Source organism: Butyrivibrio sp. INlla21 (assembly GCF_900116875.1).
GTDB lineage: Bacteria > Bacillota > Clostridia > Lachnospirales > Lachnospiraceae > Butyrivibrio.
The window spans coordinates 1-43,189 of the sequence record NZ_FPCC01000023.1; the positions used below are offsets into that span (position 1 = coordinate 1).

Sequence of the window (43,189 nt, forward strand, 5' to 3'; positions counted from 1 at the left end):
CGCGTGAATCAATGAAGATTGCTTTCAGATCCTCCACTCTTCCGATCTTTTCCCAAAGCGCATCTATCTCTGCTTGTATATCTTCTATAGATCTCATATTTATTCCCCATCATCTTTTACTTGTCTCGACTTTTATACTTGAAGCAGCTTCTTTATCTACGTTCATCATGCTGTCTCGCATCTTGATATAAGCCGACGGCAAAACTGCCGCTGATTCCGCATTATAAGCCTTAGATGACTGAAGGACATCCTTTAAGAGTTTAGTCATCTTCTTGCCAACAGCGGTATTATCCCAGGTTTTTACGTTATTAAGTACAGCATCGGAAAGGACACAGGTAGACGCGGAGGTGCCGATAGAATCGACTATCTCCGTAAAGACATTCGTGTCCATAAAGACTTTGTTTTCAGGCATTTCCCCTATCCTTCCTTTTTATTATAAGCGCATTTGTAAATAACTAATTAACATAATAACACATGCTTTTCAGCATCTCAAGTGCCATGTTATCTCAAGTTGTTTTATAATATTCTAAGTTTCTTTAAGATCTGTGCAATCTTAGTTCCCTTAGGGAATCTCTTTATATCATCCTCCGATGCACCGCCTGATTTAATAAGCACAGCGAAGTATACGAACAATGCAATTCCGACCGCGATTACAGTTGCAATAAGATTGGATAAGTAATATTTAGCAATCTCCTCTCCGTACAACTTCATCGTAATCCATAAAGATAATTTTATAAAAAGCTTTTCAAATATCATATGTGTGCAGAATGCCACAATTCCCATGACAAGAGCAGATATCGAAGGAAGCAGATATGTCTTCCTGAAATCATATGTGATGGGAATATGCTTCTTCATCACAAAGTTATTGAGTATACACATTGTAAGCGAATATATGATCGTAACAATACATAATGCAATATCATTTATATTTGTATACACAAGCAATATCCAAAGAACCGCTGTCTGTATAACCAATGCAATCGCAGCATTGATAACAGGTTCTTTTAACTTGCCGATTCCTTGAAGAACAGCATTGGTAAGCGTTGATACTGAATAAAAAACTACCGTTATAGCAAGGAGCATAAGCAGTAATGATGCTCTTGGGATTGTTTCATTTGGACTTGGGAACAAAACCATCATTACAGGTCTTGCAAGTGCAAATAAGCCTACTGCCGCAGGAATCGATATCATGAGAATGATTCTCATTACTCTCGAAACTGTATCTCCCGCTTCTTCTTTATTTCCTCTCGCAAAAGCAGTTGAAACCTCAGGTATCATAGCCATTGCTGCAGCGCTCGAAAGTGCAATCGGAAGATTGGAAAGTACCATTGCCCTTCCTGAATAAACGCCAAAAACAGTAGTCACATCATGCTCTTCCAAATTCTTAACATGGATCAGTATTCGGCTAAACAATGCAGAATTTACTGTAGTAGAAAGATTATAAATCGCCGTGCTAAGAATAAAAGGCGTTACGACTATAAATATCAACTTAAAAGCCTCATGATTTCCCATGTCATCATGAAAATCCTTATCGACTCTTCTATGTATACCTGTTTTATTAACACTATATACAAATAGCATAAATAAGAGAGCAATTATAACTCCGGAACCTGTACCGAGTGCGCTTCCAATAGCACCGAACATAGCTCTTTTCGGAAGATCTTCATCGCCGACGTAGTTAGTAAGCATATATGCTCCGCCGACACTGACTACTGCATTTAACAACTGCTCAAGTATCTGTGAAACAGATGTAGGAATCATATTCCTATGAGCCTGCGAATAGCCTCTTAAAACTCCCAAGAATCCGAAAAAGAAAACTGTCGGAGCAAAAAACTTTAGTACTGTAGCCGCTCTTCCAACAGCAAAAAAATTAGCTCCAAAGAAAAGCAGCAAACTCGCCAGTCCGCCAACTACCGAAACATAAACAAGTGCACATTTAAAAATTCTATGAGCATTCCTATATTCTCTTACAGCCAATTTGCCGGAAATAATTTTGGACATAGCAGAAGGTATGCTATAAGCGGATATCAAAAGAGCAATATTGTAAAAATAATATGCCGCTGTATAATATCCATTGCCATCATCCCCGATAATGGCTGTGAGCGGACTTCTGTATAACAGACCTATAACCCTTGATACCACACCCGCGATAGCAAGGAAACCAACCTGCTTATATAAACCTTTTTTAGACTCAGAACTCATATTGAAATAATGCCTTATCCTTTATAGTTTTCAGCTTTTTCAGTATTTAATTCTAATATATGCAAGGGTTGAATGCAAGGAGCGTGCCTATATAGGCACGCCCCAAAATATCTCTTTTTTACTTCACTTCCGGCATTTTATTGCTTGTCCAATCTGAGTCATTGGTGAAGAAATAATCCTCCGAATAGCTGTGAAGCTCGATATAAATCCTGCCGTCGGATGCAAGTATCGCCGTATAATTTTCCGGCATATCGGAAAAATAACACTGTACGTACTTACAGGAAACACCGCTATCAAGAGCCTTTTCCGAAGAATCAACAATAAAATTGTTGGTGCACTCAAGGAAAGGATATTTATATACTTCATCACCTACAAGCTTAAGAATATTATCCAGTTCTTCCTGAGTAAATGTTTTATTTAGATTATCACCGTTCTTATATACAGGTTCTCCCTTTGTATATTCATTGTTAGGAGAGACGCTCATTCCCATACTTCCAACTCCCGGATCGGAGTTAACATACAAGGAATCATTCTCCAGATAAAGGACCATATAGCCGTCACTTGTTGAATCTTCAATGTCATTCTGGCTGCATATCGCCATGTTGGGTGATACAAAATACGCTTCACCGCTTAATGTTCCTGTACGATAACCATAAAGGAAGTCACCCTCAACATGAAAGCCTTTACTTGTCTGGTTTGTGATATTCAATGAACCGGAAACTGCAGAAAGACAATTTGTTGCTTCCCAGGATCCTTCAAAATTTTCAGCGTCATTCACCTCAGTGATCTGACTGTATAAAGAAGGCATATCCAACTGATAAACCTTATTCCATGGATCATCCTCAAAAGACTTCGCTTCCGATGCATTTGATACAGAACTGTCAGCATCGCTTACCTCTGAAACATATTCAGTGCTGATAAGCGCCTGTGCATTTACCGTATCAGGTTCAATACTGTCGTCTTCAGTTGCCCCACAACTGATAAGAAACAAACTCAGCATTAAAGAAAATGCCGTTGCTCCCAAAACTTTTAATTTCACTTTTTTCTCCTCTCTTTTACTCTTCCCTTTTATAAGCATTAACAATTCTTTAACATTCTAACATGTATTTTTAAAAAATGCAACCATATAAAATAAAAAGCTGCAGTCAATCACTCGACCGCAGCTCTACTGCCAAAAGAAACAATGTTTTAACTTTTAAAAATCAGTGTAGCAAAATCTCTTATACTCTTACGCCACACATTCCAATCATGTATGCCTTCGTATACATTTCTTATCTGCTTGATGCCTTTTTCTTCAAGCATCTTATCATCATGAGCAAAGTTTTCCCAGAAAAGATCCTTATCTCCCATTGATCTAAAGAATACATCAAAAAGAGAATTGAACTTATCTGCATCATCAAGCACCTTAAGATGCTCATTATCGCTCGGTCCTCTGCCGGGCATATCAAGTTCCGAACCCTGAATAATATCGGTTACAAAACCGCTGAATATTCCAAGGCAGCTAAAGAGCTCCGGATGAGACAGACCGATTATCGATGTCTGGAGCGATCCCATGGAAAGTCCGGCCATTCCGCGCTTTTCCTTCGAACCTCCGACTCTGAATTTACCTTCGATAAAAGGAATAATATCTTTTAACAGATAATCCTCAAAGAGTTTGAAGTCTACAACTCTGTTTCCGTCTTTATCATGAGTCTGAACCATTCCGTTGTTCATTACGATCACAAATGGGACTGCATTTTTGGATGCAATAAGGTTATCCATTATAAAGTTAACCTTGCCTGCTGCCGTCCAGCCCATCTCATTCTCGCCGTGACCGTGCTGAAGATAAAGCACAGGATAAACATCATCCGACTCATCATATCCCGGAGGAGTATACACAACGCAGCTCTCCCACTCGCCCGTAACAGACGAAGGGAAATACTCTTTTCTTACGCTGCCGTGAAGAACATCCTTAACTCCGTAAAAGTCCTCATTGGTCTCAACCTCAACATAGTTGTAAGGTCTTGAATAGCCATAGGAAATAGGAAGCATGGGCGTAATAAGCTCGACTCCGTCAACGATGAGCTGAACGTAATTTATCGCTCCATCCGCCGTGTACTCTGTCTTCCATATTCCATCTGCATCTTTTGAGCAATAATGATCTATCTCGTTATATCTGAAATTAACCTCTGCTGCCTTCGGTGCCATTATCTGAAGGAAGTATTTCCCTCCCTCACTGACAAGACACTCTACCTGTCCCTCGTATGGAAGGACTCTGTCAAAAGCAAGCGCCTGAAATGATGTGTTGTATTTCATACAGTTATTTCGTCCTCTCCGGTCTTTGCCACTACCACAAAATCGAAACTTTCAAGATCAAGCTTCAGCAATGCTTCGTATTCACCGTTTTTCCATTTGATATTTATGATCTTGCCTTCACAGGAGGCTGTAATATCACTGTCAAAAGAAAATGCTCTATAGCTGTTTCTGAATTTCAAAAGTTCAAGCTGTCTCTTTACAACATCTTTTTCCAAAGCATTCTCTATCATCTCTTTGGAGTAATTGGTCCTGTTGATCTCTTTATGACCGCCTGCACCTGCAGCCTTAACGGCCTCATGGTCATTCTTACCCGCAAGAAGATCCAGATACCAAACCTGAGGCTTACCCGGCATAAAGAGCTGAAGTGCTCTTGCTGCAAGCATCTTCTTATTGTCCTCGCCAAGTGCCGAGTAATACGTCGCATTTACCTGGTAGTACATATTCTTGGCACCGTGAAGATCCTTGACGTATCCGCCTCGTGCCACCACCGTATCTATAAGGCTCTGTATCTGCTCTTCGCTTATAAGTCCCTTGAGATCAAGAAGCGGGATTCCGTCGTGACAGCCAAGCATATTGACCGTTCTTATCTTTTTATCTATAAGCTCGTTGGCCCACTTAACTATAGTATCTCCGTACTTATTTTCAAAAGCATCGATAATAAGACCCGGAAGGAAGAAATCATAGGTCATGTATCCCTTATCTGCTATAGTCTCATATATCTTTTCAGAATACGATGCATGTATCTCGGGTAAAAGAGTCAGCTTATACTTATCTGCAAGTTCTCTTACCTTGGATAAAAGATCCCATGTTCCCGGCTCGTTAAGGAAGTTCTTTTCACCGGGCTCCTTGGGAGCGTAAGCAAAAGCATCGAGTCTTACAATGCTTGCGCCGTAGTCAGAAATCTTATGTAAGGTGTCATCATAGAATTCCCATACAAGATCCGATTTGATGTTAAGATCCATCTGTCCCAGATACTTTATTCCCTGAGGAGTGTTTTTTACCTCCTGATAAAAAGTATTCCAGTACGGAACCTTCTTACCGTCGGGCATGGTAACCATAAGTATCGGAAGCCCCGGCTTTCTGAAGAACATATCCTTGATATACTCTTCATCAGGCTGAATATAACCTTCCTGTGTAAGCTCACCTTTGCCTTCCCAGAACTTGTTCCAGTTGATGAAAAAGTCTTTATACTCGGAATCATCACCTTTGTTTAAAAGATCTTGAAACTGAGGTGACTGAACCGATGCATGGTTTAATATAAAATCAAGCTTAAGATCGATTCCCATCTTTCTGAGCGCATCCAGATCTTTCTTGGTAGCAAGGTTCTTTTCAAGGCCGTAATCTATAACCGAAAAGCCACGGTCTAAGTCTGTGTGATAAAGACTCGGAAGAATATAAAAAGATGAAAAAGTGCTTGTAAGCTCATCCTTTGAAAGAAAATCGACTATATCCTTAAGAGTTCCTCCAAGGCTGTCCGGATATGCATTTAGCATGGGTTTGTTATTGGCACTTATTACATTACTCATAATTAGCTCTCTGACTCCATAAGTTTGGTGTATTCGTCAAAGCTGAGGATCTCGCCCTGCTTTGAAACTATGATCTTGGCCTTGTGAGCCTGGCTCTTGATCATGCCCTGTTCGATCTCAAGTACCATAGTGGTGAACGGGCTGTCTGTAGCGCCGTCTCTGTTTCTTGCTCTTCTGTGCTCGAGTGTCTCCTTGGGAGTGCTGTTTAATAATATCGGTATGTCAACGCCCTTATAGTTGTCGCTGTTTCCATGTGTCCACTCGATGATAAGCACATCGGTATCGGAAAAATCTACAACCTCATGCCAGAGCTCGTCTTCTTTTCTTCCCATTCTCTTAAGGCTGATATTCTTTTCGCCTGCCTTAAAATCAAGAGCTATCTTTTCTATCTCTGCAAAGTCGATCTCTTTGTCGGAACCAAGATAGTCTTCAAGACCTTCTCTTCCAAGCTCCTCATATACACGAAGTCTCTCGGCATCGTTGTGCATGGGTATACGTCTGGGGTAATTGTCTCCGGATAATGTATAGCTCTTTATTCCTCCCTTGGTAAGGTAATATGAAAGGATTGAAGCAATCTCGGATTTACCTACCCCCGAACCGCCGCATACGGTTATTACAACCTTTTCTTTTCCCTTATTTGCTTGCTCTTCAAGAAGCTGTAAAAGCTTAGGGAAAATGATGTTTGCTTTCTTAATATGTCCTTCGTTTATTTCCACCTTGTCTCCGGGCATATCTCCGTGTGGGATATTCTTAGGAAGCTCGGGAGCTGTCCAAGTATCGAGTTTTTTAATCTTATCAATAAGCATTTATTCTTCCTCCAGTGCCCATTTGATCGCAGGCTCCAAATATTGATTCCAGAAATTCCAATCGTGGATTCCGGGACTCTCTTTATAGGTAAGGTCAACCTTTTTCTCCAATAAGAAGTCTCTGAAGTCTCTGTTATTCTTGATAAGGAAATCCTCTGATCCGCATGCCATAAATACAGGCTGGATCTTATCTCCCTTAGCAAGTCTTTCTTTTATGATAAACTCGGGATCGTTAGTAGTTTCTTTTACCTTCTTAAGATCTCCGAATACATGGCAGTAGTAATCATAATCAGCTATATCATCCTTGGCACCCGGCTTAATGTCGCCAAGCTGATTTACGATAAGTGCCGATGAAAGTCCGATGATCTTACTATACTTCTCGGGATGCTCAAGTCCTGCGTGAATAGCTCCGAATCCGCCCATTGAAAGTCCTGCGATAAAGGTATCCTTTGCATCCTTGGAAAGGCCGAATGTCTCCCTTACATAATCAAGAAGCTCAAAGCCCACAAAATCGGCATATTTGTAGCAGCAACCTGCTGCGTTTGTATAAAAACTGTTGTCTCCCGAAGGCATGATAACCGCAAGATTGTATCTAAGTGATATATCGGAAATAAGACTTCCGATAGGCCAATCAAATGTATTTCCTGAATATCCCTGAAGGAGCATCAAAGTCTTCATCGGTCTGTCATAGTTTTTATTACCCTCTTTCATCTCAGGGGGAACATCATTCGGAAGACAAACATGAAAAATAGTCTGTCTCCAAATGGAAGTTGAAAAATAACTCATTTGTACAAAAGCCATTGTATATAATCTCCTCTCAATCCATCTTAAAAATATGTATGATACAGCCCTCTTCTTTGGGCTCTATTGTGCCTTTTAGATAAGCTTCCTCCATCCAAGACAAGCTCTTTGAATCGGTTATGATCTTGGGTGTTGTGTGATCAAGCTGTTTTTCACCGTCAAGGACCGCTTCGTTCTCTATAAACATGCGGCAATTTTTTCCGGCGTCATCTATTCCGTCAAGCATATATCTGGCGGACAAAGTCCTATTCTGTGGATAGAACTCTTTCTGCGTATCCACGCCTCCGGGAAGTACGTTACCGTTAAAGTACTTACCCTTACAGTTACCGGTAAAATTTATGATAACCGCCTCGGCGCTTTTGCCTTTTACTTCGTAAACTTTAGTTAAGTCAATGTATATAGTAAGGATCTCTTCCATATCAAAACCTATCTCCTTTTTTGTTTATACAAGGTATGTAAAAGGCTCTTTTGCGTCTATAAAGGTAACGGGGATGTCGCCCGTGATACTCTTAAGCCAAGCGGGAAGATGTTTCATTCCGCACTCTTCGCTTCTCTCATGTCCGATAACGATCATCGCCTTATTCATTCCAAGCTGAGAAGCATCTCTTACATATGCCGAGAGCGTCCACTCCGTGATATCTCCGCATACGCATACGTCGATGTTTCTTTCCTTCATATAGATCATGGGAAGGTTTTCGGTTCCAAGTCCGAGGCTTCCTCCGCCTACCAGTACGCCGACTCTTTTTACCTTCATATCGGGATTTCCGACAAGCTGAACAACATTCATATCAAGCTTATCCTTAAAAAATCCTGCGAGGTCCGACAGTGTGGTCTGTGGTATTACATAAGTTGCTCCAAACCAGCTCATCTTACTGTCGGGATCCGGTACTTCTCTGTACTCAGCCCAACCAAATTCCTCATCAAAACCTCTATATATGCCGTCCTCGGTTCCCGCATGCATATGATCGTGGAATCTCCATACGGCGATCTTGTTATCTTCAAGAAGCTTCTTTTTCTCAAGATAAACGGGATCGTCTCTTAGCCAGTCCTCTTTGTCGATTCCAGTAAACCATGTGGGCTCATGAGTTATGATCATGTTGGCGCCTATCTTAACGGCTTCATTTATAACATCTACGGTAGCCATAAAAGTTGTGACTATACCGGTTATTTCCATATTCTCATCACCGATAATAAGGTGGTCGCAGGTCTCTTCATAAGAAAATCTCTTGCTCCCGCTCTTAACGATGATCTCTTCGATAAGTTCTTTTACGGTCATGTGCTATACCATCCTATTCTCTTATCTAATCTTCTCTAATTTTCTTTATGACACCCCGAAGAAGAATTGTGCTATCATATTTATGTTGTAATTCGGAGGTTGTCATGACAGATTTTTATGAATCCAATAACGATATTTTCAGTTTGCTTCCCGTGCAGGTCTATCGTCACGATCTGGACGGCAATCTTATCTATTCACCGCTTCACTGGCACAGAAGCATTGAGCTTACTGTCACATTGACCGGTAATATTCGTTTTAATACGGGCAGCAGTCACTTTGACATGAAAGAATCCGATTGGATCTTAGTTAACAGCTGCGAGCTTCATTCCTGCAGTTATCTGTCCTTAAACGACCACTTCACAGGTATCAGCTTTATCATCTCCAATCCATTCATTGAGAAATGGCTTGGAAAAAATCTTTTCTTTTTTAATCCCGGAAATAAGCAGGTGACAAAAGAGATCAAGAAGATTGCTCAGGTTGTCTACAACTTAGATCCGAATGATGAAGATTATCCTTTTCTTCTTATGAGCAATACCTATGCGCTTTTAGGTATTCTCTTTAAATTCTGCAAATCCGAAGGAGAATCTTCAAAAGCCGGTATGAACAGTTCCGATGTGACCGTCCGCTTTACCGAATATATAGAAAATCATTATCGCGAGGATATTTCCTACGAAACAATGGCCGATCACTTCAAATACAATCCGACTTATTTCTCAAGACTCTTTAAGGAGTCTCTTGGTGTGAATTTCCATTCATACCTTAATTTTGTGCGAGCAAGTCACGCCGCAGAGCAGTTGTCATCGGGAAAGACCAATCTTACGGACTGCGCTTTCGAGAATGGTTTTCCCAATGTAAAATCATTTATCACAACCTTTAAAAAGCTCTACGGATGCACGCCCGGCGCTTTTATGCAAAGTAAGCATAACTCTGAATCATAATAATTAGGTAGCGCCTTATGTGCTTCCTATATCATCCCTTTACGCTTCCGGCTACTACGCCTTCAATGATGTACTTCTGTCCTATCAGATAAAAGGCAAGTACAGGAAGAATTCCAAGTAAAAGTCCTGCCATCATAGGTGAATACTCAGCCGAATGATTGGTAAGGAATGTCTTTATGGCGATCGCAAGTGTCTTGGAATGAGACTTTGTAAGGAAAAGACTCGACATAAGATAGTCGTTCCAAACACCCATTGCAACGAACACCGTTACAGTGATAATAATAGGTTTTAAGAGAGGCATTATTATCCTGAAGAATGTAAGTGCAAATCCGCAGCCGTCAATCCTTGCAGCTTCGTCAAGCTCTTCCGGAATTCCTTCAGTGAATCCCTTATAAAGAAATACGGCAAACGGAAGGTTAAGTCCTACCGCGATATATACAACCATAAGAAGGTTGTTTGAAAGTCCGAAAACTCCCGCATAGATCTTTACAAGAGGGATCATGTAAACCTGGAAAGGTGCGACCATTGAAGCAAGGAACATTCCAAATACGATCTTATTCAATTTCCATTTTTTTCTTGCAAAAAGATATCCCGTCATACTTCCGATGAACATGTTAAAGATAACTGTGAGAACAGTGATGATCGCTGTGTTTGAAAGGGCTTTCCAAAAGTCCATTCTCTTAATTGCGATGCTGTAATTCTCAAGTGTAAAGTTCTTGGGAAGTGCAAACGGTGTCTTTATAAATTCAGGTGTGGGCTTAAATGTGTTGTTTATCAGCACAAAGAACGGAACCATAAAAAGGATAAGAACAAATGCTGTTATAACGAACAGTAAAGTCTTTTTATCTTTTCTTTTCATCATTGTTCATCTACCCCCTTCCTTGTGAAATAAACCTGCAAAAGCGAAATAACCGCAACGATCACGAAAAGTACGATCGCCTGTGCCTGACCTTTACCAAATTCCATGCTGGTAAATGCTGTCTGATAGATCTTGTATGCGATGAGCTCTGTTGATTTGTAAGGTCCTCCGGCTGTAAGTGAGAGGTTCATATCAAAGGACATGAATGTTCTTGATATGGAGAGGAAAATACAGATCGCCGTAGAGTTCTTGATAAGTGGAAGCTTAACGTTCTTTATAACTTCAAAAGAAGTAGCTCCGTCAACATATGCAGCTTCTATAAGCTCTCTGGGAACACTTGTAAGTCCCGCGATATAGATAACCATAAGGTAACCCGAAAGCTGCCATGCGCTTACGATAATAAGAGCTATAAGGGCTCTAGTCGGATTTGTAAGCCATGAAGTCTTCATCCACTCCACTCCTATACTCTTACCGAAAGCCGTGAGTGCATAAGAAAAGATGAAATTCCAGATATATCCGAGGATGATTCCACCGATGATATTGGGGGTAAAAAATCCTGTTCTGAAGAAGTTCTGTCCCTTTATTCCGCTTGTAACGGCAAGTGCAAGAAGGAATCCCACCAGATTACTTGCAATAACCGTAAACAGTGCATAGATAACTGTCTTTAAAAATGATGTTATAAAAGTTGAGTCCGCAAATACATCAAGATAATTCTTTATCCCGACGTAATTGATCTGCATGGCAAGTCCGTTCCAATCGGTGAATGTGATCCATATTCCATAGATAAAAGGAACCAGAACAACACTCGCCCAGATGATCAGAGCCGGAAGTCCAAAGCCCGAAAAGCAAAAGATATCATTTAATCTTCTTCTGTAATTCTTAGTCATAGTTTTTCCTTTTAAAGAAGCGGGAAGCACTCGACTCCCCGCTTTATTGTTTTTCCGGCGAAGCCCCGCGAAGGAACTTACTTCCATTCGCGGGAACCGGTGGGTTTAACAGATTATCTCTTCTCCTGGTGTGACCAGTACTCGTCAAGTTTTGCTGCAAGTGTAGCTCTGTCTGACTGACCTGCAAGATACTCACACATATATGCTCCGCACTCATACCAGATGTCTGAAGGAGCAAGGTTGGGTGTTCCATAGAAGTCATATGTAAGACCCTGAGCGATGTAGTTAGCTGTTGCAAGACCAAGAGGGCTCTCGATCTCTGCCTGGCAGTTCTTGTAAGGAAGAGCCTGTCCTGTTACCTTAACCATCTGCTCAAGTGCATATGTATCTGATGTGATGAACTCGATGAACTTAAGGCCTGCAGCCTGCTGAGCCTCTGTGTTCTGGCTCTTGTCGATGCAGTAACCCTTAGCATAAGATGTTGCAATGCTCTGGTTAAGAACGTCACTGGGGTCATCACTGTGAGGAACGGGAAGAAGTCCGAACTCCTGACCTTCTGAAACGATAGGTCCAAGGAAAGTCCAAGCCCAGTCACCCATGAACCATGTTCCGCACTCGCCTGCTGCAAGTGCCTGAGCGTCAATGTTAACATCTCCTACAAGGGGATCTGCAGCATTGTGGTTGTACTTAGCCATCATATCGAATGTATCCATGTAACCGTTGAATACTTCGTTGTCGATCTCTTTTGTCTCGCCTGCGATGATGCTGTTTACGTAATCAACTCTGTCCTGTGTTGATCCGATAGCACCGCCGTATGCCTGGCAAAGCCAGTGTGAACCAAGTGACCAGTTAACACCTGTAAAGCATGTAGCGTCAACGCCTGTTGCCTCGATCTTCTTGAAGAGATCCTCAAGGTCTGATCTTGTCTTGATTGTTGAAGGATCGAAATCTCCGCCTACTGCCTTGTCGCAAACTTCCTTGTTGTAAAGGATTCCAACGCCTGCAGCTGTCTGAGGAACAGCGTAGATCTTGCCGTCAAATGTCATTGTGCTGAGAGCGTTCTCTTCGATATTCGCAACAACGGGCTCATTTGTAAGCTCGAGCATTCTCTCCTGGTTCTCCCAGATGTTTATGGGATCCATAAGTGAAACTGTAGGGCCTTCGTTACTAGCATAAAGAGCCATCCACTGCTGAAGCTGATCATCACCTGCAGCGATGTACTCAACTTTGATATTGGGATTGATTCTCTCGAATTCAGCGATGATGTCCTGGAACATCTGATCCTTACCTGTCTCTGTTGTGTAGAAAGAGATCTCTACATTCTCCAAAGACTCTGAAGGAGCTGCTGCTTCGGAAGGTGCTGCCTGAGCATCCTGTGCAGGAGTTGCATCATCTGAAGGAGCAAATGAGTCTGCGCTCTTTACTCCGCACCCTGCGAGGGCTGTCATGATCATGGACATTCCCATAACCATAGATAATAATTTCTTTTTCATGTATAAGTATCCTCCTTTTTGAAATACCCCGGTTTTTTTATTAATTTGATTGTATTAACAAAACCTTTTCTGTTCTTTCCCTTATTTAACCTTTGGATTGTCAAAAATTATCTTTTTGTTATCCCTTAACGGCGCCGACTATTACGCCTTTTACAAGATATTTTTGTACAAAAGGATAAATAATGACAATCGGGAGTATTCCGATAACCGCCATAGCCATTCTTACCGAAGTACTCGGAAGCTCTACAGCGCCTGTTCCGAGGAGTGATGCGTTCGAGTTTGAACGAAGCGCCTGGATATTACTCATTATCTTCATGAGAAGCTGCTGAATACTGTAGAACTTCTCGTTATTTACATAGTAAAGACCGTTGGTCCAGTCGTTCCAATAAGCTATTCCCGTAAAAAGACTTATCGTAGCGACAGCAGGTATCGCAAGGGGAAGCATGACCTTGAAAAAGATCTTAAATTCACTTGCACCGTCAAGCTGCGCCGCTTCTATAAGAGAATCGGGAACGCTGTTCTGAAAATAGTTTTTTACAAGTATTACGTTAAAAGCGGTAACAAGGTAGTTAGGGATCATAAGAGCCCAGATCGTATCCTTGATATGGAAAAATCTTGTCCACATGATGTAAGAAGGTACGATTCCGCCGTTAAAAAGCATTGTGAAGAATACAAAAAACGCCAGTGCGTTTCTGTATTTGTATGATTTCCTCGACATCGGATATGCGAGCATTGTTGTAAGAAGCACACTGATCGCGGTTCCGGCAAAGGTAACAAGGAATGATATTCCGTATGATCTAAGTATCAGTCTTCCTTGCTTGATCATGTAGTAATAGGCATTGAGACTGAGCTCTTTGGGGATAAATCTGTATCCGTCTCTTACAAGTGCGGTCTCTGCCGTAAACGAAGCCATTACTATCAAAACTATCGGGAGCATGGCGAATACTACGAGAATAGTCAGTATGATCGTGGAAATTCTGTTAAATGTTTTACTCTCTGTCATCTCCATCTCCTTAGAAAAGTGCATTGTCCGGATCAATCTTACGGACTGTAAAATTAGCCAAAAGAACTAAGATAAAGCCGACAAATGACTGATAAAGGCCCGCCGCAGCAGACATTCCGACGTCATTTAGTTCCATAAGTCCTCTGTAAACATAGGTATCGATAGTCTGTGTCACGTTAAAGAGTGCACCTGAGTTTTGAGGAACCTGATAAAAAAGTCCGAAATCGGAATAGAAAATTCTTCCTATAGACATAAGCACAAGTGTGATTATCGTAGGCTTAAGCAAAGGAAGCGTGATCTTAAAGATCTGTGTCATCTTATCCGCTCCGTCTATAGCGGCTGCTTCATAGATAGATTTATCTATTCCGGATATGCTGGCCATGTAAACGATCGACTGGTAACCCATATTTTTCCACAGGAAAACTATGATAAGAATCGCCGGCCAGGGACCCGTTGTAGCGTACCAGGACACGGGGTTGATTCCCAGTGTCCTAAGTACGGTATTGTTTAAAAAGCCTGAATCCGCATTTAAAAATGCGTAAACTATAAATCCTATAACAACCCAGGATAAAAGATTGGGTAATAGCAAAAGAGCCTGAAAGCCTTTTACTCTTTTTCTGTCTCCGAGCTCACACATCATGATGGCAACGGCTATCGCAAGTATTGTTCCTATGATGATAAATGCGATGTTATAAAGCACCGTATTTCTTGTCATGATGAATGCGTCTTTAGTCTTAAAGAGGAATTTAAAGTTATCAAATCCGCAAAAATCGCTTCCGAAGATTCCCTTCTTTAAGCTGTATTTCTTAAATGCCAGAAATACTCCGAACATCGGTATGTAGTTGTTTATAAGAAGATATATCACTCCGGGAAGTGCTATCAAAGAAAGGGGCAGATTTTTAAACCTCTTCTTTTTGCTTTTCATAGGTGTCTCTTTCACTCCTTTACCCTCCAAAGTCATTACTTGGAAGCCTTCCAGGCATCAAGCTGTGCCTGCTTCTCGTTAAGAATATCCTGATAGCCCGCATCGTTAAGAGCCTGGATAAACTTATCTATCTCTGTGTCGGGATCAAGGCTTCCGCAGATAAGTCCGGGAAGATACTGTGATATTACGTTAAGTACCGCTGTGTACTGTGTCTTTACATTGCTTGAATCAAAGGTAAAGCCCATAGCAGGTGAAGTCTTGGCGTTCTTGTTCTGATCAAGCTCCCACTGAAGTGAATCAGGGTTAGCAACGCCCATCTGGTACATGTTAAAGAAGTTTCCGAGTGTTCCGCATGAAAGCTGTGCTGTGTAAGGAACTGTAGCAGCATCCTGTCCCTCGGGATAAGATACGGAGCCGTCAGCATTCTTTACATAGTCTCTTCCTTCGATACCGTAGATAAGAAGGTTAATAACCTCGGGATCTGTGTATGTAAGGTCAAGGAACTTAAGTGCAGCTTCGGGTACATCTGTAGTTGATGCGATCATGAATGTTATCGCATTGATATCACTTGTTGAAAGGTAAGCATCACCGATGATCTTTGCTCCGAGATCATAGCCTGCAACCTGTGCCTCAAGTGAAACTGCCGTATCCTCTTCAGGATAGCTGTATGCGGCAAGATATCCGAAGTAGTTACCTGAACTCATTGTCTCTGCAGCGGCTGAGTTGGTTGTAGCGGCATCCTGCATAACAAGACCGTTGTTATACCAGCCTCTTACAAGCTTGCAAAGATCCTTAAATCTGTCTGTTCCGTAAAGATCGGTTACTGTAAGATCATCACACATAAGTACGCCGATGGGTTTATATCTGTCATCGTTAAGGAAATCAACTTCGCCGTAGTTTGTTGAAAGTCCGATCTCTCCTGTCTGAACGGCTGCAAGAGGGATCATATCGGGATGTCCTGCCTTAACTGTTTCAAGAACAGAAGTTACATCCTCAATTGAATTAACCTTGCTCATGTCGATGTTAAGCTCGTCTGCGATGTCCTGACGATAGATGAGCATTGGTGTAAGTGCGATGGGTTTCATTGTGGGGATACCGTAGAGAACTCCGTTCGATTTGCAAGCTTCAAGCCAGCTGTCACCGACTATCTCTTTTGCACCGGGAGCATAGGTATCGATCATATCAGTGATGTCGTAGCACATGTCTGTTGAAACATATGAACCGAAATCACCGAGTGATTCAAAGATATCAATCTTTTCTCCGCCCTGGAGTGCAAGATTGATCTTGCTGGAATATTCGAAGATCTGAATGGGCATAAGAGTTATCTCTGCTCCGATCTTCTCTCTTGTTATCTTGTTGATGGCTTCTTCAACCTCATCAAGATCTTCTTCTGTGGGAATATTATTGAAAGTACAATAAGCATAGGTGACCTGGTCATAAGACCCGTCTTCCTTAGAAACTGCGGCATCTGTAGAACCCGCGTCGGGCTGTGCCGTAGGATCCGAACATGCAACAGCCGTGAATGCCATTGCTGCTGTAAGAACTAATGCCAGAATACGTTTTACGTTTTTCATTATAATAGAACCTCCCTTTTTTGATGGTTTAAGATTATCATTCGAAAAAAAGTGATTCTTTAAAAAAAGCGATATTAATTTTCAAAAAAACGCCTTACCATATTTCCGGTTATTTTTTCTTATATTTGGTCGGTGATACTCCTTCAATTTTTTTGAATGTAGTTGAAAAATAGGTAAAGTTATCAAACCCCACCTTTTCTGCGACGTCGCTGACTCTCTCTCCCCTGTCAAGCAGGAGCTTGGCTTGTTCTACCCTGCAAGCAGCTATAGCTTCATTGATCGAGATACCGGTTTCTTTCTTGTAGACCTTGGAAAGGTACTCGGGAGCAAGGAAAAACTCCTCCGCTATCTCATTTCTACCAATATGTTCCTTATAATGTTGACGAATATACGTATTTATTTTATCGCAAATAGTGAAACTCTTCAGAATTTTTTTCTCATACTCAAATGTGGCATCAAGAAGATAGTTTGCCCACTTTATCATATCGATAACAGATTTTGTCGCATTCTTTTCAAGCTTACCAAGGTTTTCATCCTCAATAAGCCCGATAGCTCCGATCTGTTTTTTGCCAAGATATGTATAGACGATCTGCTGAATTTCTTTAACAAGCCTGTTCAGGGCATCATCGGTAAGCGCATTGCCCTTAGATGTCTCGTTTAAGCAGGTTTTGATAATGCTCATAAATTCCATCTTATTATTTGATGAAAGAAGCGCTTCAAGCTTCGCAGAATCAAGGTTTATGCCAAGTGAGCTGCGATTTTGAGCCACATCCTCCTCGCAAAAAGTTGTTCCGAAATAGGATACGTTCTTTTGGATAAGGCCTTTTATTGTCTGATATGCATCGTAAAACTCATGCATTTGAACACATCTTCCGATGCATGTAGTCATCTCAGAGAATAATATCTTCTTTTGCTGCGTAAGAAGGACCTTGGATTTTTCCAGGATATCTCTTTTGGACAGCTCTTCTTTTCCTTCTTCCACGGGCACGACCGATACAATAAATACTTCCCCGCCAACTTCAAAACCGGTTGTAAAATTAGCCTGCGGATCTCCCAAAAGGACTTCCATGTGGATGTTTTCCAGTATGAAGAGGATGAGGCTTGTACTTATCATTTCTCTGTCTTTTTCAATACCTGAAAGCCTTGATACAACGAGTCTGTAAAGGCCCTTCGGGTCAACATCAAGTCGCCTTGAAGCTATCTCTTTTTCTATATCCGAAGCACTCGGCGAGATCTTGGAAGTAAGAATATCCATCCAGAAATTGTTATAGAGCCTTGCTGTGTTCTTTTTGGCCCACTTGCCAAGCTCGCTGGTTTCTTTGATATTTCTTTTATCCAGAAGATCACCGATCATCTTGCGGAGCGTCGCCTCCATAACATGAACATCAAAGGGCTTAAGGAGATACTCAAAAACGTGGAGCTTCATTGCACTTGTCGCGTAGTCAAAGCTTTCATGGCACGTCAAAAAGAGGAACTCTCCGTCAAGTTCCTGTTCCCTATACCATTTTAAAAGCTCAATACCGCTTCCCTTGGGCATCTCAATGTCACTGATAACAATATCGATAGGCTCATCCGAAAGGATTTTCTTGGCTTCTTTGATATTGTACGCGGTGAAAACATCGTCCACATCAAGTGATGTCCAATCCACGGTATCCCTGATGACATCAACGGTTGCAATGTCATCATCAACAATAAGTACTCTCATAATGCTCCTTTAATCTATGTTTATCCTTGCATGCTCATCCACTTCGTGTTTGGGCGTTCTCGGAATATACATCGTATTCTTACAGCCGTGCGGCTCGATATTACTGATCTCAAAAAGATCGTTTCGTTCATACATGATCTCAAGAATTCTCTTGATGCTAAAGAGTCCCACTCTGCTTCCGTCCTTAGGTGTAGTCGATAAGCTGTTGTTAAATTCATCAAGGATATTCTCGGGGTATCCGCTTCCGTCGTCCTCAATCACGATCCTAAGCATTTCCTCGTTATCTCTTTTTACCGGTTCTGCCTTAATGAGTATCGTGAGCATTGAATTTATATCAACAGCGTATTTGTACTCGTTCTCGATCACCGTATGAATGAGCATCTGCGGGATATTCCAGTCTCTTACATCGTCCGCTGCATCAATGTAGAAAAAGACGCAGCCCGGATATTTAAGCTCCTGCATTTCAAAATAGTTCTCGACGTGCCTTATCTCTTCATCCAGCGTCACCGTATGAAGTCCCGATCTGAACATATATCTGATGTTCTTGGATAAAGAGTCTATATAGCGCCTTATTTCCTCATTTTTCCCCTGCTGCGAAAGACTTGATATAGTTGTCATCGCATTCAGGAAAAAGTGAGGTCTTATCTGTAATTTAACCGCTTTAAGCTCGGTCTCCTGAAGCGTTATCTGCTTCTCATAGGATTTGATCTTAAGTCCCATGATCTCATCCATAAGCTTGTTGAACGTGTTCTTTAAAAGATTAAACTCCTTGCTTCCGAATTCATCGGATATTCTAAGCTCATAGTCGCCAAGCTGTATCTTTTCCATGTTTCTTTGAAGCTTTCCGACCGGCTTTATTATGCTCTTTCTAAGGTGTCTTATCATGAACATTGTATAGGCAAAAAGGATCAGGATGATCGCCAGCATCGCCCATACATCGAGCTGAAGGAATTTAAAGCTGAATGTTTCCTTGGCGTACGCTCTTATACGGTAGTTCTCGGCGCCAAGCACATATTCTTTTCCCCTGGGAGCAAATTCAGTTATATCAAAAAGCTTATCTCCTTCTTTGACATCCCCCGGTTTTTCGCCGAATATCCCCCAGATTACCTTGCTTTCGGGCTCGTAAAGCACAATCGCCATCTCTGAGAGGTCACCTGTGTTACCTGTTCCCAAAAAGCTGTTCATGGAAATATATACGGCCGCCGCTTCATTCTGCCATACGTAAATCTTATAAAGGTATGATGCATCTCCTATCTTTTCAATCTTCCAGTCGGCTTTTGCGCGTCCCAAAGACGCTTTTTCCATGGTAAAAGATCTTAGATAATCCCTGTCTTTATAGCTTATTGTTGTGTTGGAAAAATCAAGACAAGTATTGTAGGTACTCTCCGCGATAACAAAAGTAACTTTGTTCTGATTGGCTGATACCGCCTCTTCCATCATCTCTTTTAACCTGACGGAGGCGTAGTATCTGTCGGATTCCTTGCCGCTCTTAAGCATGCTGTAATTGTCGTTTTTATAGATCATCTGCTCAAGGAGCATGTCGGCGTACTGTATCTTATTATCAAGCTCGCGCCCATACACCTCAACAAGATTTTCAGCCGAAGAAACCTGCGAACTTCTGATGTTTCTGTACGAATTGTTTACGTACACTCCAAAAACGGCAGCAATAAGAATACTTTGTATAACTATGAATATTATGGTCTTGCGAATGACCGAAGATTCACTCTTAACGCGCATATGGGAACACCCTCATAATCTAAATAAAAGCTTTATTAAAGCTATAAAAGACACTTTCCCCTTGCCCCCGGAAAAGTGTCTTAATTATAAACGTCTATATTCAATTATTAACACAAATAAAGTTATCCGACAAGCCAGTCGTACATTTCCTGATATTTCTCGGCTGAAACCTTCCAGGAGAAATCAACGGCCATGGCTCTGTCGATCATCTTGTTCCATTCGCGCTTCTTGTCATAGAATACGTGCTCGGCCTGACGAATGGTATCAAGCATCTCGTGAGCGTTGTAATTAAGGAATCCAAAGCCTGTTCCGGTTCCCTCGTACTTGTTATAGGGCTCGACGGTGTCGATAAGTCCGCCTGTCTGCCTTACGATAGGAATCGTTCCGTATCTGAGTGCCATGAGCTGTGAAAGTCCGCAGGGCTCAAACAGTGAAGGCATCAGGAATACATCGGATGCGGCATATATCTTGTGTGACATAGGTTCCGAATAATAGATATTGGCGGAAACCTTGTCATTATACTTCCAGTCGAAATGTCTGAAGGAATTCTCGTACTGCTCTTCACCGGTTCCGAGAACCACAAGCTGAATTGCATCCTGACAAAGTTCATCGAGTATACAATTGATAAGATCAAAGCCCTTCTGGTCGGTAAGTCTTGAAACGATACCGATCATCATGCACTTATCGTCTTCTTTAAGTCCGAGCTCCTTCTGAAGTGCTCTCTTATTCTTGATCTTTTCCTTACGGAAATTGATCGCATTGTACTTGTATGGAATATACTCATCGGTCTCGGGATTGAACTCATCGTAATCAATACCGTTGACGATACCTCGAAGATCGCCCGCTCTGGCTCTTAAGAGTCCGTCGAGGTCTTCTCCGTAAAACTCGGTCTTGATCTCCTCTGCGTACGCAACACTAACGGTTGTGACAGCGTCGGAATAAACAATACCGCCCTTTAAAAGATCGGCGTCCTTAAAGAGTCCGAGCTTATCAGATGTAAAGTAGAAATCGGGAAGTCCCGTGATATCTCTTACAGTCTTAATATCCCATTTTCCCTGGAACTTAAGATTGTGAATTGTCATTATGGCTTTTATGCCTCTAAAGAACTCATTTCCCTGAAATCTCTCTTTGAGATATACGGGAACAAGTCCGGTCTGCCAGTCATGGCAGTGAATGATATCGGGTCTGAAATCGATGACGGGAAGAATTGAAAGCGCTGCCTTGGAAAAGAAAGCAAACTTCTCAATCTCAAATACTGTGTCATCCCCGTAGGGCTTCATTCCGTTAAAATAAAACTCATTGTCAATAAAATAGTACTTAATGCCGTCAACTTCAGCCTTGAAGATACCTACATACTCATTCTTCCAATGGAAATCCATGTAGAAGTTGGATATATATTCCATCTTATCTTTCATTTGCTGGCTGATGCACTTATACAAAGGTAAAATGACACGAACGTCAAAGTATCTTTTATCGATCTCTTTGGGAAGAGAGCCCACAACATCGGCAAGTCCTCCCGTTTTGATAAAAGGCACTCCTTCTGAAGCCACAAACAGGATTTTTTTCATTATTCTGACATCTCCTCATACTTTGCGGATTGCATAGCTATAAGTTCTTTATCGTCGAAATAATTGATCTTCATTGCATTCTTAACATCGGAAAGAGTCTGCGCAGCAACTTCCTTGGCTACTTCGCTGCCCTTTCTGAGGACTTCGTATACATAAGGAATATCCTTCTGGAATTCCTTTCTTCTGGTTCTGATAGGTTCAAGCTCTGCCTGAAGTACGCTGTTGAGGAACTTCTTGACCTTAACGTCTCCGAGTCCGCCTCTCTTGTAATGATCCTTCATCTCCTGAAGACATGTATATTCGGGAGCAAATTCAGCAAAATGCTCATCCCTTGCAAACGCGTCAAGATAAATGAATACAGGATTGCCCTCTACTTCACCGGGATCCTCTACTCTCAAATGATTGGGATCTGTGAACATGCTCATAACCTTCTTCTTGATGGAATCAGGTTCCTCGGATAAATAGATGCAGTTGCCGAGTGACTTACTCATCTTGGCCTTGCCGTCTATTCCGGGAAGTCTTAAGCATGCAGCGTTATCGGGAAGCAGGATCTGTGGTTCAACAAGCGCTTCACCGTATACAGAATTAAATTTTCTTACGATCTCTTTGCACTGCTCAAGCATAGGCTCCTGGTCTTCTCCGACAGGAACGGTCGTAGCCTTAAAAGCAGTGATATCTGCAGCCTGGCTGATAGGATATGTAAAGAATCCGACAGGGATACTTGTTCCGAAGTTTCTCATCTGAAGTTCGGTCTTAACTGTAGGATTTCTCTGAAGTCTTGAAACAGTAACGAGATTCATGTAGTAGAATGACAGCTCTGTCAGTTCAGGAATCTGTGATTGAATAAAGAGTGTAGACTTGGCGGGATCAAGGCCTGCCGCAAGATAATCCAGCGCTACCTCAATGATATTCTGACGAACCTTCTCCGGGTTGTCTGCATTATCTGTAAGAGCCTGTGCATCGGCGATCATAATAAAAATCTTATCGAACTCGCCGGAATTCTGAAGCTCCACTCTTCTCCTTAAAGAGCCTACGTAATGTCCTACATGGAGCTTACCTGTAGGGCGATCTCCGGTCAAAATAATCTTACTCATCTTGATGAATCTCCTAAATAATCTAGTTTAAAAATGTATATATAGAATACCTTATTTTAACTTGAGTGACAATGCGTATTGATCTTGAGAAACTTTGATTATCACATTTCTGGTATTCTTGGTCGTGCCGAGAAGCCCAAACGCCTCAGAAAACAGCGCTACACCGAACTTCAGCTTGCCATGGCATCTGTTTTCGACAGCTCTGTCGATCTCGTTCATGATACTTGCCATAACTCTTTCTCGAAGTCCCCATGTATCAAGAAGCGATAAGATCTCATCAACGGTAACACACGCCATAACGGTTCTGACCTGACTTGATGTACCACCGACGATTGCTGTATGAGCCGCAAATATCTCTCTTCTTCCGTCGGATGCATAGGAATTGGTATTCATAATTCCCGCAGCAAGCTTAACAAGCTTACCCGCGTTTCCTACAAGAAGAATGCTCTCTATTCCCGCATTAACGGCAGCGTCGATTGCAAAGCCGGGGAAATTAAAGCAATATATGGATGTATTAAGAGACACATGAAGGTTTCTGTATACGTCGTCGGCGCAATAATTACCGGGAGAAATGATAAGGTTGTTAACTCCCATCGCCATCTGTTTCTCTATCTGATTCTCTATGGAACCTACGATATCTCTTTGGTGAACCTGAGATACCGTTCCGCATTCACCCATGATGGTAATTCCGCCCGCAAAAGCGCTCTGTCCGACTGACTGCTTGGCAGCTATCATCATTCCCTCGGGACAACTTACGGTGATAAGAAGAAGCTGAGCCCCGTCCGCAGTTTCACATACATTGGCAACGGAATCAAAGATCATATTCCTTGCTTCTTTTTCAATAAGCGCTTCGCCTCTTTTAATACCCGGAACACCGTCAAAAGCAATACCTATGCCTTCTCCGCCCTTAATGAAAAGATTGCCGTATCTTGTATCAACATGTACACTATCATCAACTTTACGAAAATCCGTTATCTTGGAAACATCAACATGAATCTCGGCGCTCTCTCTTATATCCGGAGCTGCTCCGCCCTCCATGATGGCATAGAAATGAGCGTGATCCTCATCACAGTCATCTTCTACCTTGTAAACGGAAATAGTTCGTGAATTACCGCCCTGATGTTTGATCGTTACAAACTCGTAGTCGATTCTGAAAAGCAAACAAGCCGCAGCCGCTCTTGCAGCAGCTGCAGCACAATCTCCGGTTGTCAGTGGGCTAAGAATCAACCCTGCGTTTCTAGCCACATTACTATCCATACGTTATCCTCGCAAACTTTTTTCGCTTGTTATTATAATAAAATTATACTATATTTCGTTTGTAAGTTATTTATTATTTCGATTTACTTTATGCTTAATTTATAATTTGTCCATACTTTGTACAAATCTATTACTTAATATAATACTATCAGAAGTGAAAACTTCTGACTCCCCCAACAAAACTTTTTTCATACCGGGTCGATTGGCTCCCCACCGGTCGACCCCTCCTCCCAAAATTCCGCACCTAACCGATAGGTGCGTTTTTTTTTGTAGAGCACTTGCTGAGGTATTTTCGAAGCTAGTGCGAACAACGCAACTACACTTAACGAGGTTCTTTCGAGTTTAGTGTGGCTTGCGTCTCCTTATCACGCTGTAAGCGCTTGTGCTTCATTGGGAGTTTCTTTTACTTCATCAACCGAAATCTGATCCGTCTTTCTGGGGGCTCTTACTCCAAAGCTTCCGTTATATCTGATCTCTTTGAGAATCTTACGTACGTTCTTGGTATCTTTTGCGATCTGCTCAGCGCTTTCGCAAATAACAGTCGGAACGCCGCTTCCGCTCATCTCTACGCGAAGCCCTGCATCCTTAAGTGCCTTGAATGCCTTTAATTTATCTGTTGTACTTATCTGATCTAATTCGTTATCGTTCTTTGCCATATATATTGTGCCTTTCTTATTTTCTACACACAATATATCACATTTCATCGGCGTTTTCAAACGTTTGTTCTCCAAAATTCGTATATGCTTTTATAAAAAAGTCCTTGTCACTCTGACTTTCAAGAAATGCTTCGTCATCAGACAGATAGTAGCTGTTTCCGCTCGCAGAATAATTGTTTTCAAAGCTTCCCGTAAGGTTCTTCCACTCATCATAATTCTTGGGACTTATATTATCGGCCGCAGCTTCAAAGACAAGCTGCTGTTCACGCACGGGCTTTATGACTACAAGGAAGGTATCTCCCTTTTTAAGCTCTATGCCGCTGATATCGGAGTTCTTATCGTCTTCCGTGTCCTGTCCCGCATCAATCGGAAATGTATGAAAACCTGCACTTACAGCCGAAATCTTCTGCGCATACACAGGCTCTTTTAACTTATTCAGATCGATCTTACCATCCGTTACTTCCGCATTCTTATAGATTTCTGCCTCATACTGCCCGTAGCAATCAAGACTCATAAATCCGAAAGCCTTCAGGGTTTCATCAGCCTGTGCTTCATACATTACTGCGTATGGCTTATCGGTATTTTTATATGCAAAAACGGTATTTAGTGAATCATCAAGAGTGCTCTCCAAGTTGGTAAGAAAGCCCGCCACCTGATAATTGTTGTCATAAAAATCACTGTCACTCTTTGCCGCAACGGAATATGCGGAAATACTGTCTATAGACAACGTGTCGTCATAATACGAAAGATAAAAGAAGCCCTTGTCTCCCGCCGTATCTCCCCAGCTGTTCTTGCAAAGCCAAGCTCCGTTTCCGAAAGGTCTTGAGCTGAAATTGGCGGCGCTGTAATCATCATCCCATCCGATTATTGAAATCTCGTGATCGGCGGTCGGAATCTTCTCATCTTCAAAAAATGAATAGAGCGATCTGTGACTGTTTTTCCAAAACTTCTCAGCGGAGTTTACGCCTGCGGTAACAGCTCCGTGCTTAAGGATCATTCTTTTTATAAGATCGTTGTTTGAAATATCGCCTCTCACCTGACTTACGTCCTGCACATGAAAATCGGCGTCATATGCTCCGGAAGGCTTATCCTTGTTGTCCTTAAACAAATATTCGCTGCCGTAAATACTCTTAAATGCGTTGTTGCCTTTCTCGTAAACAGGGCCTTTCCACGCGGTAAGAAGACTTATACAATAATCGGTAACTCCGCCGACAGCGACGTAACCTGTGTCATAATCAAATATCCAGGCGTTTTCTTCGTTATCGGGATTTACAAGCACTCTGTAATCGTCATCAATATATCCGCCGACAGAACCTGCTGTTTTATGCACGTTGTAATACGCAAGATGCTTTTCCGAAAGATTAAGATTCTTATATGAGATATCTTCGTGGTTCTTTAAAATATCACTCTCGATAGCTCCTATCGCCGCATACGCCCAGCACAAATATGAATAGCCCTGGTCTTCCGGCGCAGTCACATAGCACTTACCGCCATCGTTTCGCGCATCGTATTTACTTGGAAGAGGTGTAGATAAAAGATATTCCGAATCGATCGGAGTTACGTCCTTATATTCATCATTTGCAAAAAAGGCTTCTTTTCCGGCATCTGAAACCGTAACAGCCTCGTTTATGACACATATATCATCAGCATCCAATTGATCCACGATCTCTTTTGCCGATTGATTTTCGGAAGCCTGACCGGAACCACTGTTTCCCTGCTCTCCTTCAGAAAACGAACCGCCGACACCGGGATCCTTTTCGCCTGAAACAAGCGAAAGCTGGTCGTCTTCCGGAACATCGACAACCGTTACCTCCCCGTCTCGTCTTGCGGGATTGAGGGGCTTTTGCTCCCTATGCATATGTGTAGAAATTCCCAAGGCAACTGCTGCGATGAGAATTGCAGATAATCCTAACGCTAAAACCGCCTTTTTCTTCAAGTCCTTATCCCTCACGCTGCTAATTTTGCTTATTTTAAATAAGTTGTATTAAATGAACCGAATATTGACTGCGTTATATCTTTTGCAAATGCTTCATAATCAAGATAGTGAAAGCCGCTCTTCCAGCCGTCTACCACTTGAAGCATTGGGTACTCTTTTCCGTTAACTCTCCAGATGCTGTAGCCTGCGACTACGATCGTGTGATCCTTGTAAAAGCCCCTTGCTATGTTCATGATAACAGGTCTTCCGCTGTCTATCTCTTTTTTGATGTGTCTGTCAAAGCTGAAGATGTAGTGACCTTTGCACTTAGCTTTGATACCGTATTCTTTAAAAGCTTCTCTTGATATACCCGAGATAAAAAAAGGTACTGTTCCGCGTTTGTCGCTGTAGCCGTAGCTTTCCGCTATCTCTTCAACCTTTTTGTAAATGATATTTATTTCACCCGGAATACTCTGAATCTCATTTTTTTGTCTGTAATAATCGATCACTCTCGTAACCGCCACTACAGAGCAGTTCCTTGTGCGTCTTCCGCTTATTGTTTCCATGGAATCCGTGTTGATGGAAAGAGGACGACCTCTTTTTATCATGGTACCCATCTTCCCGTACTGCTGCATAAGATAGTGCTGAATACTGAGAATTCCGCCGTATGGTTTCTTTTTCATGCCTATTTTCCTGTAAAAATATTAGTTGTTACTAATGATTATAGCTCATTCTGTGGCTAAATATGATTATTTTGTGATTTTTTTGCGAACTTTATGTTTTTTGGAATATTTAAATGTATAATGAAGCTAGCTTAAATGCATTACTTAATAGGGAAGGAAGCGAGGAGAATAACTCTATGAACGTATCGCCACGATCCTCAGATTCAGTTAGCCTCGGTTTAAATACTTATCACGATATCATTAAAGCTCCGGCAGTGGACCCTTTAACCGGTTTATGTTCCAAGGAACAATTTTTCTTACTAGCTAAAGACTTTGATAGGAAGCACCCTCTCGAGGGCGTTGATGCTATAGTTCTTAATTACAATAAATTCCACCTTATCAATGAGTTATACGGAAGAAAGTTTGGAGATAAAGTCCTTTGTGCAATAGCGGATTGCGTATCCGAGACTGCCAAGGAACACGGGGGCATCGCCTGCAGATATGATGCTGATAAATTCTACATGTACATCAAGCATCAGAAGAGCTACGAATTTTTGATACATCAGGTATCTGATAAACTTGCACATATGATGAAGACCCCTGACATTCGCGTCAGGATCGGTATATACCCCGATCTCTTCAAGGATGCAACCATTGAGCAGCGCTTTGACAGAGCAATGCAGGCTTGCAATTCCATCACTAAGGGGCACGCTACCTGTTACGAGATCTACGATTCCAAGATGCATGAAAAAGAAATGTTTGAGGCAAGGCTGCTGGACAGCATTGGCTCTGCTTTTGCTGAAAATCAGTTCTCTCTTGCTTTTCAGCCTAAGTACAACGTACACGGTAATCTCCCCAAGCTTACGAGCGCTGAGGTTTTGATCCGTTGGAAGCATCCGGAATTCGGTCTTGTTAAGCCTGATTTCTTCATTCCTTTATTTGAAGAGAACGGTCTTATCAGACAGCTCGACAGATATGTATGGCGCGAGGCTGCGGCACAGATCCGCAGATGGAAGGACGAACTTGGATATTCAATTCCTGTATCCGTCAACGTTTCACGAGTTGATATCTTCGATCCCGACATTATAGATTACCTCAAGCAGCTCATTAAGGATTACGATATTGAGACCGGCGATCTTCATCTTGAGATCACTGAGACCGCTTATACAGATAATGTTGAACAGATTGTTTCTGTTGTAAAAGAGCTCCAGAGAGAAGGCTTTATGGTTGAGATGGATGACTTCGGTAAGGGCTATTCATCAATCAACATGCTAACCAATCTTCCACTCGATGCTCTTAAGCTCGATATTGGATTTATAAAAGATATAACCGAGAACAACAAGGGCAAGAACTTACTCGGATGCATTCTTGAGATTGCCAAGCTTCTCAACCTCACGGTAATCGCCGAAGGTGTTGAGAACTCCAAGCAGTATTTCCTTCTTAAGAACGCCGGATGCGATGAGATTCAGGGCTTCTATTTCTCAAAGCCCCTTGCATCGACAGAATTTAGAAATCTTCTGGTTTCGGAAGCATAAGATTATTTGATCAAAATAATAAGCATGGCTTAGATATAATTCCAAGCCATGCTTTTATTTGTGTAGATATGAGTGTATATATGATCAGTCCGAGAAATTGTAATCAATCTGGATATCAACATCATAGTCAGGATACAGCTCTCTTGCTCTCTTAAGAACAGCTGCATGTGTTTCAAATTTGTTCTTGGCTTCGATGTTAAGTACAAGATCAAAACGAATCTCTTTTGTCTCAGAGTTCATATAAAAACCGTGTGTAGAAAGCACATCGGGATAATCCTTGATCAGCTCACGTATCTTTAAGTGAGCTTCCTTTGCCGCTTCATCATTGGTATTTGATGAATAAATAGATATTCCCGTCATGCTGATACCTTTTTCAATGAAGACTTTCTTAGCGATCTCGCGCTCTATACGGTCGATCTGAACCGCGTTCATGGTATCATCAACTTCGATATGCGCCGAGCCCATAAGGCTTTCGGAACCGTAGTTATGTACAACAAGATCATACACTCCCTTTACACCGTCAACACTTCTGATCACATGCTTGATCTCTTTTGACATCTCATGAGTTATTCTCTCACCAAGCAGTTCACTGATCGTATCCTTAAGTGTCTCGTAGCCTGTCTTAATAATGATGAAAGCAATGATCACACCGATGTAAGCCTCAATACTAAGTCCTGTAGTGATAAAGATTAATGCTGCGGCTAGTGTTGCGGTTGATATGATCGAATCATTAAGTGCATCCTTTCCCGATGCAACAAGTGAATCCGAATCTACTTTCTCACCGGTCTTCTTGGTAAATAAGCCGAGTGCGATCTTAACCACTATAGCCGTCGCAACTATTATAAGTGCAGGAACGCCGTAATCAGGTACTTCGGGATGAATTATCTTTTTAACGGACTCGATAAGCGATGTAATTCCGGCGTAGAGAATGATAACACCGATAACAACAGCTGACATGTACTCTATTCTGCCGTATCCGAAAGGATGCTTCTTATCGGGCTCTTTTGCCGAGAGCTTCGCTCCTATAATAGTAATGATCGATGACATCGCATCGCTTAAGTTATTTACCGCATCCATCGTGATAGCAACGGAATTGGAAAGGATTCCCACAAACGCCTTAAATGCCGATAATATGAGATTTGCTACAATTCCTATTATTCCGGTTCTTACTATCGTTTTCGTTCTGTCCATACTTAGCTCCTTATATTAAAATGAATAGATTCCGCCCTGATCCGACTTCTGCCACTGCTTGTCGCCATCGATACCAAAGTCAAGAAACTGTTTGGTTTTCTCATAAAATGAGGCATTATGATATTCTATTGAAACAGTATTACCGTTTTGTGTTTCTTCACTGTAGTTTACGATCACTACTCCGTTATCAACTCTGTAGATATCGTCTACTTGGAAACCTTCATTTCGTATCTCCGAGGCAAGATCAATTCCGCATATTGAAGCAAGCTCATCTTCGGTAATGGAATGCGCGCCATAGTAGCAAAAATCCTGCTTATCTTTATCAAAGTAAGCGTAGTAATTCTTCCACGTATGTCCCGTAGCCATCTTCTCGCTCTCATCTGCCCCGATCTCATATTCAACACACATATCATAGGCAGGGTGAGAAACCAAAAAATCATCAATCTTTTCGTCGGTATATAAGTAACCTGTTCCGGATATACGTGATTTTTCACATTTTCCGTTTTTTACGAAAAATATTTTCGAATATGCTTCTGATATATAAGCTTCCGTCAGCATAACAATTTTCACATTTTCAACCGTCATTGGCTCAAATACAGATCCTTTTTCATTCACGGCTATATTCTTTTGTTCTAAAACCTGCTCGCATGAATCATCGCTTACAAACCATAAACTGCCATTGCTTCCGATGATCTCATCCGGCTCTCCGCCAAGAAAAACAAAAGCCTCTTTATCTCCGTCTCCGTCAAAGTCATCAACAAGAGATTCCTGCACATCCATAGGTACATTTCCGGCCACAGATAAAGCCTTACTGATATAAGGATCATCTACGCTCTCCTGACCTGCTGATGTTGCAGTGTCGCCGGCATCATCCGATGTTGCTGCGCCTGTGGCATCCTCAGTAACATCCTGCAAAGTTAGCTCCTCTTGGCTCGTCTCTGCGGTTTCCGCATCGATCTCTTCCCCGCATCCTGTAATCGAGCACAACATCAGGCCTGCCAAAACAGTGGCACTTACTTTATTTAATAACTTCTTTTTCATCATCTCTTACACCTTTTCCTTTTATAAACATATTATCAAACAATGGAATTATATCACAGTATACCTTTCTTCTTGAAAAAAGAATTCAAAACCATGATAATTATTCTATGGGCAAAAAAGGCGAAGACATAAACATAACTTCAAAAGAAGCCGCAGAAATGCTGGGAATATCCAGGGCGACGATCGCCAATTGGATCAAACTCGGAAAACTGTCCGGTAAAAAAAAGGGAGAAAGATATATTCTCTCTTTATCTGATGTCCAAAAAGCCAAGAAAGCCCTTGAATCATCTTCTCTTTTACAAAGTAGGAGAAACAAGAGCTTATCTGAAAAAAACTTTATCCCAAAGTCCTATATAAGCAAGAAATCCCCTAATTACAAGCATATCAAGAAGCTCATTTCTTATATTATGTATAGCGAACGAGGCATCGACATCGCCGATCTCATTACCTTCTATGCCCTTACCATGCTTAATCGTAACGGCGTAAGCTCGGATTATTACAAGCAGCTGATCTATGATCTTCTCCATGTTAAAAGAGATGACCACGCAACGGAAGCGAACTTTGAAAACGCTGTAACAGCTCATCTTAAAGAAATCATGAACCTTGGTTTTGTGTTGAACGACTATCCGCTTACATATATTGAAGGCGAAGATACTCTGGGAATGCTCTACATCTCGCTTCGAAGACTCCGTGACAAAAAATCAAAAGGGGCATATTATACTCCGTTTTACGCAGTCGACACCTGTCTTTCTAAGTTAAAAGAGATATCCCCCAATAATGCCAAGATTCTCGATCCCGCCTGCGGAAGCGGAAATTTTCTTATAAGGCTTCCCAAAAACATACCAATAGAAAACATCTATGGCTGCGACATCGATAAGATTTCCGTATGCATAGCAAGGATAAATCTCGCGCTCAAATACGGCCTTAAGTCCCAGGAAAGCGCGGATGTTCTTATGAATAACATTAAGGAAATGGACTTCCTTACATCTGAAACTGCAGACAAAAGAGCCGACGACAAGCCGTTTTCTCCAAATAGCGGTTTTGACGTGATCCTCGGTAATCCGCCGTGGGGCTACTCTTTTAGCTCATACGACATAAAACGATTAAAAAAGTTTTTTCCTTTGCTTTCGTCAAGCGCAAGGCCCGAATCATTTTCTCTTTTTATAGAAAAGGGCCTGTCTGTATTAAAAGATAACGGTACGCTTACATATCTTCTTCCCGAGACACTTCTCGGATCTGATATGTATCTTTCTATAAGAAAAGAGATCCTGTCAAAAGGCTGTGTCACAGGCATTTCTTACCTTGGAGATATTTTCGACAAGGTTCAGTGTCCATGCATTATTTTGACTGTCAAAAAAGGTGCCTCCGGTAAAGCCTCCGCAGTCGCTAATCATGAAGATATAAATATTTCTTTTTACAAAAGAAAAGCAGGACTATCCAAAATTGATGATTTTAAAGCAGCATCAGACAGATTATCAGAAAGCTCTTTTCATATTTTATGCGGAAGTAAAGACTACGAGCTGATAAAGAAAATAGAGAGTTCAGAACACTTTACGTTAAAAGATAAGGCAGATTTTGCACTCGGAATCGTAACGGGAAACAATAAAAAGCTGTTGTCGGATGTTTGCTCAAAGGGGTTCGAACCAATAGCAAAAGGAAGTAATATCAACTCTTACGTGGTTTCCGCCCCGGCGTCGTACATTGTATATAACCCGGATGAATTCCAGCAATGCGCGGACGAGTGTTATTACAGGGCAAAAGAAAAACTTCTGTACCGTTTCATCTGCAGCAGACCCGTATTTGCTTACGACGACACGGGATTACTTTCTTTAAACAGTGCAAATATCATGATACCGAAAGTGCCAAAATACACTGCGCTATACATACTCTGCGTACTTAATTCGCCAGTAATAAGCTATTATTACAAAAACTCTTTTAAGAATATGAAAGTACTTCGCTCTGCTATCGAGTCTCTTCCGATCCCCGTATGCGATGCAAAAACTATTGAAGAGATCACAGAGCTTGCCAAAGAGCTTATAAGTTCAATAAAAGATGCACGATCGGAAAGCAATAAATCCTACGTAAGCACTTCTATTGCTGACAACATAGATCATAAGATTGCATATTTATACGGACTAAACGATAAAGAATATCACTATATCTGTGAAAAATGCAAGGAAAAACAAAGTTTATAAAAATTAGTTTACTTTTACAGTTTAAAGTGTTATAGTGTAAATCGAATGTTTTATACGGAGGTAATTTATTAATGTCTTTTGAATATATACAAAAGCTTCCCACACCCGATGAGATAAGGGATGAGATTCCTTTACCCGATCAGCTTGCAGTTCTTAAAAAAGAAAGAGATGCAATGATCTCAGACGTGTTTACGGGAAAAAGCGATAAATTTCTTGTTGTTGTAGGCCCTTGCTCTGCAGACAATGAGGATGCCGTTTGCGATTATGTTTCAAGACTCGGCAAAATAAACGACAAGGTTAAGGACAGACTTATCCTTATTCCCAGAATATATACCAACAAGCCTCGTACAACAGGTGACGGCTACAAGGGAATCACTTCTCAGCCGGATCCCGAAGGAAAGACAGATTTCCGCGCAGGTCTCATTGCCATGAGACACATGCAGATAAGAGCTATCGAAGAATCAGGTCTTACTGCTGCGGATGAGATGCTGTATCCCGAGAACTGGGGCTACATGGCTGATATTCTCTCCTACGTTGCTATAGGTGCTCGTTCAGTTGAGGATCAGGAACATCGTATGACAGCCAGTGGTTTTGACGTTCCCGCAGGAATGAAGAATCCCACAAGCGGAACCTTCAGCGTAATGCTTAACTCAGTATACGCTGCTCAGCAGTCTCACTCTTTCGTATACAGAGGCTATGAGGTTAGGACCAACGGTAATCCTCTTGCACACTGCGTACTTAGAGGATCCAGCAACAAGCATGGTCAGTCAATTCCGAACTATCACTACGAGGATCTCAGTTTACTTCTTTCTCTTTATGAGGAGCGCAACATTGTAAATCCCGCAGCTATCATTGATGCGAACCACAACAACTCCAACAAGCAGTTCAAGGAGCAGATCCGTATTGTGAAAGAGGTGCTTCACTCAAGAAATCACAATCCCGAGATCAAGAAGCTTGTTAAGGGTGTTATGATCGAGAGCTACATTGAGGAAGGTTGCCAGAAGATCGGTGAAGGCGTATACGGTAAATCCATCACGGATCCTTGCCTTGGCTGGGCCGACACAGAAAGACTTCTCCTCGAAATGGCAGAGAATGTATAATAAAAAACGTATAATAAAAGAAAAGGCGGTGAATTATTCACCGCCCTTTTTTATCTTAATCTTGCCCATTCATAAGGATCTTTACTTCTATCCTCTTTTTCTATATATCTGCTTAGTGTATTACTGTCATTAAATCCCAGCATATCCTGAATAGATGAGATATCTGCGCCGTTATCGACCAGATGAGCGGCGAAAGAATGACGCAATGTGTACGGAGTTATATCAGAGCTTACTCCGGCTTTTTTGACATAAGTCTTGATAAGCTTCCAGAGCCCTTGACGACTCATTGGATTACCGTCGCAGTTAAGAAATACCGTCTTTTCTTTTTCTATATCTTCTCCTTCACAAAGCTGCGCCCTTGCATCAAGAAGATAATGCATCATCGCATCTTTTGCCATCTTTCCGAAGGGAATGATCCTCTCGGCCTTATTTTCTTTTCCCTTATTAAGTCTAAGACATCCTATGCTCAGATCGATATTGGAAAGCTCCAGAGCGACCAACTCACCGGCCTTAAGTCCTGTTGCGTATAAAAGCTCGAGGATTGCCTTATCTCTTACGCCCTTGGCATTTTCCGGGAATTTCTGAGACAAAAGAGCCTGAACCTCGGTCTCTGAAAGGATCCTTGGCTTGGATGTCACAGCTTTGGGACTTTTTAAGACTATGGCAGGGTCATCGGAAATATTGCCGTTCTCTACCATGTACCTAAAAAAAGCCTTCATAGAAGTGTTGTGCCTTATGATCGATGACGGCGCAAAATTCTCTTCCCGAAGGCTTGCAGCATAATCCATGAGACGATCGCCGGTGATATCTGAAACGGAGGTAATCCCGCGTTTCTTCATATATCCGGCCATCCTCTCCAGATCACGCCTATATGAAATAATCGTATTGGTTGAAGTCTTTTTTACACCTGTAAGGTAATCTACAAATTCTTCAATCTGTTCATTCATACATTTCAGTTCTCTTCAACAATCTTGCAGATCTTAGGATAAACATTGAGGCAATCGAAAGTTGCAAAATAGTCCATAGGTTTTTCTGCTCTTCTTATAAGCTTGAAGCTTCCGTCCTTCTGCAGAAGAACTTCGGCACTCTTAAGCTTACCGTTATAATTATAGCCCATTGAATAACCGTGAGCTCCGGTATCGTGAATAAAGAGATAATCTCCTTTTTCAATCTTGGGAAGCTTTCTGTCTATAGCGAACTTATCATTATTCTCACAAAGTGAACCTGTTACATCATAAACCTGATCGCAGGGCTCATTCTCTTTTCCGAGAACCGTGATGTGATGGTAAGCACCGTACATAGCAGGTCTCATAAGGTTAACCGCACATGCGTCAACACCGATGTACTCCTTGTATGTGTGCTTCTCATGAATAGCCTTGGTCACGAGTGCACCGTAAGGTCCCATCATGAATCTTCCCATTTCTGTATAGATCGCAACATCGTCCATTCCTGCGGGAACAAGAATCTTCTCATACTGCTCTTTTACACCCTGTCCGATAGCATAGATATCATTGCCTTCCTGATCGGGCTGATAAGGGATTCCTACGCCACCTGAAAGGTTAATGAATGCAATCTTGGCTCCTGTCTTCTTCTGAAGATCTACAGCGAGCTCAAAGAGCTGTCCCGCAAGCTTGGGATAATACTCGTTGGTTACAGTGTTACTTGCAAGGAAAGCGTGAATACCGAATCTCTTGGCACCTTTCTCCTTGAGGATCTTAAATGCCTCATAGATCTGCTCAGTTGTAAGTCCGTACTTGGCATCTCCCGGGTTATCCATGATCCCGTTACTCATCTGGAAAACTCCGCCGGGATTGTATCTGCATGAGATAGTCTCGGGAATCTTACCGATCGACTTCTCAAGGAAATCAATGTGTGTGAAATCATCAAGATTGATGATGGCGCCAAGCTTATCTGCAAGAACAAACTCCTCTGCGGGTGTATCGTTTGATGAGAACATGATCTCATGTCCCTGCGCTCCTACAGCGCCGCTAAGCAAAAGCTCAGTCTTGGATGAGCAGTCAAAGCCACATCCTTCCTGTCTTAAAAGATCAAGTAATACGGGGTTGGGATTAGCCTTAACCGCAAAATACTCCTTAAATCCTTTATTCCATGAAAAGGCTTCATAAACCGCCTTGGCATTCTCCACAATGCCTTTCTCATCATAAAGATGAAAGGGTGTAGGGATCTTCTTTGCGATCTCTTCTACTTTTTCCTTTGTTACAAATGGTTTTTTCATAATATCCTCCCTGTATTAAATATTCTCTATTTGCCAATCAATCGGCGATAAACCGTTATTTGCCAAAAATTCATTGCACTTACTGAAATGCTTGCATCCAAAGAACCCTCTGTAAGCCGATAACGGGCTGGGATGAGGTGCCTCCAAAATAAGGTGTTTGGGATTGTTTAGCATCGATTTTTTCATCTGTGCGGGCTTACCCCACAGCATATAAACAATAGGCCTGTCCTGCTCGTTTACGGCCTTTATAATGGCGTCGGTGAACTGCTCCCAACCTCTTCCCTTATGAGAATTGGCCTGATGAGCTCTAACTGTCAGAACAGTATTTAAAAGAAGTACTCCCTGATCTGCCCATTTCTTGAGATAACCGTTATTGGGAACATAGCATCCAAGGTCATCGGAAAGCTCCTTGTAAATATTTACAAGTGACGGCGGTGTGTCAGCCTTACCGGGCAATACGGAAAAAGATAATCCGTGAGCTTGTCCGGGCTCGTGATAAGGGTCCTGTCCCAAAACAAGAACCTTGACCTTATCAAGCGGAGTAAGATGAAGCGCGTTAAAAATATCCTCTGAAGGCGGATATATCACGCTCTTACTGTATTCGTCTTTTATAAAGCTATAAAGCTGCTTGTAATATGGCTTCTTAAACTCATCGGAAAGAGCATCAAGCCACATCCCCGTGATCATCGACATTAGTTTAGTTCACTTCCCGTCAGCAAGGTCTGACAGGAACTCCCTTTCCTTTAAGATAGTTTTTAACTTCTGATATCTCAAGCTCCTTGTAATGGAACAAAGAAGCTGCCAGCGCCGCATCTGCCTTACCTTCCGTAAGCGCATCGTAGAAATGCTCCAAAGTGCCCGCTCCGCCCGAAGCGATAACGGGTACGTCAACTGTCTCCGCTATTCTTCTTGTAAGCTCTATATCATAACCTGCCTTGGTTCCGTCACAGTCCATACTGGTTAAAAGAATCTCTCCCGCGCCGAGGTCGACCGCTTTCTTGGCCCACTCTATAGCGTCAATTCCCACATCGATCCTGCCGCCGTGCTTATAGATATTCCATCCGCTTCCGTCAGCTCTTTTCTTGGCATCAATAGCAACAACCACGCACTGACTTCCGAATTTATCGGCTGCCTCAGCGATAAGCTCGGGTCTGTCGATAGCTGCCGAGTTCATTGAAACCTTATCGGCACCTTCTCTTAAGATTGCTCTTACATCGTCGACAGTCCTGATACCGCCTCCTACCGTGAAAGGAATGAAGACTTTTTTGGCAACTTCTCTTACCATGTCGGCAACTGTCGCACGTCTTTCATTGGAAGCCGTGATATCAAGAAAAACAAGCTCATCGGCGCCCGCTTTGGAATACGCCTCTCCGACTGATACGGGATCACCTGCGTCCTTGAGATTAACGAAATTTATTCCTTTTACAACTCTGCCGTTATTAACATCAAGGCAGGGTATAATTCTCTTAGTAAGCATATCTTCTCCTTAATAGATTTATACAGCAAGAAAATTCTTAAGTATCTGCATTCCGACATCCGCACTCTTCTCGGGATGGAACTGACACGCAAATACATTGCCGCTCTCAACGGAAGCATCTATCGTAACGGAATAATCCGTTGTGGCCGTAACGATGCCCTTGTCTGCCGCATTAAGATAATAGGAATGAACAAAATAAACATAAGGATCTTCCGGAAGGTTCTTAAAAAGCTTACCTTCTCTGGGAAACTTAAGACTGTTCCAGCCAATCTGAGGAACCTTGTAGGCATTACCTTCTTTGTCGGTTCCGGGAATAAGCTGTATTTTTCCACGCAAAATGCCCAGGCCGTCAGCTCCTCCAAGTTCCTCACTGGAATCGAACAAAAGCTGAAGTCCCAGGCATATTCCTAAGAACGGGATCTCTTTATCGACCACTTCACAGATTGATTCTCTGATCCCGTATTGATCTATTCTCTTCATGGCATCGGCAAAAGCACCGACACCGGGAAGTACCACGCGATCGGCTCTGTATATTTCCTTGGGGTCTCTTGTAACAACAGTCTCTGCACCAAGATACTGAAAAGCCTTCTCTACGCTCTTTATATTACCTGCATCATAGTCTATTATTGCAACCATTCGGCATCAAACTCCTTATTATTCTTTCGATGCCTTCTGCAATCACATGTGGCTTATGACTCCGTGTCAAAGCCGACTATTTCCATAAGCTTGATAGTATAATCTCTATCCTTTTTGATAGAATTGATCTCCGCAATCTCATCTTCGGAAAGACCATAGTTCTCTGAAAGCAACGATTCTATACTATCGTACACGCTCTGAACTTGAATTTCAACATTAAACTTCTGTGCTTCCGTCAATAATTCGTCCTTACTGCGTTTCGCCATAAGAAGCATGTCGAGAGCTTCGGTTTTCTTGTCCATCGCGATGTAGTTCTCATATCCGTCCAGATATCTCTCTGCCCACGCAATAACTCTGGCCTGTTCATACATTGTGCTCTGCTCGGCAGTATGCTTCTTTCCGTACCAAAGCTTATATGTTGTGGCATAGTCTCCGTGCGTATACGCTCCCTGTGCCCTCTGTGAGGAAATTCTCTCGGGAAGTAAGAATGCGGGAAGACAAACAAGTATTCCGAGGCTTGCTGCAAATATCGCGGATAATATAATTTTCTTGGGAGCCATAGCCTTTTCGGGAACGCCGGGTTCCTTAGGAGGCTTGGGCTTTTTCTCCTTCTTGGGCTTCGGAGGTTTTTCCTTCTTGGGTTTTTTCTCCTTTTTGGGCTTTTCCTTCTTAGGCTTTTTCTCTTTTTTCTTTTTCTTGGGATTCCCCTCTTCCTCGCCAAGTTCATTAAGAACCTGCTGATTCTCATCGGTAAGGCTCGCAAGCTCTCCTCCTGCGGGAACTTCCTCGTCCTCTTCCGTGAGAGTCTTTAACAGCTTGGTAAGAAGGCCCTCCTTCTTTTCTCGGCTTGATCTGTGCGGAGTTGCAATTCCTATATCGGCTGCCCCGCCGCCTACGCCTTCAGAAAGGCCTGCCAATGCGGAGAGACCGGGATCTGCTCCGAGATCGTCAAAACCTTCTTCAGTAAGAGCACCCAAAATATCATTCTTGGCAGTATCGGGATCTTCCGGTACTCCCAGTTCCTCATCAAGATGAGCGGTATTTTCTATATCTTCAACCTCATCGTTGGCGAGGCTGTTCATAAGTGCATCAAGATCCGGAATGGATATATTGTCATCAGACTCGGATTCACGTGAAGGTGACTCAGGTGCAACACTCTGTGCCGGTTCCGGAGTATCTCCGCTTACAAGCTCAGCAATCTCTCCATCTATGGAAGATCCGCTTCCCGTGTCTGTTTCAATCAGTTCATCAAGACTTGCTTCAAGATCTTCAAGATTGATATCATCCTCAGATATCGCTTCAAGACCTGATAAAAGAGAATTATCAAGCGTTACGACTTCGGCATCCTCAGTAATCGCAATACCCGGGGTGACACCGCCTTCCTGATCCCCTCCCTCTTCGGGAGCGGGCTCCTCGGTAAATGCCTCCATAAGCGCTCCAAGGTCTGAAATTTCATCTGTATTATCTATAGGATCGCTTGCGCCTGAAGCTTCTCCAAATTCCTGTTCCTGCTCTTTATCTAGAATATCACTAAGGCTCTCTGCTCCGGCTTCTGTAGCCTCTGTAAGGCTGTTTCCGGGCATATCATCAAGAAGATCGGTAAGGATCTCTTCAGGTGTCTGATCGGCATCTGATTCTTTTTCAACAGCAACTCCGCTGTCATCCGGAAGTGTGATCTCCGGGGCCATCTCAAGCAAAGAATCGGTCTCCTCAGACTCATCTATAATCGGAGCCTTGGCCGCTTCCTGCGGAGTTTCTTTTTCCTGAGTAAAATCTATGTCAAAATTTTCGTAGGTCCCGTTTTTTATGCTCTCATCCATGCGCTCTGCATCGGCTATAGCTTCATCAAGAGCAATCTCCTCGGGATCTCGCACATCCTCATCCGAAGGATCGTCTCCCACCTTAAATGAAGGAAGAGAAGCATCCGAAGGCTTGGCAATATCATCCAAAAGGTTCGCCATGTCATCATCGATGATCTCGTCCGCATCCAGTTTATTTAGAAGATTACCGATCTCTTTTATATCAGCATTGCCGTTTGCATTATCTATAAGCGCACCAATATCCCCTGATTCGTCATTCGACGTTGGATCAGAGGTACTCTGTTTGGTTTTGGAAGCCATTCTGCTAAGGGCTGATTGAGGATTATTATTATTTGATTGTGCAAAGTTCAGTAAGCTGTCGAGATATTCCTCATCATTAGACTTCATAGTCATCTACTCTCCTGCAAAATATAATCAACGGAATTCATTTTCACAGAATCCGTTTTTTCTTTTATTTCAGGTGTTGCCTGGTAGAGCTTCTCATGTACTCTGATAAGATGAGCCTTCTTATTAAGCGATACAACATTTTCAAACGGGAGCCTTACTACGGTCGGGTATTCAAGTCCTACACCAAGTTCCAGCATTACCAATTTGAAATTGAGTGTACGCGAAAGAAATGTAAGATAATCACTCCATCTATCTTTGTACGCTATTTCGTTATAATTAATTTTACTATATTCAGGACGTTTTTGGTTAATATATAACTCATTTCCTTCAAAAAAAGCTTTTTTAAAAGAAATATTCTTATCAAAAGAGCCGTTATCTTCAGTAATTATCTTATGTATCGCGTTTACGGTCTCCATAAAATCAGGATTCTTATCGGCTGCAAAAAGTTCTCCGTCAGCGCTGTCCGTTTGAAGATACATGTAATTTCCGCAAGGATAAACGCAGTTTTTAACATCAAAGCCGAACATCGGAGCATCCCAAAGACATATATCACTTACCAAAAAGAACTTTTTATCACCAATAAGCTTAAGAAGTCCTTTGTAAGCCTCTTCTATCTTTTCATCGTTGTTGTAATATGCATATTCGTATTCAACAATGGGCTTTAGCCAGCTGTTTTCTTCTATGCTGCAATAATCCAATATTTCATTATATCTATCGTCTTTTTTTATAGCATTCTTAACCCAGTTCCACTCGCTGCCTATGCCTATTATCAGTCTGTCAGCATCTGCAATGAGCTCTTTTAAATTTCCGGTCATTATTAAAACTCCAAGGATTTATTTTATTTATACATAAAGAACTCCCTTTGGGGCAGTCCTGAAAACGTGTTTTCATAACTGAGCCAAAGGGAGATAAAGTCAGATATTATTAACCAGCTTCAGATGCATTAACAAGTTCGTCGATTACAGATACAAGATTGCCGATCTCGGGCTTGGAAAGCTGTCTGTCGGCTCCAAGTGATTCTCCTTTTCTTCTCATTTCCTCATTAACAAGTGATGAGAAAATAATAAGAGGAATCTTCTTGGTTGCGTCATCGTCCTTTACAAGCTTGGTGAGTCTGTGGCCATCCATGATGGGCATCTCAATATCGGTGATGATACATTTGATTTGATCAAGCTCACCTCTGTCCTTACACTGTTTAATGTAATCATATGCAAGCTTACCGTTCTCGAAATGTCTTACGTTGTTGTAACCTGCTTTATTGAGCGAATCAACAATAAGCTTATTAAGAAGCTGTGAATCCTCTGCAAGAACAATCGGAACTTCGTTTCTGGGACGTGATCCGATGTCTGAAAGAGCATCCATATTAAGACCCGTATTGGGATTAATGTCGGAAACAATTTTCTCAAAGTCGAGAATAATGATAAGCTGATTCTCAAACTTGATAATACCTGTTGAAATACTCTCCTCAGCCTTTGAAATTGTAGCATTGGGCTTGATGATGTCGGCCCATGATACTCTGTGAATACCTACAACCGAATCAACATGGAAAGCAATATCAAGTTTGTTGAAGTTGGTAACAATGAAAAGTCCGCCGGGCTTTGATGCGCCCCTCTGAAGGCAGTTTCTAAGATCAATTGCAGTGATCATAGTATCACGCGGCATAAATATGCCTTCAATACTAGGATGAGCGTTAGGAACTGGCGTCACCTCCTGGTATACAATTATTTCCTTGATCTTAGCTACATTGATACCATAACAATGGTCATCAATCTTAAACTCAAGGACTTCTAACTCGTTGGTTCCGTTTTCAAGCAGGATTTTTGATTCCATTCTCTCACCTCACGTGTAATATTGTATTGAATTGTGATTATTAATTCATTAAGAAAAATACTTTATTACGACTTATATTATATTGAATATCTTAGTTTAGTATAGCATAATTTTCTGAAAATAAATATAAAAAAACGAAAAAGACGGGCATTTGACCGTCTTTTAAGAATTCATTTATAAGTTTTTTATATTTTTCTTTATTTGTTCAAAAAGCAAAGAAAAAACTTGTACTTTCAAAACCGAACACTGAATATTTCCAGATAATTTCTATACAGGTGAAGTTCTGCTCTCGACTATTTCATAGTCTCGCCAGAACAACACTCGAACTAGATTCGGCCATGCCTCATCAAGTTCTCCTAGTTTGGATAAGCCCTCGACCTATTAGTACACATCAGCTGAACATGTTACCATGCTTACACCTTGTGCCTATCTAACCTCGTACTCTCCAAGGGGTCTTACTGCATACGCAGGGATATCTCATCTTGAGGGGGGCTTCACGCTTAGATGCCTTCAGCGTTTATCCCTTCCGGACGTGGCTACCCAGCCTTATGCATCTGGCGAT

Annotated in this window: 37 protein-coding genes and 1 rRNA gene; 4 read left to right on the plus strand and 34 right to left on the minus strand. The window is 41.9% G+C overall.

Features of this window, described 5'->3' with window-relative positions; genetic code table 11:
* Positions 1–109: 109 nt before the first annotated feature.
* From BM377_RS12170 to BM377_RS12210, 9 genes are all read right to left on the minus strand, one after another.
* Positions 110–412, minus strand: a complete 303-nt coding sequence (locus BM377_RS12170) for a hypothetical protein (RefSeq protein WP_092248749.1) — start codon at positions 410–412, stop codon at positions 110–112.
* Positions 413–516: 104 nt separating this feature from the next.
* Positions 517–2,202 (minus strand): putative polysaccharide biosynthesis protein, encoded by a 1,686-nt coding sequence (locus BM377_RS12175; RefSeq protein ID WP_092248752.1) that lies wholly within the window; start codon positions 2,200–2,202, stop codon positions 517–519.
* Between the two features lie 118 nt (positions 2,203–2,320).
* A complete protein-coding gene (locus tag BM377_RS12180) occupies positions 2,321–3,241 on the minus strand; it encodes a hypothetical protein (protein ID WP_143104509.1) in 921 nt (306 codons plus the stop codon).
* A 149-nt stretch (positions 3,242–3,390) separates the two neighbouring features.
* Positions 3,391–4,497: an alpha/beta hydrolase-fold protein gene (locus BM377_RS12185; RefSeq protein WP_092248758.1), complete on the minus strand. Its 1,107-nt coding sequence runs from the start codon at positions 4,495–4,497 to the stop codon at positions 3,391–3,393.
* A complete protein-coding gene (gtfA, locus tag BM377_RS12190) occupies positions 4,494–6,023 on the minus strand; it encodes a sucrose phosphorylase (protein WP_092248761.1) in 1,530 nt (509 codons plus the stop codon). The genes BM377_RS12185 and gtfA overlap by 4 nt, the downstream gene beginning before the upstream one ends.
* Positions 6,024–6,025: 2 nt before the next feature.
* Positions 6,026–6,829 carry an adenylyl-sulfate kinase gene (locus tag BM377_RS12195; protein ID WP_092248764.1) on the minus strand — a complete coding sequence of 268 codons (804 nt, stop codon included), beginning with the start codon at positions 6,827–6,829 and terminating at the stop codon, positions 6,026–6,028.
* Complete coding sequence (locus BM377_RS12200) at positions 6,830–7,630, minus strand: alpha/beta hydrolase (RefSeq protein ID WP_092248767.1); 801 nt, start codon at positions 7,628–7,630, stop codon at positions 6,830–6,832.
* A 16-nt stretch (positions 7,631–7,646) separates the two neighbouring features.
* A complete protein-coding gene (locus BM377_RS12205; protein WP_092248770.1) occupies positions 7,647–8,048 on the minus strand; it encodes a DUF3237 family protein in 402 nt (133 codons plus the stop codon).
* A 24-nt stretch (positions 8,049–8,072) separates the two neighbouring features.
* Positions 8,073–8,906: a Nif3-like dinuclear metal center hexameric protein gene (locus BM377_RS12210; RefSeq protein WP_092248773.1), complete on the minus strand. Its 834-nt coding sequence runs from the start codon at positions 8,904–8,906 to the stop codon at positions 8,073–8,075.
* 104 nt (positions 8,907–9,010) lie between these two features.
* Between BM377_RS12210 and BM377_RS12215 the strand changes: the two genes are divergently transcribed.
* Complete coding sequence (locus BM377_RS12215) at positions 9,011–9,844, plus strand: helix-turn-helix domain-containing protein (protein ID WP_177223878.1); 834 nt, start codon at positions 9,011–9,013, stop codon at positions 9,842–9,844.
* A gap of 31 nt (positions 9,845–9,875) precedes the next feature.
* Here BM377_RS12215 and BM377_RS12220 read toward each other — a convergent pair whose 3' ends face one another.
* From BM377_RS12220 to BM377_RS12285, 14 genes are all read right to left on the minus strand, one after another.
* Positions 9,876–10,706, minus strand: a complete 831-nt coding sequence (locus BM377_RS12220) for a carbohydrate ABC transporter permease (protein ID WP_092248779.1) — start codon at positions 10,704–10,706, stop codon at positions 9,876–9,878.
* Positions 10,703–11,590 (minus strand): carbohydrate ABC transporter permease, encoded by an 888-nt coding sequence (locus BM377_RS12225; RefSeq protein WP_092248782.1) that lies wholly within the window; start codon positions 11,588–11,590, stop codon positions 10,703–10,705. The genes BM377_RS12220 and BM377_RS12225 overlap by 4 nt, the downstream gene beginning before the upstream one ends.
* A 113-nt stretch (positions 11,591–11,703) precedes the next feature.
* The gene (locus BM377_RS12230) at positions 11,704–13,083 is read right to left on the minus strand and encodes an ABC transporter substrate-binding protein (RefSeq protein WP_092248785.1); all 1,380 of its coding nucleotides are present in this window, start codon (positions 13,081–13,083) and stop codon (positions 11,704–11,706) included.
* A gap of 118 nt (positions 13,084–13,201) precedes the next feature.
* Entirely contained in the window at positions 13,202–14,086 is an 885-nt protein-coding gene (locus BM377_RS12235; protein ID WP_242948169.1) for a carbohydrate ABC transporter permease, read from the minus strand.
* Positions 14,087–14,096: 10 nt separating this feature from the next.
* Complete coding sequence (locus BM377_RS12240) at positions 14,097–15,011, minus strand: ABC transporter permease (RefSeq protein ID WP_092248853.1); 915 nt, start codon at positions 15,009–15,011, stop codon at positions 14,097–14,099.
* A gap of 35 nt (positions 15,012–15,046) precedes the next feature.
* Positions 15,047–16,585 (minus strand): ABC transporter substrate-binding protein, encoded by a 1,539-nt coding sequence (locus BM377_RS12245; protein WP_092248788.1) that lies wholly within the window; start codon positions 16,583–16,585, stop codon positions 15,047–15,049.
* A 109-nt stretch (positions 16,586–16,694) separates the two neighbouring features.
* Positions 16,695–18,290, minus strand: a complete 1,596-nt coding sequence (locus BM377_RS12250; RefSeq protein ID WP_092248790.1) for a response regulator — start codon at positions 18,288–18,290, stop codon at positions 16,695–16,697.
* Positions 18,291–18,299: 9 nt separating this feature from the next.
* Entirely contained in the window at positions 18,300–20,027 is a 1,728-nt protein-coding gene (locus BM377_RS12255; protein ID WP_092248793.1) for a sensor histidine kinase, read from the minus strand.
* A 122-nt stretch (positions 20,028–20,149) separates the two neighbouring features.
* Complete coding sequence (gene glgA / locus BM377_RS12260) at positions 20,150–21,595, minus strand: glycogen synthase GlgA (protein ID WP_092248795.1); 1,446 nt, start codon at positions 21,593–21,595, stop codon at positions 20,150–20,152.
* Complete coding sequence (trpS, locus tag BM377_RS12265; protein WP_092248797.1) at positions 21,595–22,689, minus strand: tryptophan--tRNA ligase; 1,095 nt, start codon at positions 22,687–22,689, stop codon at positions 21,595–21,597. Before trpS ends, glgA begins: the two co-directional genes overlap by 1 nt.
* A 51-nt stretch (positions 22,690–22,740) precedes the next feature.
* A complete protein-coding gene (gene cbiD, locus BM377_RS12270) occupies positions 22,741–23,946 on the minus strand; it encodes a cobalt-precorrin-5B (C(1))-methyltransferase CbiD (protein ID WP_092248799.1) in 1,206 nt (401 codons plus the stop codon).
* Positions 23,947–24,311: 365 nt separating this feature from the next.
* Complete coding sequence (locus BM377_RS12275; RefSeq protein WP_143104510.1) at positions 24,312–24,602, minus strand: hypothetical protein; 291 nt, start codon at positions 24,600–24,602, stop codon at positions 24,312–24,314.
* Between the two features lie 37 nt (positions 24,603–24,639).
* Entirely contained in the window at positions 24,640–26,538 is a 1,899-nt protein-coding gene (locus tag BM377_RS12280) for a C1 family peptidase (protein ID WP_092248805.1), read from the minus strand.
* 29 nt (positions 26,539–26,567) lie between these two features.
* Positions 26,568–27,200: a C39 family peptidase gene (locus BM377_RS12285; RefSeq protein WP_092248808.1), complete on the minus strand. Its 633-nt coding sequence runs from the start codon at positions 27,198–27,200 to the stop codon at positions 26,568–26,570.
* Positions 27,201–27,376: 176 nt separating this feature from the next.
* On the opposite strand from BM377_RS12285, the gene BM377_RS12290 reads away from it, so the two are divergent.
* Positions 27,377–28,714: a putative bifunctional diguanylate cyclase/phosphodiesterase gene (locus BM377_RS12290; protein WP_158588931.1), complete on the plus strand. Its 1,338-nt coding sequence runs from the start codon at positions 27,377–27,379 to the stop codon at positions 28,712–28,714.
* An 84-nt stretch (positions 28,715–28,798) separates the two neighbouring features.
* Here BM377_RS12290 and BM377_RS12295 read toward each other — a convergent pair whose 3' ends face one another.
* Positions 28,799–29,905, minus strand: a complete 1,107-nt coding sequence (locus BM377_RS12295) for a cation diffusion facilitator family transporter (protein ID WP_092248814.1) — start codon at positions 29,903–29,905, stop codon at positions 28,799–28,801.
* 15 nt (positions 29,906–29,920) lie between these two features.
* Complete coding sequence (locus tag BM377_RS12300; protein ID WP_092248817.1) at positions 29,921–30,949, minus strand: hypothetical protein; 1,029 nt, start codon at positions 30,947–30,949, stop codon at positions 29,921–29,923.
* 104 nt (positions 30,950–31,053) lie between these two features.
* On the opposite strand from BM377_RS12300, the gene BM377_RS12305 reads away from it, so the two are divergent.
* Together BM377_RS12305 and BM377_RS12310 are read left to right on the plus strand one after the other, a co-directional pair.
* Entirely contained in the window at positions 31,054–33,141 is a 2,088-nt protein-coding gene (locus BM377_RS12305; protein WP_092248820.1) for a TaqI-like C-terminal specificity domain-containing protein, read from the plus strand.
* 71 nt (positions 33,142–33,212) lie between these two features.
* Positions 33,213–34,241, plus strand: coding sequence for a 3-deoxy-7-phosphoheptulonate synthase (locus BM377_RS12310; RefSeq protein ID WP_092248822.1), 1,029 nt, complete (start codon positions 33,213–33,215; stop codon positions 34,239–34,241).
* Between the two features lie 50 nt (positions 34,242–34,291).
* On the opposite strand, the gene BM377_RS12315 is transcribed toward BM377_RS12310, so the two are convergent.
* The 9 genes from BM377_RS12315 to BM377_RS12355 all read right to left on the minus strand — a co-directional run.
* Positions 34,292–35,188, minus strand: a complete 897-nt coding sequence (locus BM377_RS12315; RefSeq protein ID WP_092248825.1) for a tyrosine-type recombinase/integrase — start codon at positions 35,186–35,188, stop codon at positions 34,292–34,294.
* Positions 35,189–35,193: 5 nt separating this feature from the next.
* Entirely contained in the window at positions 35,194–36,480 is a 1,287-nt protein-coding gene (locus BM377_RS12320) for a diaminopimelate decarboxylase (protein ID WP_092248828.1), read from the minus strand.
* Positions 36,481–36,492: 12 nt separating this feature from the next.
* Positions 36,493–37,170: a uracil-DNA glycosylase gene (locus tag BM377_RS12325; RefSeq protein WP_092248832.1), complete on the minus strand. Its 678-nt coding sequence runs from the start codon at positions 37,168–37,170 to the stop codon at positions 36,493–36,495.
* A gap of 19 nt (positions 37,171–37,189) precedes the next feature.
* Positions 37,190–37,954: an imidazole glycerol phosphate synthase subunit HisF gene (hisF, locus tag BM377_RS12330; protein WP_092248835.1), complete on the minus strand. Its 765-nt coding sequence runs from the start codon at positions 37,952–37,954 to the stop codon at positions 37,190–37,192.
* An 18-nt stretch (positions 37,955–37,972) separates the two neighbouring features.
* A complete protein-coding gene (hisH, locus tag BM377_RS12335; protein ID WP_092248838.1) occupies positions 37,973–38,590 on the minus strand; it encodes an imidazole glycerol phosphate synthase subunit HisH in 618 nt (205 codons plus the stop codon).
* Between the two features lie 53 nt (positions 38,591–38,643).
* On the minus strand, positions 38,644–40,797 hold the full coding sequence (locus BM377_RS12340; protein WP_092248841.1) for a hypothetical protein: 2,154 nt from the start codon (positions 40,795–40,797) through the stop codon (positions 38,644–38,646).
* A gap of 2 nt (positions 40,798–40,799) precedes the next feature.
* Positions 40,800–41,612, minus strand: coding sequence for a hypothetical protein (locus BM377_RS12345; protein WP_092248844.1), 813 nt, complete (start codon positions 41,610–41,612; stop codon positions 40,800–40,802).
* 109 nt (positions 41,613–41,721) lie between these two features.
* The gene (locus BM377_RS12350) at positions 41,722–42,627 is read right to left on the minus strand and encodes a chemotaxis protein (RefSeq protein WP_092248847.1); all 906 of its coding nucleotides are present in this window, start codon (positions 42,625–42,627) and stop codon (positions 41,722–41,724) included.
* A gap of 361 nt (positions 42,628–42,988) precedes the next feature.
* A 23S ribosomal RNA gene (locus tag BM377_RS12355) occupies positions 42,989–43,189 on the minus strand; the annotation flags it as partial.

Excerpts from the sequence above, each read along its gene's own strand:
- BM377_RS12250 (WP_092248790.1), bottom strand. The coding sequence starts at position 18,290 with ATGAGAGTACTTATTGTTGATGATGACATTGCAACCGTTGATGTCATC.
- BM377_RS12340 (WP_092248841.1), bottom strand. The coding sequence starts at position 40,797 with ATGAAGTCTAATGATGAGGAATATCTCGACAGCTTACTGAACTTTGCA.
- cbiD (WP_092248799.1), bottom strand. The coding sequence starts at position 23,946 with ATGGATAGTAATGTGGCTAGAAACGCAGGGTTGATTCTTAGCCCACTG.
- BM377_RS12350 (WP_092248847.1), bottom strand. The coding sequence starts at position 42,627 with ATGGAATCAAAAATCCTGCTTGAAAACGGAACCAACGAGTTAGAAGTC.
- BM377_RS12230 (WP_092248785.1), bottom strand. The coding sequence starts at position 13,083 with ATGAAAAAGAAATTATTATCTATGGTTATGGGAATGTCCATGATCATG.
- BM377_RS12200 (WP_092248767.1), bottom strand. The coding sequence starts at position 7,630 with ATGGCTTTTGTACAAATGAGTTATTTTTCAACTTCCATTTGGAGACAG.
- BM377_RS12175 (WP_092248752.1), bottom strand. The coding sequence starts at position 2,202 with ATGAGTTCTGAGTCTAAAAAAGGTTTATATAAGCAGGTTGGTTTCCTT.
- BM377_RS12195 (WP_092248764.1), bottom strand. The coding sequence starts at position 6,829 with ATGCTTATTGATAAGATTAAAAAACTCGATACTTGGACAGCTCCCGAG.
- BM377_RS12185 (WP_092248758.1), bottom strand. The coding sequence starts at position 4,497 with ATGAAATACAACACATCATTTCAGGCGCTTGCTTTTGACAGAGTCCTT.
- BM377_RS12245 (WP_092248788.1), bottom strand. The coding sequence starts at position 16,585 with ATGAAAAACGTAAAACGTATTCTGGCATTAGTTCTTACAGCAGCAATG.
- BM377_RS12235 (WP_242948169.1), bottom strand. The coding sequence starts at position 14,086 with ATGACAGAGAGTAAAACATTTAACAGAATTTCCACGATCATACTGACT.
- BM377_RS12300 (WP_092248817.1), bottom strand. The coding sequence starts at position 30,949 with ATGATGAAAAAGAAGTTATTAAATAAAGTAAGTGCCACTGTTTTGGCA.
- hisH (WP_092248838.1), bottom strand. The coding sequence starts at position 38,590 with ATGGTTGCAATAATAGACTATGATGCAGGTAATATAAAGAGCGTAGAG.
- BM377_RS12240 (WP_092248853.1), bottom strand. The coding sequence starts at position 15,011 with ATGAAAAGCAAAAAGAAGAGGTTTAAAAATCTGCCCCTTTCTTTGATA.
- BM377_RS12170 (WP_092248749.1), bottom strand. The coding sequence starts at position 412 with ATGCCTGAAAACAAAGTCTTTATGGACACGAATGTCTTTACGGAGATA.
- BM377_RS12275 (WP_143104510.1), bottom strand. The coding sequence starts at position 24,602 with ATGGCAAAGAACGATAACGAATTAGATCAGATAAGTACAACAGATAAA.
- BM377_RS12305 (WP_092248820.1), top strand. The coding sequence starts at position 31,054 with ATGGGCAAAAAAGGCGAAGACATAAACATAACTTCAAAAGAAGCCGCA.
- BM377_RS12215 (WP_177223878.1), top strand. The coding sequence starts at position 9,011 with ATGACAGATTTTTATGAATCCAATAACGATATTTTCAGTTTGCTTCCC.
- BM377_RS12345 (WP_092248844.1), bottom strand. The coding sequence starts at position 41,612 with ATGACCGGAAATTTAAAAGAGCTCATTGCAGATGCTGACAGACTGATA.
- glgA (WP_092248795.1), bottom strand. The coding sequence starts at position 21,595 with ATGAAAAAAATCCTGTTTGTGGCTTCAGAAGGAGTGCCTTTTATCAAA.
- hisF (WP_092248835.1), bottom strand. The coding sequence starts at position 37,954 with ATGCTTACTAAGAGAATTATACCCTGCCTTGATGTTAATAACGGCAGA.
- BM377_RS12210 (WP_092248773.1), bottom strand. The coding sequence starts at position 8,906 with ATGACCGTAAAAGAACTTATCGAAGAGATCATCGTTAAGAGCGGGAGC.
- BM377_RS12290 (WP_158588931.1), top strand. The coding sequence starts at position 27,377 with ATGAACGTATCGCCACGATCCTCAGATTCAGTTAGCCTCGGTTTAAAT.
- BM377_RS12285 (WP_092248808.1), bottom strand. The coding sequence starts at position 27,200 with ATGAAAAAGAAACCATACGGCGGAATTCTCAGTATTCAGCACTATCTT.
- trpS (WP_092248797.1), bottom strand. The coding sequence starts at position 22,689 with ATGAGTAAGATTATTTTGACCGGAGATCGCCCTACAGGTAAGCTCCAT.
- gtfA (WP_092248761.1), bottom strand. The coding sequence starts at position 6,023 with ATGAGTAATGTAATAAGTGCCAATAACAAACCCATGCTAAATGCATAT.
- BM377_RS12310 (WP_092248822.1), top strand. The coding sequence starts at position 33,213 with ATGTCTTTTGAATATATACAAAAGCTTCCCACACCCGATGAGATAAGG.
- BM377_RS12205 (WP_092248770.1), bottom strand. The coding sequence starts at position 8,048 with ATGGAAGAGATCCTTACTATATACATTGACTTAACTAAAGTTTACGAA.
- BM377_RS12325 (WP_092248832.1), bottom strand. The coding sequence starts at position 37,170 with ATGTCGATGATCACGGGGATGTGGCTTGATGCTCTTTCCGATGAGTTT.
- BM377_RS12255 (WP_092248793.1), bottom strand. The coding sequence starts at position 20,027 with ATGCGCGTTAAGAGTGAATCTTCGGTCATTCGCAAGACCATAATATTC.
- BM377_RS12225 (WP_092248782.1), bottom strand. The coding sequence starts at position 11,590 with ATGACTAAGAATTACAGAAGAAGATTAAATGATATCTTTTGCTTTTCG.
- BM377_RS12295 (WP_092248814.1), bottom strand. The coding sequence starts at position 29,905 with ATGGACAGAACGAAAACGATAGTAAGAACCGGAATAATAGGAATTGTA.
- BM377_RS12220 (WP_092248779.1), bottom strand. The coding sequence starts at position 10,706 with ATGATGAAAAGAAAAGATAAAAAGACTTTACTGTTCGTTATAACAGCA.
- BM377_RS12315 (WP_092248825.1), bottom strand. The coding sequence starts at position 35,188 with ATGAATGAACAGATTGAAGAATTTGTAGATTACCTTACAGGTGTAAAA.